Here is a 54,692-nt window from a genome sequence, read left to right on the forward strand (position 1 = left end):
CCCGCGGCTCGCGACCCCCCCGCTCACCGCCCCCGGCACCCACCCTCCCGAGAGCCCACCCCCCCCGGAACACCAACCCCCTTTGCCTCCCTGCAAGGGAAAGCGCAGGGTGGGTACGGAGGAGGCCCCCCATGACCACCCTTGAGGAACAGATCGACATAGCCGCCCCCGTCCTGGCCGCCTGGGAGCAACTCCACCGGGTGCACGACTACCCCCAGTTCGTCGAAGGAGTCCGCACCGCCCACCCCCACGGCCGTAACCTCGCCCACCTCGGACTCCGGGTCTGCGGATCGGAGCGGTCCGTGGACACCGAGATCACCGACCGCGGCCGGGGCAGGGTGATGGCCTGGCGGACCCTGGACTCCGTCCACCTCCGCGGCGCCTTCGCCCTGCTGCCGCTCGACCCCCGGCACACCCGGCTGCAGATCCGGGTGGAGTACGACCCGGAATCCCTGCACCGCGAGTTCGGCGGCCCGCGCGGCTTCGCCCAGGCCGGGGCGATCGAACGCGCGGTACGCGGCGACCTCGAACACTTCCGAGAGCTGGTCGAAGCCCGGGTGAGCGCCGCCGACGACCACCCCGACGCCGACGACCACCCCGACGCCGACGCCGACCCCCATCACCCGTAAGGGCCGCATAAGCCCAGCTCAGCAAGGGTGGTGAGGCTGTTCACAGCCCCCCCGCCGACCAGACCGTCCCGCTTCAGACCTGTGGCAGACTCGGAAGCCATGGACATCGGCCCGGTCACCAGGACGCTCCGCGCGGCGGTCTTCGCCGCGCTGGTCGTCCTGCTCGCCGGGCTCGGCCAGGTACTGGTCACCGGCCGCTCGCTGCCGGTCGGCACGATGGGCCTGGCCTCCGCCGCCGTCTTCGCCCTCGCCTTCGCCCTGGCCGGCCGCGAACGCGGCTACCCGGCGATCGCCGCGGCCTTCCTTCCGCTGCAACTCGGCGTCAGCGCCCTGTTCGACCTGGCCCAACGGTCCTGCCCCTCGCTTCCGCCCGACGCCGGACACGGCTTCCAGCCGCTGCTGTGCGGCGGCGGTTCGCTCGGCGGGTTCCTGTTCGGCCACGGCGTGTCCGAACAGGCCGGCGTCCTGCTGCTCCTGCTGCTGCACACGGTGATCGCGCTGGCCGGGGCGTTCTGGCTGCGCCGCGCGGACGCCGCGCTGACCGGTCTCGGCCGGGCCCTCCTGGTGCTGGGCGAGTTCCTGCACCGCCACCTGCCGGCCGCCGCCCGTTGGCTGCGGCTGCTCCTCCCGCCCGTCCCGGCCCGCCCGGTGGTCCGGGTCCCGTTCCCCCGGGCCAGCCGTGCGCTGGTCCCGGCCGAGGACGCGGTCGTCCGTCCGGCCGTCCGGCGCGGTCCGCCGGTGTTCGCCCCGACCGTCTGAGCCGGGCCGTCCCAGGGCCTCGCCCTGGGACCGGACAGGCTCCTGCCCTCCCCTCGGCGGTCGTCTCTCCCCGCGCCGACCCGGTCCCGGTCGCGCCGCCCCTCCGCACGCCCGAGAGCACAGGACGACACCCCATGAGCAACTCCCGCAGGACCGACCAGAAGACCAACGCCACCGAGCGCATGCGCACCGCCCGTGCCCGGGCCGAGCGCTCCGACCGGATCCGTCGCCGGGTGGTCGTCGGCGGAGCGTCCGCCGCCGTACTGGCCCTCGCGGCCGGGGTGGCCTTCGCCGTCGGCGGCTCCTCCGGCTCCTCCTCGGACGCCGCCGCGAACGGCCCGCTGGTCGCGCCCGCCAACACCACCGGTCCGGACGGCACCGTGATCACCTACGGCAAGACCGACGCGCCGCACACCCTGGAGATCTACGAGGACTTCCGCTGCCCGTTCTGCGAGCAGCTGGAGACCACCACCGGCAAGACCATCCAGCAGCTCGCCGACAACGGCACGTACAAGATCGAGTACCACGTGGCGACGTTCCTGGACAAGAACCTCGGCGGCAAGGGCTCGCGCACGGCGCTGGCCGCGGCCGGCGCGGCGCTGAACGAGGGCGTGGACAAGTTCAAGGCCTTCCACGACGTGCTGTACGCCAACCAGCCGGACGAGCGCAGCGACTCCTTCGGCGACGTCGGCCACATCCTCGACCTGGCCGGCCAGGTACCCGGGCTGAAGACCGACGGTTTCGTCAAGGCCGTCCAGGACGGCACCTACGCGCCGTGGGCCGCCAAGGTGAACGAGGAGTTCAACAAGAGCGACGTCACCGGCACCCCGACCGTCAAGCTCGACGGCAGGAAGCTGAACGTCCTCACCAACGGCAAGGCCGCCTCGCCCGAGGAGTTCACCACGATGGTCAAGCAGGTGACCGGGTGACGGCCGCCGCCTCCTCCACCGCCGCGCGGACCTTCGGCGCGAGCCGTCCGTTCTCCTGGCTGCTGCTGATCGGCGGCGCGGTCGGGCTGTTCGCCTCGACGGTCCTCACCCTGGACAAGATCCGCCTGCTGGAGGACCCGTCGTACGTCCCCAGCTGCAACATCAATCCGATCATCAGCTGCGGCTCCATCATGCGCAGCGAACAGGCCTCGGCCTTCGGCTTCCCCAACTCGCTGATCGGCCTGGTCGCCTTCGGGGTGGTGATCGCGATCGGCGCCGGGCTGCTCGCCGGAGCCGCGTACCGGCGCTGGTTCTGGCTCGGGCTGCAAACCGGGACGGTCTTCGGGATCGGCTTCGTGACCTGGCTGATGTTCCAGACGCTGTACCGGATCGGCGCACTCTGCCCGTACTGCATGGTGGTGTGGGCCGCGATGATCCCGCTGTTCTGGTACACCACCCTGCACAACCTGCGCTCCGGCGTGATCCCGGTCGGCCGGCGGGGGCGGGTCGCGGTGCGGGAGGCCGCCCGCTACCACTGGGTCGTCCCGGCGCTGTGGTACGCGGTGATCGCGCTGCTGGTCCTCAACCGGTTCTGGTACTTCTGGAGCACCCTGATCTGATTCCGGCGGCGGCCTTGAGCGGGACCGTCAGCGGCACGCGCTCCTGATCGGCCGCCCGGTCCAGGCGAACGGGGCCGGGTGCGCACCCGGACAGGCCGGTCACGCCGGCCCGTCCGGGTCCCGGATTCGTCCGGTCCTCAGTCTTCGACCGGCTCGAAGGCGTACCGCTCGACCTCGGCGAGGAGTTCGGCCCGCCGCCGGTCGTCGATGAAGGACGCCCGGAAGGAGTTGGCGGCCAGCCGGCGAAGGGTCTCCCGGTCGAGGGCCAGCGCCTGCCGGACGGCGCGGAAGTTGTCCTCGACGTAGCCGCCGAAGTAGGCCGGGTCGTCGGAGTTGACGGTGACGAGCAGCCCGGCGTCCAGCATCTCGCGCAGCGGGTGCTCGGCGAGGGTGTCGACGCACCGCAGGCGGACGTTGGAGAGCGGGCAGAGGGTCAGCGGGATCTGCTCGCGGACCAGGCGGGTGACGAGTTCGCCGTCCTCCAGGCAGCGCAGCCCGTGGTCGATCCGCTCGACGCCGAGGACGTCCAGCGCCTCGGTGATGTACGAGGCCGGACCCTCCTCACCTGCGTGGGCGACCCGGCGCAGCCCGGCCTCGGCGGCCCGGCGGTAGACCTCGCGGAACTTCGCGGGCGGGTTGCCGACCTCGGCCGAGTCCAGGCCGATGCCCGCGATCCGGTCGAAGTGCGGGCGGGCGGCCTCGAAGGTCTCCAGCGCGGAGTCGGCGGACTCGTCGCGCAGGAAGCACATGATCAGCTGGGTGCTGATGCCGTACCGCTCCTCGCTGCGCGACAGCGCCCGGGTCAGCCCGTCCACCACCACGCCGAGCGGCACTCCGCGGGCGGTGTGGGCCTGCGGGTCGAAGAAGATCTCCGCGTGCCGCACGCCCTGCTCGGCGGCCCGGGCCAGGTAGGCGTCCGCGAGGTCGGCGAAGTCCTGCTCGGTGCGCAGCACGGCCATCAGCGCGTAGTAGAGGTCCAGGAAGGACTGGAGGTCGCTGAAGGAGTACGCCTTCCGCAGTTCCCCGGTGTCGGCGTAGGGCAGCGCGACGGAGTTGCGGGCGGCGAGGGCGAAGGCGAGCTCGGGTTCGAGGGTGCCTTCGATGTGCAGGTGGAGTTCGGCCTTGGGAAGCGGCATGTGCGATCTGTCCGAGCTGTCGGGGCGTGAAGCTGAAGGTACGGAAGGATTCATCCTACGTTCTTCCCGTTTTCCGGGAGCGCCGTGGGCAGCTCCCGGAGGGTGCGCAGCGGCGAGAACAGCGGAAGGGTCCCGGTCAGCGTCAGCAGTCCGGTCATCACCCACATCGTCGCCCGAAGACCGATCAGTTCACCCAGTGCGCCGCCGGTCAGCGCGCCGAGCGGGATGGTGGCGTGGACGGCGAACATCGAGCCGGCTGTCACCCGGGGGAGCAGCTCGGGCGGGGTGTACGACTGCCGGAAGCTGCTGAGCACGATGTTGCAGAGCACCACCGCCGCGACCACGGCCAGCGCCCCGATCACGTACAGCACCGTTCCGGCGCCCGGCCCGGCCAGCGGCATCAGCAGCCCGAACGGGGTGACGGTGAGCAGCACGATCCGCGTCCCGCGCGCCGTCCCGAGCCTGCGGCACAGCGGGCGGGCCGCCAGCAAACCGAGCACCCCGCCGACCGCGGCGGCGGAGGCGAGGGCGCCGACCCAGCCGGGTGCGATCCCGGCCGACCGGACCAGGAACAGGGGCAGGATCGACTGGTAGCCCATCAGCGCGAAGTTGGCGGCGGCGCCGAAGCACAGGAAGGCGCGCAGGTACGGGTCCCGCAGCAGGAAGGACAGCCCCTCCCGGACCTCTCCGAGCAGGCCCGCCCGTTCCCGGGGTGCCGGCCCGGACCGGGCGCGGATCCGCAGTAGGGTGCCGGCTGCGACCAGGAAGCTCACCGCGTCGACGAGCAAGCCCCCTGCCGCGCCCATGAGTTGGACGATCAGCCCGGCGAGCCCCCGTCCGGCGACCTCGGCCGCCGAGCCGCTTCCGGTCAGTTTGGCGTTGCCCTCCACCAGGTCCTCCGGGGCCACCAGTTCGGGCAGGTAGGCCTGGTCGGCGGCGTCGAAGAACACCGAGCAGACGCCGCCGAGGAACGCCACGGCCAGCAGCTGCGCCATGGTGAGCACGCCGAACCAGCCCGCCACCGGCACGCTCGCGAACAGCGCGGCGGAGCCGAGGTTGCAGCCGATCATCACGGCCCGCCGGGGCACCCGGCCGACCCACACCCCGGCCGGCAGGCCGAACAGCGGCCAGGGCAGCCAGATCGCACCGGTCAGCAGGCCCGTGGAGAGCGGCCCGGCGTCCAGGGCGAGCACGGCGACCAGCGGCAGCGCGACGGTGGTGACGCTGCTGCCCAGTCTGCTGACGGTCTGCCCCGCCCACAGCAGCCGGAAGTCGCGTCGGGCGAACAGTCCCCAGCGGGAGCGGACTCGCGGGTTCCCCGACGGCGGGGCCAGGGTGGCGGTCACGGCCTGGCCGGGACGCTGTGGGCGAAGGCGAGGACGGTCTCGCGGTCGCGTCCGTCCTCGGGCACCGGCCGGTGTGCCCACTTCTGGATCACCTCGTGGAGGTCCGCGGCCAGTTCCCGGGCCTCCTCCGGGGTGAGCCGCAGCCAGGTCTGGGTGGCCACCGAGCAGCCGTCCCGCCAGTCCGGCCCGTAGCCGCCGCGCCGTACCGCCCATTCCCTGACCAGCTCGACCTGGCGCTCCAGGAGGATCGATCCGGCCGCGTCCGCGACGGCCTCGGTGACCGGGTCGCCGTCGAAGTCGGCCCTGGTCCAGCTGAGTTCGCGGTCGGCCAGCCGCCACCAGCGCTCGCGCCGGTCCCGGGCGAGCTCGGGCGCCTCCTCGATCAGTCCGCTCTCGGCCAGCACTTTCAGGTGGTGGCTGACGTTGCCGACCGCCTGCTCGGTGTGTTCGGCCAGTTTGCCGACGGTGGCCGGACCGTCGACTTTGAGCAGGTCGATCAGCCGGCGGCGCAGCGGATGGGTGAGGGCGGCGAGCACCCGGGAGTCCTGGATCTCCCGGGTGCCGCGCGGGTCGTCGGTGGTGGCGGGCGTGCGGACCGTCGTGTCGTCCATGCCGGGAGAGTATCCACAAGAACTCTTGTACGACATCTCTTTTACAACAACTCTTGTGCACTAGCTCTCGGTCGAACGGGTGTACCGGCGCCGGACACCGGGCACCTGGTAGGCGGGGGCTTCCGTCGAGGAGGTAGCGAGATGCGGCACGCCAACGACCCGCACATCCGGCCCGAGGGCGTCTCCCCGCACGCTCTGGGCAACGACACGCTGCTGCACGAGCTGGAGCAGCTGCACCGCACGCGCCACGAGACCTTCCTGTACGGCTCGGAGGAGGCGCTCAATCGGCACACGCTGCGCACCGGGCAGCTGGAGGCCGAGTATCTGCACCGCTTCCCGAGCCGGCAGGTCACCGCGGCCCGGACCAGGGCCGGAGCCCGGGCCCGGGAGGCGGCGGCCCGGGTGGAGTCACTGCCGGAGTAGCCCCCGCGACGCCGGAGCGGCCCCCGGGGCCGACGGACACCGCGGCCCGACGGGACACGCCGGGCGGCGGTGGCGTGCCCGGGGGCGGGGGGTCGGGGAGGGTGGGAGGACAGACGCACCGGACCCGAACCCCACTGGGAGCCCGCATGCCCATCGCCAGCGTCAACCCCGCGACCGGCGAAACCGTCCAGACCTTCGAACCGCTCGACGCGGCCGGGATCGAGCGGCGACTGGCCCGCGCCGAGGCCGCCTTCCACGGCTACCGCACCACCCCCTTCGCCGCCCGCGCCGAACCGATGCACCGGGCGGCCGACCTGCTGGACCGGGACCAGGAGACCGTCGCCCGCACCATGACCGAGGAGATGGGCAAGCCGCTGGCCGCCTCCCGGGCCGAGGCCGCCAAGTGCGCCAAGGCGATGCGCTGGTACGCCGACAACGCCGAGGCGCTGCTCGCCGACGAGCACCCGGCCCAGGCCGACGTGGCCGACAGCGGGGCCGCCCGGGCGTACGTGCGCTACCGCCCGCTCGGCCCGGTGCTCGCCGTGATGCCGTGGAACTTCCCGTTCTGGCAGGTGATCCGCTTCGCCGCGCCGGCCCTGATGGCGGGGAACGTGGGCCTGCTCAAGCACGCCTCCAACGTGCCGCGCACGGCGCTCGCGATCGAGGAGCTGTTCCAGCGGGCCGGCTTCCCGGAGGGCTGCTTCCAGACCCTGCTGATCGGCTCGGGCGAGGTCGAGGGCGTGATCCGGGACCGCCGGGTCGCCGCCGTCACCCTCACCGGCAGCGAGCCGGCCGGGCGGGCGGTGGCGGCCGCCGCGGCCGACGAGGTGAAGAAGGCCGTGCTGGAGCTGGGCGGCAGCGATCCCTACGTGGTCCTGCCGAGCGCAGACCTGGAGGCCGCGGTGGGCACGGCGGTACGGGCCCGGGTGCAGAACAACGGCCAGTCCTGCATCGCCGCCAAGCGCTTCATCGTGCACACCGACGTCTACGACCGCTTCACCTCGGCCTTCACCGAGGCGATGCGGGCCCTGCGGATCGGCGACCCGCTGGACGAGGACACCGATGTCGGCCCGCTGGCCAGCCGCCAGGGCCGGGACGACCTGGAGGAGCTGGTCGAGGACGCCCGCACCCACGGCGCCCGGGTCGAGTGCGGCGGCAACCGCCCGATGGGCTGGGACACCGGCTGGTTCTACGAGCCGACCGTCCTGACCGGCGTCACCCCGGCGATGCGGATCCACCAGGAGGAGACCTTCGGCCCGGTCGCCACCGTCTACCGGGTCGCCGACCTGGACGAGGCGGTGGCGCTCGCCAACGACACCCCCTTCGGGCTCAGCTCCAACGTCTGGACCACCGACCCGGACGAGCAGGAGCGCTTCGTCCGCGACATCCAGGCCGGCGGGGTGTTCTTCAACGGCATGACCGCCTCCCACCCGGCGCTGCCCTTCGGCGGCGTCAAGCGCTCGGGCTTCGGGCGGGAGCTGTCCGGGCACGGCATCCGGGAGTTCTGCAACGTCACCACGGTGTGGATCGGCTGAGCCCTCCCGGCCGCGCCGTGCCGCCCGACCGGGTCAGGAGGCCGCCATCCGGTGCCTGCCCCGGCCGGGCGTCGCCCAGCGGGCGATCATGCCGACCAGCGCGACGAAGGTCAGGAACCAGAAGAAGGACATCAGGCCGAGCAGCGGGGCCGAGTTCGTCTGGACGGCGACCATGCACAGACCGATCGAGAGCGCGACCATGAACGTCACCACGGTCGGGCTGAGGCTGAGCAGCCAGTGCCAGGCCCGGTGCCCCCGGCTCGGGTTCCGCGGGGCGTCGGGGCCGGTGTCGAGTTCCTTGTAGGTGAGCAGGTCCATCGGGATCGCCTCCAGTGCCGGAGAGGGGGACAGCCCGGCCCGCGCGCTCAGGAGGCCTGGCGCGGAGCCGTGGACTTGCGGGTGGTCTTCTTCGCCGGGGCGGCCTTCTTGGCGGCCGCGCTCTTCTCCGAGCCCTTGCCGGCGGTGGTCCGGGTGGTCGTGGCCCTGGTCGTCGTGCTCTTCGCAGCCGCCTCCTTCGCGGCCGCGGTCCTCTTCGCCGCCGCGCGCTTGCGGGGCGGCGGCTCCTCCTCCCGCTCGACGCCCGGCGCCCGCCCGCCCTTGGCCTGCTTGAGGCTGCTGCGCAGCGCCTCCATCAGGTCGATCACGTTGTCCGGCGCCTCGCCGGCCTCCTCCTCGTGCGGGATCTCGACGCCCTCCAGCCGGGCGGTGATCACCTGCTGGAGCGCCTGCTGGTAGTCGTCGTGCAGCTGGGAGAGGTCGAAGTCCTCGGAGAGGGTGTCCATCAGCGAGCGCGCCATCTTGAGCTCCTGCGGCCGCACCGCGACGTTCTCCTCGGGCGCTATCCCGGCCGCCGGGCGGACCTCGTCGGGCCAGATGCAGGTCTGCAGCACCAGCGTCCCGTCGTGCACCCGCAGCACCGCGGGCGACTCCCGGGTGCGCAGTGCGATCTTGGTGACGGCGATCTGCCCGGACTCCACCAGGGCGTCGCGCAGCAGGGCGTACGGCTTGGCGGCGGCCTTGTCGGCGACGCCGACGTAGTAGGCCTTGGAGAACATCAGCGGGTCGATCTCGGTCGCGTCCACGAAGGCCAGCACGTCGATGACCTTCTTGCTGGGCAGCGGAAGGTCGGCGAGGTCCTCGTCGCTGAGCGTGACCGTCCGGCCGTCGGGCGACTCGTAGCCCTTGGCGATCTCGGCGTACGGGACCTCCTTCTCCTCTCGTTCGCAGTACCGCTTCATCCGCACGCGTCCGCCGTCCTTGGCGTGCACCTGGTGCAGCGGGACGTCGTGCTCCTGGGTCGCGGAGTAGAGGTGGACGGGAATGCTGACCAGGCCGAAGCTGATAGTGCCCTTCCAGGTCGTCTGCATGGAGTGGCTCCGAGAACATCGAAGTGCCCCGAGACTCCCACTGTGCCCGGGTTTGCCCGAAACGGCTACAGCTCACCCCCCAGGGGCCGCCGAGGGCCCTGGAACAACTGACAATGCATCAGATCTGAGCTTTCCATGCCACCTCCACACCCATCCTGACCTGGGCTTTTATGTTCGGTAAGCGAACAGTTATCAAACCTTTGTTCCGATACTCGGGCGTAGAAGTTAGGTTGCACCGCAATGCGCGGATCTGTCCCCCACCCTGCGGCACGACGAGCCGAGGGTCATGCCGCGCCGGAAAGGCAGAGGACACCCTCCATGAGTGCGGACACCACCAAGCGGGCGGCGGGCACCACCCAAGCCCCCCACCAGCTCGGCCCCGTCGGACACGGTGGCGACGGCCACCTGAAGGCCGGGCTCAAGAACCGCCACCTGTCGATGATCGCCATCGGCGGCGTGATCGGCGCCGGCCTGTTCGTCGGCTCCGGCGCGGGCATCGCCTCCACCGGCCCCGGCATCCTGCTCTCCTACACCCTGGCCGGCGTGCTGGTGGTGCTGGTGATGCGGATGCTGGGCGAGATGGCCGCGGCCGACCCGCAGAGCGGCTCGTTCTCGGCGTACGCGGACCGTGCGCTGGGCCGCTGGGCCGGCTTCACCATCGGCTGGCTCTACTGGTTCTTCTGGGTCGTGGTGCTCGCGGTCGAGGCCACCGCCGGCGCCAAGATCCTCAACACCTGGGTGCCGGGCGTGCCGCAGTGGGGCTGGGCCCTGATAGTCATGGGCGTACTGACCGCCACCAACCTGTTCTCGGTCGCCTCCTACGGCGAGTTCGAGTTCTGGTTCGCGGGGATCAAGGTGGTCGCGATCGCCGCGTTCCTGGTGATCGGCACCCTCGCCGCCTTCGGCCTGATGCCCGGCACCCATGCCGTCGGCACGACCAACCTGACCGGCCAGGGCGGCTTCCTGCCGCACGGGGTGGGCGCGGTGTTCACCGGCATGCTCACCGTGGTCTTCGCCTTCATGGGCAGCGAGATCGTGACCCTGGCGGCCGGCGAGTCGGAGGACCCGGAGAAGGCGGTCAGCAAGGCCACCAACAGCGTGATCTGGCGCATCGGGATCTTCTACCTGGGCTCCATCCTGCTCGTGGTCACCCTGCTGCCCTGGAACTCGCCCGAGGTCAAGGCCAGCCCGTACGTGGCCGTACTGGACCACGTGGGCATCCCGCACGCCGGCCAGGTGATGGACGTGATCGTGCTGACGGCCGTGCTGTCCTGCCTCAACTCCGGGATGTACACGGCCTCGCGGATGGCCTTCTCGCTCGGCCAGCGGGGCGACGCCCCGAAGGCCTTCGCGACCGTGACCTCCCGTGGCGTGCCGCGGGTGGCCATCCTGTCCTCGGTGGTGTTCGGCTTCATCGCCGTCTTCTTCAACTACACCTCGCCGAAGACCGTGTTCGCCTTCCTGCTGAACTCCTCCGGGGCCGTCGCCCTGTTCGTCTGGCTGGTCATCTGCGTCACCCAGCTGCGGATGCGCAAGATCATCGAGCGCGAGATGCCCGAGCGGCACACCGTCCGGATGTGGCTGTACCCCTACCTCACCTGGTTCGCCATCGGCATGATCGGCTTCGTCGTGGCGTACATGTTCACCGACCACGACGGACGACAGCAGATGTACCTGTCGCTGGTCGCGGCAGCGATCGTGCTCGTCGCCTCGGCCGTGGTGGGCCGTCGGCGGCGGGCGGCGGTGGCGGCGGAGTCCTGACCCGTCCGCGCCGCGCCGGAACACCGGGCCCGGGAGCCGTTGCGGAGGCTCCCGGGCCCGGTGCCGTTCTGGCGCCGCTCAGCGGCTCAGCCGGTGCAGCCGGTGCAGCCGGGCCGGTGGGGCCCAGTTGTTCGGGGTGTTGCCGGTGAGCGGTGTTGCCGGTGATCCGGCTGGTGACGATCCTCGCCCGGCCAGCCTCGTTGATCAGGCCGGCGAACGCCTTGTCGCCCTGCACGGTGGTGTCGTCGACGGCCAGCGTCCCGAAGTTGTTGAGGCCACCGCCGCCGGCGGGGAGGCCTGATGCCGTCAGCGCCGTCCGTGCGCTCGATCGCGACCGCCCCTCGTCACAATCGGTGACCTTCTACTACGTGAAGTGTCCAGTCCGTGCCGTATCGGCGAACCCCGGCGCCGATGCCCCCGCCACACGGAGTGCGCCGATCGGCCACTTCGCACCCGGAGCGAGCCGAGGCGTGCTGGATCAGTCACGCTGCGCCGAAGTCGGCGGTGCGACCGTGTGAGCCCGCCCACAGGGCGTTTCGCAACTACGGCCCTGGATAGTGGACAGGCCGCCCGCCCGGCCCGTTCCTTCCCTCCGGCCGCACCCGGGCCGAGCCCGGCGCCCCCTCGCCGAGCCCGAAGAACGCAGGCCATCCGCCCTGGCGCCCTCAGGATCCGTCCTCGCCGCCCGTCCGCAGCCCGCAGATGAACAATTCGGGCAAATCGCCCAAAACGTCATTGAAGCCGGGCTGCGTCGCCTCCGGCATCCACTACGGGGCGTAGTAGCGAACGCCTTTGCCACCCGTCCCCGGCCCTGCCAAGAATGGCCCGTCGCCAGGCAGCGCCGGCCGGTCCCGTCCGCCGCGCGCAGCCCGCCCCGCCCCGCCGTCACCGCCGGGGCGCCACGGCCGTCCCGGACGGCCGCGCGGGCCCCGCTCACCCGGAGCCCGCGCGATGCCCGCCCAGTGCCCCCGGCACGGCCCCCGACGGAAAAGGATCGTCCGCTCCATGCCGCTCAGCCATGCCCGCCGCAACTCCCTGATCACCGGCGTCGCCACCCTCGTGGTCGCCAGCGCCGCCACCGCCGCGCTCGCCATCCCGCAGGTCGGGGGCTCCACCGAGGCCGCCGCCCCGGTGGCCGCCGTCTCGGTGGACGGCAAGCCGGTCGGCGACCAGGGCAAGGCTGACACCGCTGCCGCCGCCGCTGCCGAGAAGGCCGCCCAGGACGCCAAGGCGGCGCAGGACGCGCAGGCCGCCCAGGACGCGCAGGCGAAGGCCCAGGCCGACGCCGCCGCCCGGGCCCAGGCCGAGGCCGACGCGAGGGCCCAGGCGGACGCCAAGGCCCAGGCGGACGCGAAGGCACAGGCGGACGCCAAGGCCCAGGCCGACGCCGCCGCCTCCCGCTCCCAGCAGCGCCAGAACCTCAACAGCTACTCCGGCACCCCGCAGCAGATCGCCGCGCAGATCGTGCCGGCCGGCCAGCTGCAGTGCTTCAGCAACATCGTGTTCCACGAGAGCAGCTGGAACCCGCTGGCCGTCAACGCCTCCTCCGGCGCCTACGGCCTGGTCCAGGCCCTGCCGGGCTCCAAGATGGCCTCGGCCGGCGCCGACTGGCGCACCAACCCGGCCACCCAGATCAAGTGGGGCCTCGACTACATGAACAGCCGCTACGGCAGCCCCTGCGCCGCGTGGTCGTTCTGGCAGGCCCACCACTGGTACTGAGCCGACCCGGCACTCCGTACACGCCCCAGGCCCGCGACGCACCCGCGTCGCGGGCCTCGCGGCTTCGTCGGTCGGCGTGTGCACGCCCAGAAGGCGACGTGAAGATATGGCGCACGCTCGTACGATTTGGCGCCAATTGCACGTAATTACGCACCGTCAGGCCTTTGCCACGGTTCGCGCGCCCTCTTACGCTCCGGCGTCATGCCCTCACCCCTGATCAGCGTCGTGCTCCCCGCCTACGACCAGCACGGACAGCTCGCCGACTGCCTGGACTCGCTGCTCGCCCAGTCACTGGCGAACGTCGAGGTGATCGTGGTCGCCGACCGCTCCCCCGAGACCGCGGGCGGGCTCGCCGACGCGTTCGCGGCCCGGCACCCGCAGGTGTCGGTGCTGCACCTGAACGCGGCAGTCGGGGTCGGGGTGAGCCGGAACGCGGGTGCGGCGCAGGCCTCCGGCGACTACCTGCTGTTCCTGGACGCCGACCACCTGCTCCCCCGGGACGCCCTCCAGGCGCTCGCCGACCGGCTCCAGCAGACCGGACCGGTCGACGTCCTGCTGTTCGGCCACTCCCGCCGCCACAACGACCGCGAGTGGCCGGGCGGCGCCGAGGCCCTGCTCGCCGAGGCCGGCCCGGAGGCCTTCGCCCCCTTCGACCGCCCCGCGCTGTTCGGCGCCCCGCCGCTGGTCTGGGACCGCCTGATCCGCCGCGGCCACTGGGAGGAGCTGGGGCTCGCCTTCCCCGACGGCCGGTACGAGGAGATCCCGGTCGTCCACGCCGCCCTGCTCGGCGCCCGGAAGGCCGCCGTACTGGCCCGCGAGTGCGTCCAGCTGCGCCGCCGGGAGACCGTCCACCCGGCCGGCGGCCCCGGCAGCAGCGTCTTCGACCTGTTCGACCAGTACGAGCGCAGCTTCGCCCTGCTGGAGGACCAGCCGCACCTGTACGCGGTGCGCGACGCCCTGTTCGTCCGGATGATCCGGCACTACCTGTTCGTCTTCGACCTCGCCGGCTGCGTCACCCGCGCCGAACGCCCGCAGTTCTTCCACCGCGCCGCCGAGCACCACCGCCGCTTCATGCCCCCGGGCCACCGCAAGCCCGGCGGCCGCCTGGGCATCAAGTTCTCCCTGCTGGCGGGCGGCGCCTACCCGGCCTTCGAGGTCGCCAAGCTCTCCCACATCGCCCGCGGCACGCTCACGGGACGGAAGTAGCGGGCTCAGGCGTGCGCGGTGCCGCCCTCCGCGGCCCGCGCGGCGGCGATCCCCCGGGCGCCTCGGAGGGCGGCTCTCCGGGCCCACCTCGCCGTGGCGGGGCGGCTGGGGCAGTCCGGGCGCACGCAGCCGCCGGACGGTCGGCTCGCCCCCGTACGGGAAGATCTCCCGGGACGGCGCGCCGTCCACCGGGACGGGACGGGCAGCGGCTCCCCGATCAGCAGCCGGGCGAGGTGGGCCTCGGGGCCGGCCGGGTCCCCTGCCGCGGTTTCGTTGATCATGTTCGCCGAGGCTGCCACACGACACCCCGTCGGCGGTACCCCCGTCGTGCCCGGTTCCCGGACGACGCCCCGGCTGCGATCATCGGCGGAGCCGTTGCCGCACCCGCCCGGGAGGTCCCTGGTGAGCCGTCCGTCCGCCGCCCCCGGGGCCGAACTGGCCCGTGAGCTGGCCGCCGTGCTGCGCGGGGAGGTCCGCTTCGGCGCGGCCGAGCGCACGGTCTACAGCCACGACGCCTCGAACTACCGGCACCTGCCGCTCGGCGTGGTCAAGCCCGCCGACCTGGACGACGTGCGCACCGCGATGGCGCTGTGCCGCCGGTACGGGGTGCCGGTGGTGGCGCGCGGGGCCGGGACGAGCGTCGGCGGGCAGGCGATCGGCCCCGGCGCCGTGGTGCTGGACTTCCGCCGCCACCTCGGCGCGGTGCTGGAGGTCGATCCACAGGCCCGCACCGCCCGCGTCCAACCCGGCACCGTGCTGGACGACCTCCAGCGCGCGGCCGGGCCGTACGGGCTGCGCTTCGGCCCGGACCCGTCCACCCACAGCCGGTGCACGCTCGGCGGCATGATCGGCAACGACTCCTGCGGCTCCCACTCGCTCGCCTGGGGCCGCACCTCCGACAACGTCGAGCAGTTGGAACTGCTGCTCGCGGACGGCACCGAGCTGACCGTGGGCGGGCGGCTGACCGGCGCCGAGCGTGCGGCGCTCCGGGAGGCGCCCGGCCGGGTCGGCCGACTCCACAGCCGGCTCCAGGAGTTCACCGACCGCAACCTCGCCGTCATCCGCCAGGGCATGCCCCGGCTGCCGCGCCGCACCTCCGGCTACCCGCTGGACGCGCTGCTGCCCGAGCACGGCCACGACCTGGCCCGCGCGCTCACCGGCACCGAGGGCACCTGCGCGCTGCTGCTGGGCGCCACCGTCCGGCTGGTCGAGGCCCCGCCCGCCCGCGCCCTGGTGGTGGCCGGCTACCCCGACGAGAGCGCCGCCGCCGACGCCGTCCCGGCGCTGCTGCCGTACGGTCCGCTGACCGCCGAGGGCATGGCGGCCGACCTGATCGCCGCGCTGCTGGCAGCCGGACCGCGCCCGCCCGCACTGGACCGGCTGCCCGCCGGCGAGTGCTGGCTGTTCCTGGAGACCGGCGGCGCCACCCCGCTGGAGGCCTACCGGGCCGCCCGTCGGCTGGCCGACGCGGTGCGCCGCGAGCGCTCGGCCGCCCTCGCCCTGGTCACCGACCCGGTCGAGCAGCGCCAGCTGTGGGCCGTCCGGGAGGCGGGCGCCGGGATCGTCACCCGGCTGCCCGGCGGCGGCCAGGCCTGGCCCGGCTGGGAGGACTCCGCCGTCCCGCCCGAGCGGCTCGGCGACTACCTGCGCGACCTGCGCGCCCTGCTGCGTCGGCACGGCCTGCGCGGCGTGCCGTACGGGCACTTCGGTGACGGCTGCGTGCACCTGCGGATCGACTTCCCGCTGGACCGGCCCCAGGGAGCCCCGGTCTTCCGTGAGTTCCTGGAGCAGGCCGCCGATCTGGCGCTCTCGCACGGCGGTTCGCTGTCCGGCGAGCACGGGGACGGGCAGGCCCGTGCCGAGCTGCTGCCGCGCATGTACCCACCAGCGGTCATGGAGCTGTTCGGCGAGTTCAAGCGGATCTGGGATCCGGAGAACCTGCTCAACCCGGGCGCCCTGGTGGACCCGCGGCCGCTCGACGCCGACCTGCGCTTCGTCACCTCACCGCGCCGCGCGCTGCCGCTGGCCCTGCCGTACGAGCAGGACGGCGGCAGCCTGACCGAGGCGGTGCACCGCTGCGTCGGCGTCGCCAAGTGCGTGGACCCGACCACCGGGGTGATGTGCCCGAGCTACATGGCCACCGGCGAGGAGAGGCACTCCACCCGGGGCCGGGCCCGACTGCTCGCCGAGATGCTGCGCGGGGAAGCGATCCCGGACGGCTGGCGCTCGGCGGAGGTACGGGAGGCACTGGACCTCTGCCTGAGCTGCAAGGGCTGCGCGAGCGACTGCCCGGTGCACGTCGACATGGCGACCTACAAGACCGAGTTCCTGTACCAGCACTACCGGCACCGGCCGCGCCCGCTGTCGCACTACTCGATGGGCTGGCTGCCGTTGTGGCTGCGGGCGGTCGCGCTCGCGCCGGGAGCGGCCAACTCGCTGGTCCGCTCCCCGGCCGGTGCGCTGCTCAAGCGGCTCGGCGGGATCGACCGGCGCCGGGTGCTGCCGGTCTTCCCGCCCGAGACCTTCACCCGCTGGTACCGGCGGCACCGCACCGCCCACCGCCCCCCGGCGGGGGCACGGCCGGTGCTGCTGTGGCCGGACACGTTCTCCGACCACCTCCAGCCGAACGTGCTCCGCTCGGCCGTCGAGGTGCTGGAGCACCTGGGCTTCGACGTCCGGTTGCCCGAAGGGCCGGTGTGCTGCGGCCTCACCTGGTACTCCACCGGCCAGCTCGGCACCGCCCGCCGGGTGTTGCGGCGCAGCCTGGGCGCGCTGGCGGCCGCCGGGGTGCCGGCCGACACCCCGGTGGTCGGCCTGGACCCCAGCTGCACCGCCACCCTGCGCGAGGACCTGCCCCGGCTGCTCGGCGCGGACGGCCGCCCGCTCTCCGGACGGACCCGCACCTTCGCCGAGTTCATCGACGAGCACGCCCCGGACGCCCCGCTCCCGCCCGTCCGGCTGGATGCCGTCACCCAGACCCACTGCCACCAGCACGCGGTGCTCGGCAGCGCGGCCGACCGCCGGGTCGAGGCCCGACTGGGCCTGAACAACCGGGTGCTGGACTCCGGCTGCTGCGGGCTGGCGGGCAACTTCGGCTTCGAGCAGGGCCACTTCGAGGTGTCCGCGGCGATCGCCGAGCGGGTGCTGCTGCCCGCGGTCCGGGCGGCCGGGCCCGACACGGTGGTACTGGCGGACGGCTTCAGCTGCCGCACCCAGGTCGCCCAACTCGCCGACGGACGGCAGGCCCTGCACCTGGCGGAGCTGATCGCCCGGGAGCTGCGGGCCGCCGCCCGGCCCGTCGACTGACTACGCGTGCGAGGCGAGGAGGGCCCCGGCGTGCGCTGCGGCCTCCTCCCGGGTCGGGTGGCCGGCCACGCCCCCGGCCGGTCGGCCGCGCTCCCGGTCGGCCACGCCCCCGGTCGGCCGCGCCATTTCTGGGCTCGGTGCGGCACCACTTCGCCGGCTGCTCGGCGGGGTGCTCCGGCGCCCCCGGACACCTGACCGCCTCCTGACAGCGCGCCAACGCTCCCGGCACAACGGCGTGATGACCCTCACCCCCGCCGAGGCGGACAGGATCCTCGCCGACAACTTCGCCCCCTGGGTGCAGGCGCTCGGCCTGTACGTCGTCGAGACCGGCGAGCGGCACGCCGTGCTGCGCCTGCCCTGGTCCGAGCAACTGGCCCGCGAGGGCGGCGGGTTGTCCGGCCAGGCGCTGATGGCCGCCGCCGACACCGCCTGCGTGGTCGCCCTCTCGGCGGCCCGTGGCGGCTTCGCGCCGATGACCACCATCCAGCAGTCCACCAGCTTCCAGCGCGCGGTCAGCGGCCAGGACGTCCTGGTCCACGCCGCGGCCACCAAGCTCGGACGCCGGATCGCGTTCCTCGACACCACCCTCACCGCGGAGGACTCCGAGGAGCCCGCCGCCCACGCCACCACCGTCTACGCGCTGGGGTGACCGGGTCCGCACGCGGACCCGGTCACCCCAGGACATCGGCCCGGATCAGCCCTGCAGCGCCTCCTTCTTGGGCGGCTCCTCCGCGCACACCGCCGACACGAACTCCGCGAGCCGCGCCTGCGGCAGCCCGCGTGCGATGTCCGCCTCGCTGATCATGCCGACCAGCTTGTGCTCCGGGTGGTTGATCACCGGCAGCCGGCGGACCTGGTACTGCTCCATCACTCGCAGCACCTGCTCGCAGTCCTCGTCCGCCTCCACCGTCATCGGCCGCCCCTGCGCCAGGTCGCCCGCCGTCATCCCGGCCGGGTCCTTACCCTCCGCGACGCAGCGCAGCACGATGTCACGGTCGGTCACGATGCCCACCAGTCTGTCGTTCTCCCCGCAGATGGGCAGCGCGCCCACGTGCCGTTCCCGCATGATCCGGGCGGCGGCGGCGAGCGTCTCGTGCTCGCGGATGCACTCCGCGCCCTGGTGCATGATGTCGCTGGCTCTGGTCATGGTCCGCCTCCTGACCTCGCTCCCTCTCGTCCATCGTGGTCCGGGCCGGTGCCGCACGCCACCGGGCACCCGTCACGGCATCGCCCCCGGCTCCGCACGGCCACCCGGCCCGCCCTTCCCGTCCGCCTCCGCTCGATCGCCCTCCAGGTCCGTGCCCTCCAGCGGCGAGCGGGACAGCAGCTCCTCCAGCGGCGGGAGTTCGTGCTTGGGCTGCTCCCGGTCGACCTCCGGCTCCGGCACCTCGCCGCTCTCCACGGCCCGCTCCGCGGACTTCGCCGCGGCCGAGACCGCGGCTGCCGCCAGCAGGTCCCGCTGCTGGGACTCCGTCGCGCTGTCCAGGAACCGCAGCAACTCCACCGGGAAGGGCAGCACCAGCGTCGAGTTCTTCTCCGCCGCCACCTCCACCACGGTCTGCAGCAAGCGCAGTTGGAGCGCCGCGGGGGTCGCGCTCATCACCGCCGCCGCCTCCGACAGCCGCTCGGAGGCCTGGTACTCGCCGTCCGCCGTGATGATCCGCGCCCGCCGCTCCCGCTCGGCCTCCGCCTGGCGCGCGATCGAGCGCTTCATCGACTCCGGCAGGGCGACGTCCTTGATCTCCACCCGGTCGATCTGGATGCCCCAGCCCAGCGCCGGGCTGTCGATCATCAACTCCAGGCCCTGGTTGATCGGTTCGCGGTTGGCCAGCAGGTCGTCCAGTTCGCTCTTTCCGATGATCGACCGCAGCGAGGTCTGCGCGACCTGGGAGATCGCGAAGTTGTAGTCCTGCACGTTGACCGTCGCCTTCACCGGGTCCTGCACCTGGAAGTAGACCACCGCGTCCACCCGCACGGTCACGTTGTCCCGGGTGATGCCCTCCTGCGCCGGGATCGGCATCGTCACGATCTGCACGTTCACCCGGCGCAGCCGGTCCGCGACCGGCATCAGCGCGACCAGCCCCGGCTCGCGGACCTCCTCGCGGACCCGCCCGAAGCGGAACACCACGCCCTTCTGGAACTGCTGGACCACCCGGATGCTCAGCGCCGCCCAGACCGCCCCCAGCCCGACCAGCACCCCGAGACCTCCCAGCACCGCATCGACGATCATCGCGGCCTCCTCTGCGGCCTCCGCGCGCACCGGCGCCACCGGCCACCGCCGACCGGACCGGCCGGGGCCGTCGGAGCAACTGATTCCACGCTACGCCTGCCCGGCGGACGCCGGACCGAACGGGCCCGCGGCCTAGGATCGGGGGATGCAGCTGGCCCCCGCCGACGACCCCGACCACCCCCGCCACCCCGCCGAGGCCGCCGCCCGCGCCACCGGGCTCGCCGACCTCGACCGCGTCGTCACCGGCTGCCGGGCCTGCCCCCGGCTGGTCGAATGGCGCGAGGAGACCGCCCGCACCAAGCGCCGCGCCTACCAGGACTGGGACTACTGGGCCCGCCCGATCCCCGGCTTCGGCCCGCCCGAGGCCCCGCTCGTCCTGGTCGGCCTCGCCCCCGCCGCCCACGGCGCCAACCGCACCGGCCGGATCTTCACCGGCGACCCCTCCGGCGACCTCCTCTACGCCGCCCTCCACGACCTCGGATTCGCCAATCGCCCGCACTCCGTCCGCCACGGCGACGGCCTGGAACTGTACGGCGTCCGGATCACCGACCCGGTCCGCTGCGCCCCGCCCGACAACAAGCCCAGCACCGCCGAGCGCGAGACCTGCCGGCCCTGGATCACCCGCGAGATGCAGCTGCTGCGACCCACCGTCCGGACCGTCGTCGCCCTCGGCGGCTTCGCCTGGCAGGCGATGCTCCCGGTGATCGCGGACGCCGGCTGGGTGCTCCCGCGCCCCCGCCCGGCCTTCGGCCACGCCGCCCTGGCCACCTTCCCCGCCCGGGACGGCGGCTCCGACCTGCGGCTCTACGGCTGCTACCACGTGAGCCCGCGCAACACCAACACCGGCCGGCTCTCCACCGCGATGCTCAGGGACCTGCTCCGCGAGGCTGCCCTCTCGGCCGGGCTCAGGCCGCGGTAGCGCCCCCAGCGCGCGCTGATCCGACGCGAAGCGTCGGACAGTCCCTAGTCGAACCGGGTCAGCTTCCGCTTCGCCGCGCCCGCCCACACCTCCGTCAGCCGCCCTCGCGCCGCCTCCGCCGCCGCCAGCTGGCCCGCGTAGAGGACGCCGTAGGCGAAGGGCTCGCCGTCCTCGGCGGCCCGGTCGGCCAGCGCCGCGGCGGCGACCACCGCGTCCTGGTGTTCGCCCAGCAGCTCCTGGACGGCCTTCATCCGCTCGGTGTAGCGCTCCGCCGCCGGGCCGAGGGCGAGGGCCGCCGTCTCGCCGGCGTAGCGGGCGCGCTTGGCGGCCTTGCGGACTTCGTGCAGGGCCCGGTCGCGGTCCGCGGGGTCGGCCGCGAGGGCGGTGCGGACGCGACCGGCCGTGCGGCGCTGCTCGTGGGCGGCGATGCGGGAGAGTTCGGCAGCGGCGGCGCGGGCGGCCCGGGGGCGCAGCGGCGGGTCGGCGAGCAGGGTGGACAGGGCCGTGGCGAGGGCCCGGCGGCGAGGGCTGTCGAGGGCGGCGACCACCTCGGGCCACACCCGGCGGTACTCGGCCGCACCCCACTGCTCCAGCGCGTCGACGACGCGGTCCGGTCCGCAGGCGGCGGGCAGCTCGCGGGCCCTGGCGGCGAGCCGTTCGGCGAGCACCTCGCGGTCGCGGGCGCGGCCCAGCGAGGCGCCCAGCCAGCGCAGGTCGGCGACCAGGGCGTCGGTGGCACCGGGAGCGAGGAGACGGCGGAAGGTCCGCAGGGCACTGCGCAGCCGCCGACAGGCGACCCGCATCCGGTGGACCGCGTCGGGTTCGGCCGCGCGGACGGCGTCGTCCAGTCCGGCGAGCACCACTGCCTGCGCCTCGATGCGGTCGAGCAGCACCTGTCCGACCGTGGTGTCGGGCCTCGCCATGCGCGTGCACCCCCTCGTCGGGTCGCCTTCCAGGCTAGTCGCGCAGGAGCGGCTGTCGCCCCCGGAAGGCCTGGGCGGGCGTCACCCGAACGCCGTATCCGTATGCACTCTCGTGTCCGCCGTAAGGGGCATGGCATACTCCGGGGCGTGATGACCTCCACCCGTGCGACCAGGGCCCTGCGGGCCGCGGTGTTCACCGCGCTCGCCGTGCCGATGGCCGCGCTGGGCCAGGTGGTCATCACCGGTCGCCCGCTGCCGCTGTCGCTGGTGGCCACGGCGAGCGCCGTCGTGTTCCTGGTCGCGGCCGTACTGGCCGGCGGGGAGCGGCGGCTGCTGCACATCTCCGGGGTGATGGTGCCGGTCGAGCTGCTGCTCAACACCACCTTCAACCTGGGCCAGACCGGCTGTGGGCCGGTACTGTCCGAGCACGTCTCCGCGCGCGGGGTGAACCTGCTGGTCTGCGGCGGCGGTTCGGTGGACGGCTCCCTGCTGGGCGGTCCGCTGGGCCACGCTGGGCAGTTGGCGCCCGCCGCGACCCAGCTGCTGCTCCTGGCGGTGCACCTGGTGATCGCGCTCGCGGCCTCGGCCTGGCTGCGGCTGGGCGACTCCGCGCTGACCGGGCTGGCCCGGGCGCTGCGCGCGCTGCGCCAGTCGGTGGCCCGCCCGCTGCGGGCACTGCTCGTCCTGCTGCTTCCCGCCCCGGTGCGCCCGGTGCTGCGGGTACCGCTGCCGGTGTCGGACCACGAGCGGCCGCGCCGCGAGGACGTGGTGCTGAGCCCGGCTCCCCGGCGTGGTCCGCCGGCCTTCGCGCCTGCCTGCTGAGCGCGAACCCCGCTTCCGTGCGCACGCTCCCGTGAGGCGACTTCCGGTGAGCGCGTCTCCGTGAGCACGATTCCGTACGCCCGCAGGCAGTGCGCCCGACTCCCGCGTCACTTGTCCCCGCCGCACCCGTGTGTGCGGCCACCCGCGCGCACCCGCGCGCCGCGTACAGGAGTTGACTTCCCCATGGCTCAGAACCCCACCAAGCGCGAGGCCAAGCGCATCAGCGCCCGCGAGCGCATCCAGGAGGCGCAGCGCCGCGAGCAGCAGGCCGCCAAGCGCCGTCAGCGGATCGTCGTTTCGGTCTCCGCCGTCGTCGTGCTCGCCCTGGCGGGCGGGGTGGCGCTCGCGATCAACACCGGTTCGAAGAACGACGACAAGGCGGCCGCGGCCGCCTCCGCGGCCCCGCTGGTCGTCCCGGCCAACGCCACCGGTCCGGACGGCACGGTGATCACCTACGGCAAGGCGGACGCCCCGCACACCATGGAGGTGTACGAGGACTTCCGCTGCCCGGTCTGCAAGCACTTCGAGGCGGCGAACGGCCAGACCGTCAAGGAGATCACCCAGGACGGCCAGATCAAGGTGGAGTACCACCTGGCCGCCTTCCTGGACAAGAACCTCGGCGGCAAGGGCTCGCGCACGGCGCTGGCCGCGGCCGGCGCGGCGCTGAACGAGGGCGTGGACAAGTTCAAGGCGTTCCACGACGTGCTGTACGCCAACCAGCCGGACGAGCGCGAGGACGGCTTCGGCGACGTCGACCACCTGCTGGACCTGGCGGGCCAGGTGCCCGGGCTGAAGACGGACGCCTTCGTGAAGGCGGTCACCGACCGGACGTACGCGCCGTGGGCGGCGAAGGTGGCCGACGCGTTCAACAACAGCCAGGTGACCGGCACCCCGACGGTCAAGGTGGACGGCAAGCCGGTCAACCTGTTCACGGGCAACGCCCCGGCGTCCCCGGAGCAGTTCACCGCCCAGGTCAAGCAGGCCGCCGGCCTCCAGTAGGCCGCACCCCGCCGCACGGCACCACCGGTCCGGCCGAACTCCCGGCCGGGCCGGCCCCTCCCAGCCAGTCACCGGAGTGTGCTGTCATGACCGCGACCACCGTGCACCCCTCCCGCCCCGCCCCCGAACCCGCCGACCCGGGCCCGGTCGGGGCGAGCCGGGCCCTCGCCCTGCTGCTGTTCCTCGGCGGACTGGTCGGCCTCGCCGCCTCGGCCGTGCTGACCTTCGACAAGCTCCGCATCCTGGAGAACCCGTCGTACGTCCCCAGCTGCAACATCAACCCGGTGATCAGCTGCGGCTCGGTGATGCGCACCGAGCAGGCCTCGGTCTTCGGCTTCCCCAACCCGCTGCTCGGGCTGGCCGCGTTCGGCGCACTGGCGGCGATCGGCGCGGGACTGCTGGCCGGTGCCGCCTACCGGCGCTGGTTCTGGCTGGGCCTGCAGGGCGGGACGGCGCTGGGCGTGGTGTTCGTCCACTGGCTGGTCGACCAGGCGCTGTACGACATCGGCGCGCTGTGCCCGTACTGCATGGTCGTGTGGGCAACGGTGGTGGTCCTGTTCTGGTACACCACGCTCCACAACCTGCGCGCCGGGGTGATCCCGGTCGGGCCGCGGACGCGGACGGTCGTCCGGGAGGCGGCGCGCTACCACTGGGCGCTGCCGGTGCTGTGGGCGGCCGTGATCGCGCTGCTGGTGCTCAACCGGTTCTGGTACTACTGGAGCACCCTGGTCTGACCGGCCCCGGGCTCACCCCACGTACCCCGCCGAGTGCAGCAGTGCGGCGGCGCCGGTGCGCCGGGCCTCCAGGGCCCCGGTGAGCCGGCGCGCCGCACTGGGGTTCAGCAGGGCGGCCGCCCGGGCTGGCGTGAAGTAGCCGTGGCCCGCGATCTCCTCCGCCTGGAGCCGGACCACGGTGCCCGGCTCGACCGCGCCGCCGTCGAACATGAAATGCACGGCGGGGTGGGCGTGTCGGCCCTGGTCGGGGATCGCCTCGCGCCACTCCACCACCAGCAACCGCAGGTCGTGCGCCACCAGCCCGGTCTCCTCCCACAGTTCCCGGGCCGCACACTCGGCGGGCCCCTCTCCCGGGTCCATCCCGCCGCCGGGGAACTGCCACTGGTCGCGGTAACTGGCCTTCAGCAGCAGGACCTTGCCGTCCCGGTCGGTGAGCAGCACGCTGCAGCCGATGTAGGCGCGCACCATCCGGGAGAGCCACTCCTCCTCCGAGAGTTCCCAGGTGTCCGTCATCGCGCCTCCTCCGCCGGCCGTCCTCCGTCGCGGCGACCCTGCCCCGGTCGCCGCTCCGCGAAAGGTGGTTCGTGCCTAATCCACCCGATCGGGTTGCGTGCACGCCTCACCCGAAGACGGCCCGCCGGAAGGCGTTGCGCAGGTCGGTGAGGGACTGGGTGATCCGGCTGTGGTGCACCTGGTTGGTGAGCAGCAGGGCCCAGCGGCCGAGTCGGCGGGAGACCCAGACGCCGGTGCCGGTGAAGCCGTAGTGGACGAAGGTGCCCTCGGCGGGGTCGGTGCCCGGGGCGTACATCCAGGACAGGCCGCGGGCGGGGGCGAGGCCGCCGGTCTGCTCGCTCAGCGATTCGGTGATCCACGGTTCGCCCCAGGGGAGTCGGGGCGGCGGGGCGAGCAGGGCGGTGAGGAAGCGGGCGAGGTCGGGGGCGGTGGAGAAGGCCCCGGCGTTGCCGGAGACGCCGCCGAGCAGCCGGGCGGAGGGGTCGTGCACCACGCCGCGCAGGTGGGCGCCGGCCGACCGGTCGTACTCGGTGGGCGCGGTGCGGGCGGTCTCCGCGGCGGCGAGCGGCCCGTAACGGGTGTCGGTCATGCCCAGCGGCCGCCAGGCCCAGCGGGCGGCGAGTCCGTCCAGCGGGGCGCCGCCGAGGTCCTCGACCAGGTAGGTCAGCAGTACGGCGGCGCGGTCGGTGTACTCGACGGCGGCCCCCGGCGCGCGGTGCAGCGGAGCCGCGATCACTCCGGACCGGATCGCCGCCGGCGCCCGCCCGTAGAGCTGCTCGAAGCGGGTGTACGGGAGCATCCCCGCCGTGTGGGCGAGGAGTTGGCGGACCGTCACCGCCCCCGCGGGGTGCCCGGCGGCGGGCGGCCACCAGCGCCCGAGCGGTTCGTCCAGCGGCAGCCGGCCGGCCTGCCGCAGCACCCCGGCGCAGGGCCAGAGCGCCACGACCTTGGTGAGGCTGGCGAGGTCGTACAGCGTGTCCGGCCCCGGGGTGAGCCGCGCGTACGGGCCCTGCCCGAGCGTGCCGTGGCCGCCGCCGCCGAGCGTGCCCCCGGCGTCGCCGACGGCCCAGACGGCGCCCGCCCCGACGGTGCGCACGCCCTCGCGGACCAGCCGGTCCAGGGGCCCGCCGGGCGCGGCCAGGGCGGGAAGCCGTTCGGCGTCGGGTGGTCGGTGACTCACCACCGGTGTCTACCCGGCGCACGCACCGCTCAGACCGTCGGCGCCGTCGCCGTCGGCACCCGGACCGCGGCGGCGGCCCGGACCGGGCCGGTCACACCGCCGCCGGGAGCTCCTTGCCCAGGCAGATGCTCTGCGGGTGGTCCTTGTAGATACCGAACTTGCGGATCGCCGCGTACCCCTCGGAGCCGTACAGCGCGATCGCCTCGGGCTGCTCCGTCCCGGTCTCCAGGATGAAGCGGGTGCGCCCGGCCCCGACGGCGCTCTCCTCCAGCCGGCGCAGCATCGCCCGGGCCAGGCCCCGTCCGCGCGCGTCGGGTATCACGAACATCCGCTTCAGCTCGGCGTCCCCGTCGCGCAGCCCGTCCGACCCGGCCTGCTTGGCCCGCCAGCCGCCGCAGGCGACCGGACGGCCGTCCAGGTACGCGATCATGAACAGGCCGGCTGGCGCCTCGAAGTCCTCGGGGTGCATCACGGTCTCGTCCGGGTCCCCGTAGCGGCGGACGTACTCCTGCTGCACCTCCGCCGACAGGGCCTGCGCGTCGGGGTGGGCGTACCCGGTGATGCGGAACTCGACGGTGCCGGCGTCCTTGGTGGCGGTGCTCTCCATGGTGGAAGAGCCTACGGTTTCGGCTCAGCGGCCCTCGAACCGGGCCAGCAGGTCGGTCCTGCCGAACATCGCGGCGGCGTCGACGGCGGACGGGACGCCGGCCCCGGGGTCTGCGCCGCCCGCGAGCAGGGCGTCGACGACGTCCGCGCTGCCCTTGAAGACGGCCCCCGCCAGCGGGGTCTGGCCCTTGTCGTTGGCGCGGTTCGGGTCGGCGCCGCGCCGGAGCAGGGCTTCGACGGTGGCCGCGTGGCCGTGGTAGGCGGCGAGCATGACCAGGGTGTCGCCGCTGCCGTTGGTGAGGTCCGCGGAGACGCCCGCGTCGACGGCGGTGGTCAGGGTGGCGGTATCGCCGGCCCGGGCGGCGTCGAACAGCTTCCCGGCGAGCGCGATCACCTCGGCGTCGGGGGCATCGGTCATGGCGGACTGCCTTTCCGGAGGTCTGGCGGGGTTCGTGCGTTACGGCACCGTAGCGGTCGCCGCGGGACCGGGCCAGCCGGCGTCCGGATTCCGGATGGCGGCCGCGCCGGTGCGGGAGGCGGTACGACGGGCGACCGGCGGGTCGCACGTCCATTCGGGCGAACTTCCGGAACCCCCCGGAAGCCTCCCACCCGCCCGCCGGGAATGCGTCGCGGCACCGGATCCACGCGGCATGAGGCCCCACCCGGGCCGGTTCGCATACCGCCGTCCGGCTTCCCAGGCGGTATTGCGCGGCGAAACCACCCATTTGCGCCGTTCCATCATCTATTACTTTTTGTCACGATAAGTGCACTTTAAGCAACTGTCCCCGTCCCCCTCCCCGAGGAGCAGAAGTGATCCTCTCGATTTCCGGCATCGTCCTGTTCGGCACCATCGCCTTCCTGTTCTTCCGCAGGGACGGCCTAAAGGTCTCCCACGCCGTCGTCTGCTCACTCTTCGGCTTCTACGTCGCCGGCTCCTCGATCGCCCCGAGCATCACCGCGGGCAGCGCCAGCCTGGCGAGCCTGCTCGGCGGCATCAAGTTCTAGGCGCGCCGCCACTCCCCCACCGGCCCGGGCGCGGATCCCACCGCCCCGGGCCCCGTCGTACCACGAGCAGTCCCCCTCCCACCCCACCCGTCCCACTCGACCGGGGAGTCACGGAATGCCGCTCAACCGCCACCTCGCCAAGGGCCGCGAGATCGCCCGAACCGCCGGGGACCACGCCACCGACATGTTCGCCCCGCTCGCCGTGATCGGCCGCGGGCTGCGCCACCACGCCGGCTGGGCCAAGGACCACTGGCAGGCCACCCCGAAGGAGCGCCGCGGCCCGACGCTGTTCCTGTCCGCGGCGATGCTGATCGGCATCTACCTGCTGCCGCACGGCCTGCTGTTCGCGCTGGTCGCCCTGATGGCCAGCGCCGCCTGGGCCGGCCGGCCCCCCAAGGCGGCGCCCGCCCCGCCCCCGCCCGACGTGGCCGACGTCAAGCTCGGCGCCCTCTACTCGGCCCTCACCCCCTACCTGTGCGGCCCCGAGGACGCCAACCCGCTCTACCACTTCGAGGGCTCCTACAAGAACGCCTTCGGCTCCTGGGCGTTCGACGGCGAGGGCCGGCTCTCCCGGCTGGAGCTGAGCTACCCCGCCTACTTCACCGACACCGAGCCGGCCGCCCGGGCCCGGATCGAGCAGGTCGTCCAGGGCAAGGCCGGGCGGGCCCGCGAGTACCGCTTCGACTGGGACGAGGAGTCCAACCGGCTGCGGATCACCGCGCTCGCTCCGCTGCCCACCGACGTCGTCGCCCAGCGCTTCGTGGCCGCCCCCGGCGAGATCGTGCTCGGCTTCACCGACGAGGACGGCACCGCCCGTACCATCCCGGTCGCCCAGGGCGGCGTCGTCACCCAGCAGCCGCCGGTGATCTGGCGCACCGGCCCGCGCTCCTCCGAGCCCCACCTGCTGGCCCTCGGCGTCGCCGGCTACGGCACCTCCAGCCTGATCCGCTCGATCGCGCTCCAGGCCCTTCCGTACGGCGACCTGGTGGTGATCGACGGCGCCGGGACCGGGGAGCACGCCTGCCTGGTCAACCGGCCCGGAGTGCACACCGTGGAGACCAGCCTGCACGGCGCGCTGGCCGCACTGACCTGGGCCGCCCAGGAGACCGAGCGCCGGCTGACCGCGCTGAACGCCGCCCGGCACACCGGCGCCAGCCTGCCCGAGGACGTCACCCGGCCGCTGTGGCTGCTGCTGGACCATCCGACCGAGCTGGGCGAGCTCGCCCACGCCGAGGGCCGCCCCGATCCGCAGGACCTGCTGGAGCTGCCGCTGCGACACGGCCGGGCCGCCCGGGTGACCGTGGTGATCGCCGACGACGTCGAGGCCCGGGAGCGGATCACCCCGACCGTCCGCGCGACCACCCGGGCCCGGGTGCTGCTCGGCCCGGCCGGGCCCGAGGAGGGCCGGGCCGCGCTCGGCGCTCCGCTGGACATCGTGCCCGCCGCGCACGCCCCGGCCGGCCGCGGCTACGCCCGGATCGGCAACGGCACCCCGGTGCGGTTGCAGGTGCCGGCCACGGTCGACCCGCTCGACGACGACGCCCCGGCCCAGCTGCGGGACGCCGTGATCGCCCTGCTGCCGCACCGCGACAGCCGGACCGAGGCGGCCCCCGCCGCACCGCCCCGCCCGGACCGCCCGCCGGTGGTCCGGGCCGACGGGACGGCGCCGGCGCACCAGCCGGTCGACCTCGGCAAGTCCGAGCCGATGATCCGTTCCCGACCGATCTCCTGACTCCGCGGGAAGCGGGGTCGGCGGACGGCGCCGAATGCCCTCCCGGTAGGCTCGTCACAGAAAGTCCGCACGATCACCAGATGTGAAATAGGTGACACCTGGGGTGATATCACCGGCCAGATGTGACAAATCGGGCGCCGGTGGGTACAAACAGGGGCGGCACGACAGACGACGCATGTCCCGGGACGGGAATCTTCGTCGGAAGCCGAGCGTTGACCGAACGACGAAGAACAGCGACCACTAGTCCTGTGGGCCATAAGCCCGGGAGGCACGATTCATGAGCGAGCGAGCTCTCCGCGGCACGCGACTCGGGGCAACTAGCTACGAGACCGACCGTGGTATCGATCTGGCTCCCCGCCAGACCGTCGAGTACGCATGTCAGAACGGACACCGATTCGAGGTTCCTTTCTCGGTCGAAGCGGAGATCCCCCCGGTGTGGGAATGCCGCTTCTGTGGCCAGGAGGCGGCACTTCTCGACGGTGACGAGCCGGAGGAGAAGAAGGTCAAGCCCACGCGCACCCATTGGGACATGCTGATGGAGCGCCGGACGCGCGAGGAGCTGGAGGAGGTGCTGGCCGAGCGGCTGGCCGTGCTCCGCTCCGGTGGGATGAACCTCGCGGTGCACCCGCGGGACACCCGCAAGAGCGCCTGACAACACCTCGCTCCCGCCGCGTGCGGGAGGACGCGAAAAGGGACCCTGGTCACCAGGGTCCCTTTCGCGTTGTCCTCGCGTCGCCCGAAGCCTTCGTCGCTCCCGGGGCTCTCGTCGTCCGCGACTCCCGGCAGGTCGGACCGTCAGCCGTTGATCGGCGGGCGGTAGGTGGTGTCCGGGCCCTGCGGGCCGCGCTGGCCGTTCTCCGGGTCGACCACCTCGCCCTGGATCACCTTGCCGTCCGGGCGGTGGATGCGCAGCTGCTCCTGCAGCCGCATCGCGTCCGCGAAGGCGTCGGTGCCCGCGGGCGAGGCGCTGCGCACCGCCTTGTCCGCGACCTTGCGGCCGACGGCCCGCCACAGCGCCCGGGTCGGCGGGAACAGCAGGGTCAGGGCGACCAGGTCGGACAGGAAGCCGGGGACGATCAGCAGCAGCCCGGCCAGTACGGTCATGCTGGTGCCGGTCTGCGGCTGCTGGGACTGCGGGTTCCTGCTCTGTTCGAGCGCCGCCGACAGCGCCTTCATCCCGGCCCGCTTGATCAGCGAGCCGCCGATCACCCCGCCGGCGATGAGCAGCAGCAGGACGGCGAAGCCGCCCAGCCACGAGCCCACCAGGACCAGCAGCCAGATCTCCAGCACCAGCCAGGCGGTGATCAGCAGCGGCAGCACCCGGCGGAGCCTGCTGCGCGGGACCGGACGGGTGGGGGCAGCTTGCTGGGTCACGGTACGAATCCACTCCAAGCGGTGCTCTGCGCGCCGCACGGGAGGTCCGGGCCGGCTACGGCACCACCTGGTCCAACGATTCCCCGGCGGCCGGTGTTCCGGCCGCCGCCCTCCGGCGACGGCCGACCAGGACGGCGGCGCCGCAGGCCAGCAGGCCGCCGATGGCCAGCGTCCACTCCGGGAGGGCGCCGACCCGGTCGGCCACCGTGGTGCCGTCGCGCAGCGGGACGGTGGCGGACAGCTCGGCCGGGGTCAGCTCCGCGGTGCGCTGCTCGACGGTGCCGTCCGGGGCGATCACCGCGCTGATGCCGCTGGTGGCGGCGATCAGGACGGCCCGGCCGTGCTCGACCGCGCGCAGCCGGCTCATCGCGAGCTGCTGCTCGGGCTGGCCGGTCCTGGCGTAGGTCGCGTTGTTGGTCTGGACCACCAGGACGCGCGCGCCGCTGTCCACGGTGTCCCGGACGATCTCGTCGTAGGCCACCTCGAAGCAGATCACGTCGCCGATCTTCGCCGGGCCGAGCTGCATCACGCCGTTGTGGTCGCCGGGGTAGAAGTCCCGGGCGACCCGCTGGAGGCGGGTGATCACCTTCATCAGCTGGGCGCGGAACGGCACGTACTCGCCGAACGGGACGGGGTGCTGCTTGGTGTAGGAGGCGCCGGGGCCGGTGACCGGGTCCCAGACGATGCCCTCGTTCTGGACGTGCTGGGCGTCCGGGCCGTCCACCAGGGTGCCGACCAGGGTGGGCACGCCGACGGCCTTGACCGCCTCGTCGATGCGCTGACGGGCCAGCAGGTCGCTGAACGGGTCGAGGTCGGAGGAGTTCTCCGGCCAGATCACCACGTCGGGGCGCGGCCGCTTTCCGTCCTGGATGTCGGCGGCGAGGCGCTCGGTGGCCGAGGCGTGGTTGTTGAGGACCATCATCGGGCGGCCGAGGAAGTCCATGCCCGGGTTCGGCACGTTGCCCTGGACGATGGCGACGTTGACGGTGTCGTTCGCGGCGGTCGGCACCGGGACGAGGTAGCCGGCCAGCAGTGCGGCCACCGCGCCGAGCGCCGCCAGCGCGGCCGCCTTCGGAGCCCTGCCCGGCCCGCGCAGGCGCAGCGCGGCCCAGGCCAGCAGGGTGCCGGAGAGCGCGACGGCGAAGGTCACCAGCGGCGCACCGCCGATCGCCGCCAGCGGGGTGTACGGGGTGGCGGTGTTGGCGAAGGCGAGCCGGCCCCAGGGGAAGCCGCCGAGCGGAAGCCGGTCGCGCGCCCACTCCTGGGTGACCCACAGCGCGGCCGCCCACAGCGGCCAGCCGGGCAGCCGGGAGGTGAGGGCCAGTGCGCCGCCGAGCAGGGCCAGGAACAGCGCCTCGACGACGGACAGGCCGACCGTGGCGTCCCAGCCGACCACCCGCAGCCAGCTGAGCAGCATCAGGAAGAACGGGAAGCCGAGGGCGAAGCCCGTCCAGGCGCCCTGGCGGAAGGTGCGGCCCCGGGTGAGCAGCGAGAGCGCGGCGACGCCGAGCAGCGACAGCGGCCACAGGTCGTACGGCGGGAAGGCGAGCGCGAGCAGCAGGCCGGCCAGGGCGGCGAGGCCGGTGCGCGGCAGCCCGGCGCGGACCTTGGCGAGCGCGCGGGCGCCACGGCCGGGCTTCGGGGCCGGGTCCTGTGGCTCGGGAGCGGTCCCGGACCGCTCCTGGGTGACGGGAATGGCCACCGGCGCACCATCTTCCTGGGGCTTGCTGTTCGGACGCTGTGCGAAGAAGGTACCCCGGAACGTCGGCGAGGCGTGAGGTGAGGGTGGTGGCGCCGGGCCGGGCGGTCAGCGCTCGGCGTAGACGAAGCGCCCGAGCGGCCAGTGGTCGGTGAGCCAGGCGGAGACCGCGCGGTACAGCGGGGCGTCCAGCTCGGCGCGGTCGGCGCGCACCCAGGAGCTGACCGAGACGACGGACGGGTCCTCGCGGTCGGGGTACACGTAGACGCAGCCGATCACCTCGTCGCGGTCGGGCTCCAGGACGGTGTAGGTGAACCCCGTGCGAGCCTCGAAGTCGGCGGCGTGGCGGCGCAGGTCGGCGAGGTTGCGCTCCGGGGGCATGCCGTCGGCGGGCGGCCAGCCGCGGCCGGCCCAGCCGGGGGTGGCGCGGATGTGCTCGATGCTGCTCGTCCAGGCGGCGTGGTCGGAGGCGTTGTGCTGCTCGCCCAGGGGCTCCAGGCGGAACTCCGGGGCGAGCAGCTCGCGCGGGACGGTGAAGTCGGCGGGTACCAGCGGGTCGGTCGTCATGGTGGTCAACCTAGGAGGCGTCGGCCCACCCGCTCGTCCGACTTACCGCTCGTACGCGGTGCCGTCGCTCCGCTCGTACGGGCGGGGTTCTACCGCTGGAACACGGTGCGTCCGCGGACCACCGTGCGCAGGCAGACCGGCAGTTCGCGGCCCGGGGTGAGGTCGGGCAGGCCGGGGGTGCCGGAGCGCGGGTCGGTGGACCAGCCGGCCACCCGGGAGTCGGGGGCCTGGACGACCAGCTCGTCGGCGGCCCAGACCGCGTAGTTGGCCACCGCACCGGGCACCAGCACGCCGTCCTGGTCACGGCCGATCGCGCGCCAGCCGCCGCGGGTGTGGGCGGTGAAGGCGGCGCGGACCGAGATCCGGTGTTCCAGGGTCCGGTGGAAGGCCGCGGCGCGGACGGTGCCCCAGGGGTCGAGCGGGGTGACCGGGGCGTCCGAGCCGAAGGCCAGCGGGACGCCGGCCCGCAGGAGTGCGGCGTACGGGTTGAGGCCGGCGGCCCGCTCCGCACCCAGGCGCCGGACGTACATGCCCTCCGGGCCGCCCCAGGCGGCGTCGAAGGCGGGCTGCACGGAGGCGGTGAGGCCGAGCTCGGCGAAGGCGGCGATCGCCTTGTCGTCCAGGGCCTCGGCGTGCTCGACGCGGTGGCGCAGCGCCCTGACCCGGTCGGCGCCGACCCGCTCGCCGGCGGCGCGCACGCCCTCGATCACGGCCGCGACGGCCGCGTCGCCGATGGCGTGGAAGCCGGCCTGCAGCCCGGCCTCGGTGCAGGCGGCGACGTGGTCGGCGACCTGCTCGGCGGTCAGGTAGGCGGTGCCGGTGTGCTCGGCGTCGGTGTAGGGGGCGTGCAGGCAGGCGGTGCGCGAGCCGAGCGCGCCGTCCACGAAGAGGTCGCCGCCGGCGCCCACCGCGCCGAGCCTTCGGGCGGTCTCGACGCCACCCAACTCGCCCCAGTAACCGAAGACTTCGGGGCCGTCACCCTCGGCGGCCAGGGCCAGCAGGGCGGTCAGGTCCGCCTCGGAGGAGATCTCCGGGCCGGCGCACTCGTGCAGGGCGCCGATGCCGAGTTCGGCGGCGCGGGCCAGGGCGGCGCGCTGGGCGTGACGGCGCTGCTCGGGGGTGAGGCCGGCGAGGGCGGTCTGCCGGACGGCGTGGTGGGCGTCCTTGGTGAGCGGACCCTCGGCGTCGTGACCGGGTCGCTCGGCGAGGCCCTCGGCGAGGGTGCGCAGCGCGGTGGTGGCGAGCGCGGAGTGCACGTCGGTGCGGGAGAGGTAGAGGGCGGCGCCGCGGGCGGCCTCGTCGAGTTCGGCGAGCGTGGGCGGGCGGCCCTCGGGCCAGCCGGTCTCGTCCCAGCCGTGGCCGATCAGCACGCCGCCGGGCTCCTCCCGGGACTCGACGAAGGCGGTGACGGCGGCCAGGGCGGCGGCCAGCGAGGGGCTGCCGGTGAGGTCGAGGCCGGTCAGCGCCAGGCCGGTCGCGGTGGCGTGCACGTGGGCGTCGACGAAGGCGGGGGTGACCAGCGCGCCGTCCAGCTCGACGATCTCGTCGGCGGAGCCGGCGTACGCCTCGGCGGCGCCGTCGCTGCCGACCCAGGCGATGTGCCCGCCCTCCACGAGCATCGCGGTGGCGAAGGGGTCGGCAGGGCTGTAGACGGCGCCGCCGCGCAGCAGGACGGTCCGGGAGGTGCGTTCGGTCATGCCGCTAAGTCTGCACCCCTCCCTTTCCCGGTCAGAGCTTCGGGGGTCGGGCCTCGTAGGGAGTGGAGAGGACGACGGTGGTGCGGGTGGAGACGCCGGCGGCGCTGCGGATGCGGGCGAGCAGGTCCTCCAGGTCGCCGGGGGCTCCGACCCGCACCTTGAGGATGTAGTTCTCGTCGCCGGCGACGCTGTGGCAGGCCTCGATCTCGGGCAGGCCGGCCAGCCTGTCCGGGGTGTCGTCGGGGGCACTGGGGTCGAAGGGCTTGACCGAGATGAACGCGGTCAGCGCCAGGTCGACGGCGTCGGGGTCGATGATCGCGGTGTAGCCGCGGATCACCCCGCGCTGTTCGAGGCGGCGCACCCGCTGGTGCACCGCCGAGGTGGACAGGCCGGTGGCCTTGCCCAGGTCCGTGTAACTCATCCGGCCGTCCTCCAGGAGCAGCTGGACGATGCGTTGGTCGAGATCCTCCACAGTGCGCAAACCTACCGGGTCGGGAGCACGGGGGCGCACGGCGGTGGCACGCAGTCGGATTGCAGGTGTCACGCGGGCAATTGCCGGGTGAATGTGGCGGGCGGTGTGGCCAAGGACACACCCGGTGCATCGCGGTGCACAACTCCGCAGGGTTATGAGCCCGGACGGCAGGGAAGTGCTGGTTGTGGCCCTGAGCGACCACGCCGGGCCCGATCCTAGGGGGATCCTCATGCCTGCTACTGACCAGCGCGTGCTGGCCGCCGACGAGACCGACGATACGACCGGCCGCGACGACCTCGCGACCGATCACATGCCGGGCACCGACCCCGGCGAGGCCGAGACCTGGGACATCTTCCGGGTCCACTGCCCCGAGTGCCGTCGCCCGATCGCCCTGGTGGCGGACGAGGAGCGGCTGCCGCAGCACGCGCTGCTGCCCACCGCCTGGAACCCCTTCGCCCCCGCCGTCTGCCCCGGTTCGGGCGCGCCGACCGACGACCTGGCCGAGGTCGAGGCCCCCGAGGACGCCGAACCGTCCGGGTTCGACGCGCTGTTCAAGCTCCCGAGTGGGCTCGACTGGCGCACCCAGCCGTTCTCGCACGCGCTGGTGCACCGCCCGGTGCGCAGCACGACGGCCGCCGTCGCCGTCCCGGCGAAGGCCGTTCGGACGGTCCCCGCGGCCGTGTCGCTGGCCACCATCCCGGAGCAGCGCCGGCGGCTCGCGCGCCGCTGACTCCCGCCGCCCGCACATGAGTTGTCAGACGAACGGAATCGCCTCCGGCCGTCACTCCGCACCCTGGAGTGACGGCCGGAGGCCGCATCGGGGAAGGGCTCAGCCCTTCGTGAGGTGGCGGCCGATCACCAGGCGCTGGATCTGGTTGGTGCCCTCGACGATCTGCAGCACCTTGGCCTCGCGCATGTAGCGCTCGGCCGGGAAGTCCTGGGTGTAGCCGTAGCCGCCGAGCACCTGGACGGCGTCGGTGGTCACCCGCATCACCGCGTCGGTGCAGAACAGCTTGGCCATCGCCGCCTCCTTGGAGAACGGGCGTCCCGCGTCGCGCAGCCGCGCGGCGGCGAGGTAGAGCGAGCGCCCTGCCTCGATCTGGGTGGCCATGTCGGCGAGCATGAAGGACAGGCCCTGGAACTCGGCGATCGGGCGGCCGAACTGGCGCCGGGTGCGCGCGTAGTCGACCGCGAGGTCGAGCGCGGCCTGGGCGACACCGATCGCGCAGGCGGCGATGCCGAGGCGGCCGGAGTCCAGTGCGGCCAGGGCGATCTGGAAGCCCTGGCCCTCCTCGCCGACCAGCCGCTCGCGCGGGACCCGGGCACCGTCGAAGTGCAGCTGGGCGGTCGGCGAGGAGCGCATGCCCATCTTGTGCTCCGGCGGCGCGGCCGAGAGGCCCTGCTGGGCGCCGGGGACGAGCAGGCAGCTGATGCCCTTGGGGCCCTGGGCGCCGGTGCGCACCAGCGCGCTGTAGAAGTCGGCCTGGCCGCCGTGGGTGATCCACGCCTTGGTGCCGTTGACGACGTACTCGTCGCCGTCCAGGTCGGCGCGGGTGCGCAGGGCGGCCGCGTCCGAGCCGGACTGCGGCTCGGAGAGGCAGTAGGCGCCGAGCTGCTCGCCGGAGAGCATGGCGGGCAGCCACTTCTCGCGCTGCTCCTCGCTGCCGAAGGTGGCCAGCGCGTGGCAGGACAGGGTGTGCACGCTGACGCCGAGGCCGACGGCCAGCCAGCCGGACGCGAGCTCCTCCAGGACCTGCAGGTACACCTCGTAGGGCTGCTCGCCGCCGCCGTACTTCTCGTCGTACGGGAGGGACAGCAGGCCCGCCTCGCCGAGGGTGCGGAATACATCCCGGGGGAAGCGGCCGGCGGCCTCGTCCTCCGCCGCGCGCGGCTGGAGCTCGCGCTGGACCAGGTCCCGGGTGAGGCTCAGCAGCTCGCGGGCCTCCTCGCTGGGCAGCTGGCGCTCCACGGCTTTCACGGGGGAGGGGGTCATGGCGGGGGTCGCCTCCTCGATCGGGCGCCGCCCCGGGGTGGCGGGGATTCGGCGCGGGTGTGGCAGGTCGGCCCGACCGGCACCGGGTTGCGGTGAACGGCCGTTCACAGGCGTGGCGAAGGCGAGTATGCCGGAAAGCCGCGCTGCCGTCACGACCAGCACAGATGAACTGTCCGCAGTGGTGGGCTACGGCACCGTAGGGTTGACGTTGTGGCTGCATCCGGAACCGTTCCCTCCCCTCGCCCGTCCGCTCTCCGCGGCGCGCCGACCGGGCCCGAGGCCGTCGGCCCACCCGGCGGGCTCGACGCGCTCGACGGATTCGACGGGCTCGACGGGCTCGCCGCCGAGCTGGGCGCGCTGCCGCCGTCCTGCGGACCGGTGCGGCTGGTCGCGGTGGACGGGCACGCCGGCTCCGGCAAGACGACCTTCGCCGGACGACTGGCGGCGGCGCTCGGCGGGGCGCCCGTGGTGCACCTTGACGACCTGGCCACCCACAGCGAGCTCTTCGAGTGGACCGGGCGGCTGCGCGAGCAGGTGCTGGAGCCGCTGGCCGCCGGCCGGGACGCCGAACACCGGGTTTACGACTGGACACTGCGCCGCTTCACGGGCGCCGTCCGGGTGCCGCCCGCCCCGGTGGTGCTGGTGGAGGGCGTGGGCGCGGGGCGCCGGGATGTGCGGCCGTGGCTGGCCCGGGTGATCTGGATGGAGCTGGAGGCCGCCGCGGCCCGGCGGCGCGGCGAGGAGCGGGACGGGCCGGAACTCGCCGGGTTCTGGGCCCGCTGGGCCCGGGCGGAGGCGGCGCACTTCGCCGCCGACCCGAGCCGGCCGTACGCCGGGACGCGGGTCGACGGGGTGACCGGGCGGATCCTGCCGGGCACCGTCGGTGAAGGTTCAACTAGCCCCTTGACCTGCGACGTCACCAGGACCTAGGTTCTCCTCAGCCGCCGGAACCCACCGTTCCGGCGCCTCGGACCCGGCGTCCCCGGCTTGTTCCCCCGTGAGCCGGGGGCGCCGTCCGGTCCCCTCCCCCGCCCTTCGCGGCCAGCGGTGTTTCGGCCATTCGCCCGCTCAACCACCGTGCGCGCGATCGCATTTGACCCTGCACGGCACCCTTCCGGATCAGCCCCGCGCCGGTACGATTCCGGTAGGCGCACATGCGCCCCGGGGGCTTTCGACCACCGGCCCGGCTACGCGCTGCGATCCGCCGGCCGGGCCCCGGGCCACACCGCGGGGGGCGTGAGTGACGACGGTGGACAGTTCCGACAGCACGGCGGGCGGCCCGGACCGACTCGCCGACCGGGCCTGGCTGCGGGCCATGGACGCCTACACGGCGGGCGCCTACACCCGTGCCGAGGAGGAGTTCCGGGCGGCCGTCCGGCTGGACCCGGGCATGGCCGACGCCTGGCTCGGACTGCACGCGCTGCGCAGTGACACCTCGGCGGCCCTGCTGGCCATGTACCGCAACCAGAAGCGCTTCGGCGAGCAGCGGCGGCTGCACCGGCGCCCGCTCAGCTCCTGGTACTGGCTGGGCTGGTGGGTGCAGCCCGTGCTGGAGGACGCCCGCGACCTCGCGCTGGCACACGCCTCGCACTGGCTGGACGGCCGCCACCTGGCCGAGCTGGACCGGGCGCTGGAGCAGTGCCCGGCGCCCAGCGAGGACCCGTCGGCGCAGTTCCTGTACGCCTGCCGGTCCTACCTGCTCAAGGACTGGGAGCAGTTGATCCGGGACACCGACCGGCTGCTGGACGACCCGCTGCTGGGCATCGAGGCCGGACTGTTCGCCGGCATGGCCCGGGTCCGGCTGGACATGTGCGCCCAGGCGCAGGGCCCGTTGGCCGCCTCGCTGGCGCGCTGCCGCTCCGAGCAGCCGCAGCGCAAGGAACTGCGCTACTGGCTGGCCCGGGCGTACGAGGGGGCCGGGCGCAGCGCGGCGGCACTGCCGCTGTACCGGGCGGTGCACCGGGCGGATCCGGCGTTCATGGACACCTCGGCCCGGCTGGCGGCGATCTCGGCGGAGGACGCGCTCGCGGACGGACTGCTGGCGGGCGGGCGCTCGGGCGGACCGGACGCACCGGGGCCGGACGTCGTGGGACTGGACGGCAGCGGCCTGGACGGCAGCGGCCTGGACGGCGCCGGACTGGACGGGGCCGGGCTCGACGGCTCCGGGGCGGGCGGCGGCCAGGGGTACCAGGACGACCCCGGGTACGTCGACGGGCCGCTCTACGACGCCGAGTTCGGCACCGGGTCCGCCCCCGCCGGCGGCGGGGCCTCGGTGGACGCCACCCTGGTGGACGGCCCGCTCGCCGAACCGGAACCGGACGCCGCAACCCCGGTGGACGGCGCGCCGCAGGCCGCGGGTGAGCGCTCCGGCTCGGGCGCCCCGGTCGTCCCCGCCGCGGTCCTGCCGCTGCCGGTGCGCGGGGCGGCGCAGCCCCGCACCGCACCCCCGCCGGCTCCCCGGCCCGCGGGCGACGAACGGGAGTTGGACGCGGCACTGGCCGAACTCTCGCTGATGGTGGGCCTGGAGCCGGTCAAGCGCCAAGTCCGTGCGCTCTCCGCCCAGTTGAGAATGTCCAGACTGCGCGCCGAGCAGGGGCTGCCGGTCCAGCCGCCGAAGCGGCACTTCGTCTTCTCCGGCCCCTCCGGCACCGGCAAGACCACCGTGGCGCGGATCCTCGGCCGGGTCTTCCACGCCCTCGGCCTGCTCTCCGGCGACCACCTGGTGGAGGCCCAACGAGCCGACCTGGTTGGCGAGTTCCTCGGCCAGACCGCGGTCAAGGCGAACGAGCTGATCGACTCCGCGCTGGACGGCGTGCTGTTCATCGACGAGGCGTACAGCCTCTCCAACTCCGGCTACACCAAGGGCGACGCGTACGGCGACGAGGCGCTCCAGGTGCTGCTGAAGCGGGCCGAGGACAACCGGGACCGGCTGGTGGTGATCCTGGCCGGCTATCCCGAGGGGATGAACCGGCTGCTCGCCACCAACCCCGGCCTCAACTCCCGCTTCACCACCCGGGTCGACTTCCCCAGCTACCGGCCGAACGAGCTGACCGCGATCGGCGCGGCACTGGCCGGCCGGGACGGCGACGGCTGGGACGAGGACGCGGCGGAGGAACTGGCCAGCATCTGCACCCACGTGGTGCGCGAGGGCTGGATCGACGAGCTGGGCAACGGCCGGTTCATCCGCACCCTGTACGAGAAGTCCTGCGCCTACCGGGACCTGCGGCTGTCGCTGCTGCGCGAGCCGCCGGGCCGGGAGGACCTGGCGACGCTGCGGCTGCCGGACGTGGTGCAGGCGTACGGGGAGCTGATCGACGGCCGGGGCTGACCGGCGGGGCTCACCGGTGGCCGGGGCTGACGCCGACTCCCCCGCTCCCCTCAGCCCCTGAGCAGCTCGGCCTCCCGCTCGGGGTCGAGCCCGACGTTCGGCCGGTCGTCCCGCTGCGGGGCCTCGCCGCCGATCGACCGCAGCCAGGCCCAGGTGTCCTCGACCGTCTCGGTGACCGGGCGGCAACGCAGCCCCGAGTCGACGGCGCGGGCGACCGAGCAACCGTGCACGGAGTCGTACAGCTCGCCGGGCGGCACCCAGACCGGCAGTTCCGTCCACGGCTGCACGCCCGCCGCCACGATCCGCTCGGGATCGGTCCAACGCAGCCCGGCGTCCGAGCCGGTGGCCCGGACGCAGGCCTCCAGCAGCCCGCCCATGGTGGTGTGGCCGACCGGGCCGACCACGTTGTACGGGCCGCCCAGCCGGGCCGCCACGGCGTCCAGGGTCCAGGCGGCGAGGTCGCGGCCGTCGATGTACTGCAGCGGCAGGTCGCGCGGGCCGGGGGCGAGCACCGGGCCGCCGCGGGCGATCCGGTTCAGCCACCAGGGCAGCCGGCCGATGTTCTCGTACGGGCCGAGGATCAGCCCGGCGCGGACCAGCAGGGCCCTTCCGCCGAACTCCGCCTCCAGGGCCAGTTCGGCGCCGCGCTTGGCCTCGGCGTAGGGCACCTCGCCGGTGAGGTCCGGGGAGGCGGGCACCACCGGGGCCGTCTCGTCCGCCCCGGGGCGCAGCGGGTAGTCGTACACCGAGCGGCTGGAGACGTACGCGTAGTGGCCGACCCGGCCGTTCAGCCGCCGGGCGCTGTCGCGCACCGCCGCCGGGGCCCACGACCAGGTGTCCACCACGGAGTCCCACTCCGCCGTGCCGAGCGCCGCGAGGCCGTCCTCGGCGGTGCGGTCGCCCAGCAGCACCCGCACGCCCTCCGGGGCGGGCTGCGTGCCGCGGTTGAGGGCCGTCACCTCCCATCCCCTGGCCAGCGCCTCCTCGGCGACGGCCCGTCCGACGAACTTCGTTCCACCCAGCAGCAGCAGTCTCATGCCGACCACCCTCCTCCGGAGTGGCCGGCACGGGAACCGTTGCCTGCTGTGGGCAGAATCGCCGTCGGCGAACGCGGCGAACGCGGCGAACCTCCGGACCGGGGCTCAGGTCGTCCGGTGGTCCGGGTCGTGCATCTCGCCGACCAGTTCCTCCAGGACGTCCTCCAGCATGACCGCGCCGATCGTGCGGCCGTCCTGGTCCAGCACGGCGGCCAGGTGGCAGGCGGCCCGGCGCATCGCACCGAGGGCGTCGTCCAGCGGCAGGCTGCCGCGCAGCACCGTGATCGGCCGCCAGAGCCGGGCCGGGACGGGCGCCGACCGGTCCTCCACGTCGAGGATGTCCTTGAGGTGGACGTAGCCCAGGTAGCCCTGGCCGGCCGGGTCGCCGTCGGCGACCGGGAAGCGCGAGAAGCCGGTGCGCAGGGCGAGCTCCTCGACCTCGGCGGCGGTCGCCTTCGGGTTCACGGTGACCAGCTGCTCGGGGGGCAGCAGCACGTCGGTGACCGGGCGGCGGCCCATCTCCAGGGCGTCCTCCAGTCGCTCCTGACGGTCCTCGTCGAGCAGGCCGGCGTCCCGGGAGTCGACCAGCAGGTACATCAGCTGCTCGGTGGTGAACACCGACTCGACCTCGTCCTTGGCCTCGACCCGGAAGAGCCTCAGCACGCCGTTGGCGAAGGCGTTGAGCAGCCGGATCACCGGGGCGAGCCAGCGGGCCAGCCGGTCCAGCGGCGGACCGAGCCAGAGCGCGGCGCGCTCCGGGCCGGCCATGGCCATGTTCTTCGGCACCATCTCGCCCATCACCATGTGCAGGAACACCACGAGGGCGAGCGAGATCCCGTACGAGAGCGGGTGCATCAGGCCGGACGGGACGCCGATCGCGTGGAAGGGGCCCTCCAGCAGCGCGGCGATGGTCGGCTCGGCGAGCGCACCGAGGCCCAGCGAGCAGACGGTGATGCCGAGTTGGGCGGCGGCCAGCATCGCGGAGACGTTGGACAGCGCGTGCAGCACGGTGCGGGCGCGCTTGTGCCCGGCCTCGGCGAGCGGCTCGATCTGGCTGCGGCGCACCGAGACGACGGCGAACTCGGCGCCGACGAAGAAGGCGTTGCCGAGCAGGAGCAGCAGCGCGACGGCGAGTTGCAGGACGGTCATCGGACGTCCTCCCCTTCCTCGCCGAACAGGCCGGGCACGCTGGTGCGCTCCAACCGGACCTGGCTGGTGCGGTGCCGGTCGACGCCGGTCACGGTGAGCCGCCAGCCGGGCAGCTCCGCCTGCTCGCCCACCTCGGGGAGCTTGCCGAGCAGGTCGGCGACCAGGCCGGCCAGGGTCTCGTACGGGCCGTCCGGGGCGTTCAGGCCGATCGCCTCCAGCTGGTCGAGCCGGGCGCGGCCGTCCGCCGCCCAGGCGGGCCGGCCGTCGACGGACGGCAGCGGAAGCAGGTCGGGGTGGTCGGCCGGGTCGTGCTCGTCCTGCACCTCGCCGACGATCTCCTCCACGATGTCCTCGACGGTGACGACGCCGGCCGTGCCGCCGTACTCGTCGACCACGATGGCCATCGGCTGGAGGCGGCGCAGCTGGTCGAGCAGCCGCTCGGCGGGCAGGGTCTCGGGCACCAGCAGCGGCGGCGAGGCCAGTTCGGCGACGCTCACCCGGCCGCGGCGGGCGGCCGGGACGGCGAGGGCGTCCTTGAGCGTCACGATACCGGTGACCTCGTCCACGGTGTCGGCGTAGACCGGGAACCTGGACAGGCCGGTGGCCCGGGTCAGGTTGATCACGTCGGAGGCGGTGGCGTCGCGCTGGAGGGCGGAGACGTCGATCCGCGGGGTCATCACCGACTCGGCGGTGAGCTCCCCGAGGCCGAGGGTGCGGACGAACAGGGTCGCCGACTCCTCGTCTATCGCGCCGGCCCTGGCCGAGTGCCGCGCCAGCGAGACCAGCTCGGCCGGGGTGCGGGCGTGCTCCAGCTCCTCCTGCGGCTCGACGCCGAAGGCCCGGACCGTACGGTCGGCGGCGCCGTTCAGGAAGCTGATCAGCGGGCGGCAGACGAAGGAGAAGGCCATGTGCGGGGCGGCGACCGCGCGGGCCACCTGCAGCGGGCGGGAGATCGCCCAGTTCTTCGGGACCAGCTCGCCGATCACCATCTGGACGACGGTGGCCAGCACCATGCCGACCACCACGGCGACGCCGCGGGCGGCCGAGTCGGGCACCCCGATGCCCGACATCACGGGCTGGAGCAGGGTCGACAGGGCCGGTTCGGCGAGCATGCCGACCACCAGCGAGGTGACGGTGATGCCCAGCTGGGCGCCGGAGAGCTCGAAGGAGAGGTGCCGCAGGGCCCGGGCGACGCGGGCGGACTTGGCGTCCCCCGCTTCGGCGGATCGTTCCACCGCGCCGCGGTCGGCGGTCACGAAGGCGAACTCGGCGGCCACGAAGAGGCCGTTGGCGAGGATCAGGAGAACGGCTGCGAACAACAGCAGCCAGGCGGTGATCACAGTGCCGCCTGCCTTCCGCGGGTCGGAAGCGAGGCGGCGCAGGTACTACCGGACGGATCGTCCATCGAGGGGGTGTGTCACTCCTCAGGTCGCTCGAAGCGCGGATCGGTTCGAGTGGGTCGTTTTCGGGCAGGGCTGAAGTTTTGCCCCGCTTTTACCAGCGTAGACCATACCGGCGCGGCACTAGGAAACGTGTTCGGACCCGCTGGGGTCGGGGCTGCTGCCGGGGGCCGGGGTCCGCCGTCAGACCTGGGCGTGGTGCTCGACCAGGTCGCGCAGCGCGCGGGCGTCCGCGATCGCCTGGGCCTTGCCGACGCCGGACTGGATGCCCACCGCGGCGAGCGAGGTGCCGTCGGCGAGGTCGAGGGTGGCCCACGGGTCGCCCTGGCGGAAGTTGACCCGGACGATCTCGGCCCAGGCCAGTCTGCGGCTGCGGACGAAGTTGACCACCGTCACGCCCTCCGCGTCGGCGCTCACCCGGGGGCGCGCCAGCATCAGGCCCACGCCGGCGAACAGCACGCCACTGGCGACCATCATGATCCGGTCGTTGAGCTGCCAGCTCGCCGGGAGCAGCATGGCCAGTACGACGAACAGCGCCACCAGCACGGCGCAGACCGGCAGCAGCACCACGCGGGTGCGGCGGGGCGCCCAGGTGACGGGGAACTCGACGGGCGGCGTGGACACGTGGGTCTCCGGTGGTGGTTCTGGGCCCGGTGGCTCCGGGGTCGCGACAGCACAGTGGGCGGGGACGCCGGTCGGCGTCCCCGCCCATTGAACCGTTCCTTACCCGCGGATGCGCGAGCAGGTCCTGCGGGCAGCTCGTGTCCGCCGCCCGCGCGTGCAGGTCAGAGGCGGCAGGCGTGGATGTTGGTGACCAGGATCGCCCGGGCGCCGATGCCCCACAGGTCGTCCATGATCTGCTGGGCCTCCTTGCGGAGCACCATCGAGCGGACGGCCACCCAGCCCTCGGTGTGCAGCGGGGAGACGGTCGGCGACTCCAGGCCGGGGGTGAGCGCGACGGCGGCGCTGACCTTCTCGGCGCGGATGTCGTAGTCCATCAGCACGTAGCGGCGGGCCACCAGCACGCCCTGCAGGCGGCGCAGGAACTGCTCGACCCGGGCGTCCTCGCCGGCGCCCTTGGGGCGGATGACCACGGCGTCCGAGATCAGGATCGGCTCGCCGAAGACCTCCAGACCGGCGTTGCGCAGGCTGGTGCCGGTCTCCACCACGTCGGCGATCACGTCGGCGACACCCAGCTGCACCGCGGTCTCGACCGCGCCGTCCAGCTTGGTGACCGTCGCCTTCACGCCGTGGTCGGCGAGGTGCTGCTCGACCAGGCCGGTGTAGGAGGTCGCGATGCGCAGGCCCTCCAGGCCCTTCACGTCCTCGACGTCCACGCCCTCGGGGCGGGCGAAGCGGAAGGTCGACCCGGCGAAGCCGAGGGCGAGCACCTCCTCCGCGTTGGAGTGCGAGTCCAGCAGCAGGTCGCGGCCGGTGATGCCGACGTCGAGGCGGCCGGAGCCGACGTAGACGGCGATGTCGCGCGGGCGGAGGAAGAAGAACTCGACCTCGTTGTTGGGGTCGACGAGCACCAGCTCCTTGGGATCCTTCCGCTGGCGGTAGCCGGCCTCATGGAGCATCTCCGCCGCGGGACCCGAGAGAGAACCCTTGTTGGGGACGGCGATGCGCAGCATGGGAGGTTGCTTCCTTACCTGTAGGGAGGGGTGTGTGCGGGAGCTCGGGTGTGCTGTCGGGTGTTCTAGAGGTATTTGTAGACGTCGTCCAGCGTCAGCCCGCGGGCGATCATCATCACCTGAACGTGGTACAGGAGCTGCGAGATCTCCTCCGCCGTCTGCTCGCCCGACTGGAACTCGGCGGCCATCCAGACCTCGGCGGCCTCCTCGACGACCTTCTTGCCGATCGAATGGACGCCCTGCTGGACCAGCTGGGCGGTGCGGGAGGACGAGGGGTCGCCGGTGGCGGCCTTCTGCTGGAGCTCGGCGAAGAGCTCCTCGAATGTCTTCGAAGCCATGATGGGATTCACCATACGGCGTGCGGGCTGACGGGCGGTAAACGGTCCCGGACCGTGGACGGTCGGCTGGACGTGGTCCGGGACCGGTCACCGGGGCGCTCAGCGGAGGTCGCGGAGAGTCACCGCGGTGGCGACGGCGGCGGTGACGGCCTCGTGGCCCTTGTCCTCGGCGGAACCCGGCAGACCGGCCCGGTCGAGCGCCTGCTCCTCGTTGTCGCAGGTCAGCACGCCGAAACCGACCGGGACGCCGGTGTCCACGCTGACCTGGGTGAGGCCTGCGGTGGCCGCCTGGCAGACGTAGTCGAAGTGCGGGGTGCCGCCGCGGATCACCACCCCGAGGGCGACGACGGCGTCGTAGCCGCGATCGGCGAGGCGCTTGGCGGCGACCGGCAGTTCGAAGGTGCCGGGCACGCGCAGGACGGTCGGCTCGGTGACGCCCAGCTCCTTGAGCGCGCGGTGGGCGCCGTCCAGCAGGCCGTTCATCACCTGGTCGTGCCACTGGGCGGCGATGACCGCGACCTTGAGGTCGGCGGTGCCGTCGATGGTCAGCTCGGGGGCTCCGTGGCCGCTCATGTGGGTGTTCCGTTCTGTCGGTTCGGTGGTCGGTGGAAAGGGCCCGGGGGCAAGGGCGCGGCAGTCGCGGGGCGGGGGCGAAGTCGCGGACGGGGTGCGTCAGGAGCCGAGGCCGGGCAGGTCGTGGCCCATCCGGTCGCGCTTGGTGCGCAGGTAGCGCAGGTTGTGCTCACCCGGCGCGATCTCGACCGCTTCACGCCCCTTGACCTTGAGGCCGTGGTCGGTGAGCGCGGTCAGCTTCTGCGGGTTGTTGGTCAGCAGGGTCAGCGAGCGCACGCCGAGGTCCGCCAGCATCTGCGCCGCGATGCTGTAGTCGCGGGCGTCGGCGGGCAGGCCGAGGTCCAGGTTGGCGTCGACGGTGTCGCGGCCCTGCTCCTGGAGCTCGTACGCGCGCAGCTTGTGCGCCAGGCCGATTCCCCGGCCCTCGTGGCCGCGCAGGTAGAGCACCACGCCGCGGCCGGCCTCGGCGACCCGCTGGAGCGAGGCCTCCAGCTGGGGGCCGCAGTCGCACCGCAGCGAGCCGAACACGTCGCCGGTCAGGCACTCGGAGTGGACCCGCACCAGGACGTCCTCGCCGTCCGGCAGCCGCCCGTCCGGTCCGAGGCCGCCGGCCACCAGCGCGATGTGCTCGATGTCGTCGATGGTGCCCTGGTAACCGACGGCGGTGAACTCGCCGTGCGCGGTGGGCAGGGCGGTGACGGCGGCCCGGTCCACGTGCAGCTCGGTGCGGCGGCGGTACGCGATCAGGTCCTCGATGGAGATGATCGCCAAGCCGTGCTCGCGGGCGAAGGCGACCAGCTCGGGCAGCCGGGCCATGGTGCCGTCGTCGTTGACCACCTCGGCGATCGCCCCGGCCGGCGCCAGCCCGGCGAGCCGGGCCAGGTCCACGGCGGCCTCGGTGTGCCCGGGGCGGACCAGCACGCCGCCCTCGACGGCGCGCAGCGGGAAGACGTGCCCCGGGCGGGTGAGGTCGCCGGGCTCGGTGCCGGGCGAGGAGAGCAGCCGTACCGTCCGGGCGCGGTCGGCGGCGGAGATGCCGGTGTCCACACCCTCGCGGGCGTCCACCGAGACGGTGTAGGCGGTGCCCTTGCGGTCCTCGTTGACCTGGGTCATCGGCGGCAGCTTGAGCCGGTCCAGCTCCGCACCGGTCATCGGGGCGCAGATCACGCCGGAGCTGTAGCGGATGGTGAAGGCCATCAGCTCGGGGGTGGCGGCGGAGGCGGCGAAGACGAGGTCGCCCTCGTTCTCGCGGTCCTCGTCGTCGACCACGACCACCGCGCGGCCGAGCGCGATGTCGGCGATCGCGCGCTCGACCGGGTCGAGGACGAGCTCGTCACCGATGCTGCCGGGGTGAGTCTGGTTCTCGGTCATGCCGTGGCTCCCTGCGGGACGTTGGAGGACGTGGCTCGCGGCTCACGGGTGCTCAGCCACCAGGAGCGCAGGCCGAGCAGCACCAGGACGAAGTAGACGGAGTACGTGAGGCCGGAGAAGGTGTAGCCGCTGTTGAAGGCGAACGGGACGCCGACCGCGTCGACCGCGATCCAGGCGAGCCAGAACTCCAGCCAGCCGCGCGCCTGGGCGACCATCGCGGCGAGCGTGCCGACGAAGATGTAGGCGTCCGACCAGGGGCTCCAGGACAGGCTGGGATAGGCGGTGAACAGCATCGCCAGACCGACCGTGCCGACCGCGGTGCCGGCCACCAGGGCGGCCCGCTCGGGCCAGCTGGCGAACCGTACGGCGATCGTCCCGGTGTCGCGGCGGCCGCGCCGCCACTGCGCCCAGCCCCAGGCGGCGGTGACGATGACGATCAGCTGCTTTCCGATCAGGCCGGGGACGTGACCGCCGAGGTAGGCGGCGATCAGCACGACGCCGGAGAGGAGCTGGACCGGCCAGCTCCAGACCGAGCGGCGCCAGCCGAGCGCCAGGCCGCCGAAGCCGAGCAGGTTGCCGATCATGTCGGCCCACTTCACGTGTTCGCCGAGGACGGTGAACGCCTCGCCGCTGAGCCAGCTCACTTGGTCTCCCCCGTGGTGGTGGTGCGGTCCGTACCCGGCAGGTCCTGCGGGTTCTTCGGGTCGTACGGGTGCTGCGGGTGGGGCAGGTCGGGGAGGGTGCGCGATTCGAGCAGCCGCTCCACGTACTTGGCGAGCACGTCCACTTCGAGGTTGACGCTCTCGCCCAGGGCCTTGGCGCCGAGCGTGGTGAGCGCGAGGGTCGCCGGGATGAGGCTGACGGTGAAGCTGTCGCGGGCCGCCTCCACCACGGTGAGGCTGACGCCGTCGACCGTGATCGAGCCCTTCTCCACCAGGTAGCGGGAGATGGACTCCGGCAGCGAGAAGCGCAGCACCTCCCAGCGCAGGTTGCCGTCCGCGTCACGCTCGCCGGGCTCGCGGCTCAACAGCCGCCCGGTGGCGTCGACATGGCCCTGGACCAGGTGGCCGCCGAGCCGGGCGCCGAGCGCCATCGCGCGCTCCAGGTTGACCGGGGAGCCGGGCTTCAGCTCGCCCAGGCTGGAGCGGTGCAGCGTCTCGGCCATCACGTCGGCGCTGAACTCGCCGGTCTCGGCAGCCAGTTGCTCGGGGCTGTCGACGACGGTCAGGCAGACGCCGTTGACCGCGATGGAGTCCCCGTGGCGCGCACCGTCACGAACGACCGGACCACGCAGGCGGATTCGCGAGGAGTCGCCGATCTCCTCGATCGACACGACCTCGCCGAGCTCTTCGATGATGCCGGTGAACACCCGGGTCTCCTCGCGCTTGGGGCGCGGACTCCGGGGCGGCAGAGGGAGATGACACGGACGGGCGCCGGTGCACAGGCCCGTGCACGACCCGTCGCCGGGGGTGCCGGAGCCGCCGGGAGATCGCTCACCCGGCCCGGGAGACGTTGCTCCCGCCGTTCACCTGACCGTGGTCCGGTCCGATCTCGTGATGGACGCCGATGGACCACGGGTACTGCTCTTCGTCCGCCCGCGCACGCCTCCCATCCGGACTTTAACCGTCGGTCCAGGAATTTCACCTGGTCAACCGGCCGCTGGCTGCGGACGGGTCGCGGACTGTAACCGCCGGTTCGGATTTTCACCGACCCCGGAGTGCGCTGAACGTCACTGCTGTTGACGACATTGTGCCACGCGGGACGCGAGCCGAGGGAGGGTGTTCCGCTGTGGCCTGTTTCACGATCCTGCGGGGAATGCGGGCGGTGGGTGGTGGGAGCCGCGGGGCCGCGGAGGCCGTGCACGGTGTCCGGTGGCGCCGGTGTCCGGTGTCTGGTGGCGCCGGTGCGCGCGGGGGACGAGGCTGGTGGTGGGGCAGGCTTCGGATTCGGAGGCGACGGCGATGAAGTTCATGGACGTCCACCACGGGATGACCGGGATCACGGCGGAGCAGCTCAAGGCGGCCCATGCGGCCGACGCGGCGATCGAGGGCGAGGAGGGCGTGCACTTCGAGCAGGCCTGGGCCGACCCGGTGTCGGGCACGGTGTACTGCCTGTCCGAGGCTCCGTCCAGGGAAGCCGTGCAGCGGGTCCACAGTCGCACCGGGCACCCCGCGGACGAGATCCACTCGGTGCCGCTCTCGGCCTGACGGGGCCGTTCCCGGCGGGAGGGACCGGCCGGTTCAGAGGGTGGCGGGTGCGGCGATCGGCATGAAGTGGGTCACCTCCGGCGGGTGCATGAGGTAGTGCGGTTCGCCCTCCGACCACACCGGCCGGATCCGCCACATCGGCCCCGCGTACCCGCGCAGGGCCTCCTCGTCGCGCCAGCGACTGACCACGAGCACCCGGTGCAGGCTGCCCTCGGCCACCGAGCGCAGCAGTTCACCGCCGAGGCAACCGTCCGTCCTCCCGAGCTGCGGCAGCACCTGGCCGGCCAGGTGTGCGCAGAACTCCTCGATGCGATCGGCCGTGACCTGCCCGGCCCAGATTCTGACGATCACGGCCACCACCTCCGGCTGGCTGGAGTCCCTGGCCCCATTATCAGCGGAAAACCGCTGGTGGGGAGGGGTGGGGCGACTCTTTCACGGAGAGTGTCGAAGGCCCGGGCGGGTGGGGCCGCCGCGGGCGCGGGACGGCGTCCGCGGCGGTGCGTTGGCGGGCCGCGAACCCGGTCCTTCGGCGCGGCGAACGGCCTCGGCTAGATTCGCCGCATGACCCTCACACCGGACGCCGTCGCACCGTCAACCACCGCTCCGGACAGTCCGAACGGCCTGTTCGCCGCCCTCAGCGCGGGCGCCCTCACGGAGCCGGCCCAGCTGCGCGAGGTCTACGAGCAGCCGGGCGAGCACGCGCGCCGCAAGCAGGTCGACCGCCTCCACGAGGTCGCCCAGCGGCTCATAGCCTGCTCCTCGCTGGTGTTCGTCGCCAGCTCCGACGCCGCCGGACGCTGCGACGTCTCCCCGCGCGGCGGGCCGGCCGGGCTGGTCTCCGTGCTCGACGAGTACACCCTGGCCATTCCGGACGCCACCGGCAACAAGCGGTTGGACACCCTGCACAACATCCTGGAGAACGGCCGGGTCGGACTGCTCTTCGTCGTACCCGGCCGGGACACCACGCTGCGCGTCAACGGGCGCGCCTGCGTCTCCACCGACCCGGAACTGCTGCGGCAGCTGACCGCCGTCGGCAAGCCGCCGCGCAGCGCGATCGTGGTGGCCGTGGAGGAGGTGTACGCGCACTGCCCGAAGTCGCTGCTGCGGGGCTCAGCGTGGAAACCGGAGAACTGGCTGGCCGAGGACGCGCAGCCGAGCTCCGCGGAGGTCACGCTGTCACACCTGCGGGACGGGTCGCTGACCATCGAGATGATCGAGCAGACGGAGCGGGAGGCGCTGCTGTACCGGTACGAGTAGGTGGGCCCACGCCTTCGGGCAGACGTGTCGTGCCTCTCCGCGTGCCCCGCTGGTGCGAGGCTGCCCCGCCGCCGGTCCTGCCGCCCGCCCGGCCGGCGGCAGGCCGGGCGGGCGGGGCGGCGACGGACCGGGCGGGTACCGGGCGCACCCCTGCTCAGGCGCGCTTCGGAACGTCGGTGACCGCTGCGCCGTCGGCCGCCCGCCGGACGGCCTCGACGCCCTTGTGGGCGGCGGCCTTGCTGGCGTAGCCCTGGCCGGTGGCGACGATCCCGCCGTTGCCCGCCGTGAGCCGGAACCGGTACTTGCCGCTGGCGTCCTGGTAGACCTCGAACCTGCCCGACATCCGGCCACCTCCTCCTGCGGCACTCGGTGCGCCACGTCGGTCCGTCCCCCTCCCCCTCGCAGCACGGTGCGCTCGGCGCGTGCGCGGGCGCACCCCGTCGGCCGCCGGACGGGTGAAGGCGGGCCGGCCCGGGTTGGCGGGGCTGCCGGGAACTCCGCCGGTGGTTTGAATGGACGGATGGACTGCGTGTTCTGTGCGGTGGTGGCGGGCGAGGAGCCCGCGCACCGGGTGCTGGACGACGGGACGGCGGTGGCCTTCCTGGACCGTCGGCCGCTCTTCCCCGGCCACGTGCTGGTCGTGCCGCGCGCCCATCACCGGACCCTGGCGGACCTGCCCGCCGAGGAGGTCGGACCGTTCTTCCTGCGGGTGCAGCGGGTGGCAGCGGCGGTCGAGCAGGGACTGGGCGCGGCGGGGAGCTTCGTGGCGGCGAACAACCGGATCAGCCAGTCGGTGCCGCACCTGCACGTGCACGTGGTGCCGCGCAATCCGAAGGACGGGCTGCGCGGGTTCTTCTGGCCGCGGGGGAAGTACCCCGACGAGGCGGGGGCGGCGGAGGTCGCGGCCCGGCTGCGGGCGGCCCTCGGGGAGGCGTAGCGCTCCCGAACCCCGACACCCCCGGCGCCTCGACACACACCCCATCAGAAGCGGCTTCCGCTTGGCCTCTTGACAGGTATAGACCAGTCGGCTTGAGTCGGTACCAGCCCCGTACCGGCCAGCACCCCGGACGGCCGTCCCCCCACGACGCGCCGTTCCGCACGGGGCCCGGCTCCCCTGCCCCGACCAGGTCCCTGTCTCGACGACGTGCGGCCCCCACCGCACAAGGGGTGATGACGTGTCAACCAAACGCCTGCTCGCGCTGCTGTCCGCCGTGGTCACGGCGCTCGCACTCGCGGGGCTCCTCCCGGCCTCCGCCAGCGCCGCCGCCTGCGGCACCGCGTGGAGCCCCACCGCCGTGTACACCGGCGGCGCGGCCGTCTCCTACGACGGGCACAACTGGACGGCCAAGTGGTGGACCCAGAACGAGCCGCCGAGCACCGGCGGCTCCGGGGTCTGGGCCGACCAGGGCCCCTGCGGCGGGCCCACCGATCCCGGCCCGACCCCCACTCCGACCCCGACCTCCGACCCGGGCGGATTCCCGGTCAGCCAGGCGCAGTTCGACCGGATGTTCCCGAACCGGAACCCCTTCTACACCCACCAGGGCCTGCTGGACGCGACCGTCGCGTACCCCGGCTTCGCCGCCACCGGCAGCGACACCGTACGGCGGCAGGAGGCCGCGGCCTTCCTCGCCGACGTGAGCCACGAGACCGGCGGTCTGGTCCACGTGGTCGAGCAGAACACCTCCAACTACCCGCACTACTGCGACGCTTCGCAGCCGTACGGGTGCCCGGCCGGGCAGGCCGCGTACTACGGACGCGGGCCGATCCAGCTGAGCTGGAACTTCAACTACAAGGCGGCGGGCGACGCACTCGGCCTCGACCTGCTGAACCACCCGGACCTGGTGCAGACCGATCCGGCCGTCGCGTGGAAGACCGGCCTCTGGTACTGGAACACCCAGAACGGCCCCGGCACCATGACCGCGCACGAGGCGATGGTCAGCGGGCGGGGCTTCGGTGAGACGATCCGCAGCATCAACGGCGCGCTGGAGTGCAACGGCAACAACACTGCGCAGATGCAGCACCGGATCAGCCTGTACCAGGGGTTCGTGGAGATCCTCGGGACGGTGCCCGGGGGCAACCTGAGCTGCTGACGGCGGGTCGGCGGGACCGCCGGTCCGCGGCGGCCGGGTCCACGGTTTCGCGGGACCTCGGGACTGCGGACCTGCGGCGGGCGGCGGGTCGATGCCTTGCCGAAGCGCGCGCCGCCGGGCGGCCCGCCGTCCTGCCGTCCTGCGCTGCTGATCCGGGCGCAGCGGGGCCTACTTCGCGAGGCGCAGCCGCGCGGCGCGGGGCGTACGCCCGTAGGAGCATCCGGAGCGATCGAAATCATTTTCCGGGCGGACGACTTCGCAGGTCGTGGCCGCCTAGGCTCACGTACATGAACGAACTCGCCCGCCTGGTGGAGCAGACCGCCGACCGGCTCGCGGGCCGGCACGTCGGTGTGGTGGTCGCCGGGCTGGCCGGTGATGCCGTGGAGATCCACGGCGCCGGGCGGACGGGGCCCGGCGGCGGGGTGCCCGGGGCGCACACGCTCTTCGACATCGGCTCCGTCACCAAGGTGTTCACGTCGCTCGTGCTCGCCCGGCTGGCGCTCGACGGCATGGTGCGGCTCGACGAGCCGCTCACCGAGGTGCTCCCCGGCCGGGCGGCCGTCCCGGCCCGGGGCGGCCAGCCGATCACGCTGCGGCACCTCGCCACCCACACCTCGGGGCTCCCCCGGCTGCCCCGGGGCATGGTGGCGCGCGCCCTGCTCCAACCCAACCGGCCCGATCCGTACGCCCATTGCACCGCCGAGCGAATACTGTCCGGGCTCGCCCGGACGAGACTGCACTCCGCACCCGGGCGCAGCTTCCGCTACTCCAACCTCGGCGCCGGGCTGCTCGGCATGGCCCTCGCCCACCGGGCCGGCACCGGGTACGAGGAACTGGTGACCCAGGAGGTCTGCGCGCCGCTGGGGCTGGCCGACACCTGTCTGCGGCCCGGCGCGGAACAGTCCGAACGGCTGGCGCACGGCCATGCGCCGGGCGGGCGGCCGGTGCCCTCCTGGGACCTGGCCGCGCTTCCGGCCATGGGCGGGCTGCGCTCGACCGCGGCCGACCTCGCGGTGTTCCTGCGGGCGCAGCTGGCCGCCGAACGCGAGCCCGACGCTCCGCTGGCGCCCGCGATCCTGCTCACCCGGGAGACCAGGCACCGGGTCAACCCGTTCGCCTGGGCACACCTCGGCTGGCTCGGCCACCGGCTGCACGCCCAGCAGGGCAGGCACCTCCAGCTGTGGCACAACGGGGGGACGGGCGGGTCCAGCTCCTTCGTCGCTTTCGACCCGGAACAGCAGGTGGGGGTGGCGGTGCTGGCCAACACCCGGCGGTCGGTGGACCCGGCGGGCACGGCGCTGCTGCGCAGGCTGCAGATCGGATTCGGCGCAGCGAGGAGCTGACGGGCCCCGTGGTGCCCGCTACGCCGCCGCCGAGGCGACCGGTTCGAGCAGCAGGTGGGGGCGGACCAGGGCTCGGGAGACCGGGTCGTCGCGGTGGCCGCCGGTACGGGCGGGGTTGGGGCGCATGACGACCTCGGCCGGGGGAACGGGCCC

General features: G+C 73.6%; 58 protein-coding genes and 1 riboswitch (1 of these 59 running past the window's edge). Of the genes, 27 read left to right on the forward strand and 31 right to left on the reverse strand.

Annotated features, from left to right (window positions below; genetic code table 11):
• Positions 1-131: 131 nt before the first annotated feature.
• The 4 genes from ACFV1W_RS10840 (at position 132) to ACFV1W_RS10855 (ending at position 2,937) form a co-directional block, all read left to right on the forward strand.
• Entirely contained in the window at positions 132-629 is a 498-nt protein-coding gene (locus tag ACFV1W_RS10840; protein WP_380415126.1) for an SRPBCC family protein, read from the forward strand.
• Positions 630-728: 99 nt separating this feature from the next.
• Positions 729-1,388, forward strand: coding sequence for a hypothetical protein (locus ACFV1W_RS10845; RefSeq protein WP_380415128.1), 660 nt, complete (start codon positions 729-731; stop codon positions 1,386-1,388).
• A gap of 134 nt (positions 1,389-1,522) precedes the next feature.
• Positions 1,523-2,317, forward strand: a complete 795-nt coding sequence (locus tag ACFV1W_RS10850; protein ID WP_380415129.1) for a DsbA family protein — start codon at positions 1,523-1,525, stop codon at positions 2,315-2,317.
• Entirely contained in the window at positions 2,314-2,937 is a 624-nt protein-coding gene (locus tag ACFV1W_RS10855) for a vitamin K epoxide reductase family protein (protein ID WP_380415130.1), read from the forward strand. Before ACFV1W_RS10850 ends, ACFV1W_RS10855 begins: the two co-directional genes overlap by 4 nt.
• A gap of 137 nt (positions 2,938-3,074) precedes the next feature.
• Here the strand turns inward: ACFV1W_RS10855 and ACFV1W_RS10860 are convergent, their stop codons facing one another.
• From ACFV1W_RS10860 to ACFV1W_RS10870, 3 genes are read right to left on the reverse strand one after another with little or no spacing between them, the layout of a single operon-like run.
• Complete coding sequence (locus ACFV1W_RS10860; protein WP_380415131.1) at positions 3,075-4,073, reverse strand: adenosine deaminase; 999 nt, start codon at positions 4,071-4,073, stop codon at positions 3,075-3,077.
• A 50-nt stretch (positions 4,074-4,123) separates the two neighbouring features.
• Entirely contained in the window at positions 4,124-5,419 is a 1,296-nt protein-coding gene (locus ACFV1W_RS10865; protein WP_380415133.1) for an MFS transporter, read from the reverse strand.
• A complete protein-coding gene (locus ACFV1W_RS10870) occupies positions 5,416-6,030 on the reverse strand; it encodes an ArsR/SmtB family transcription factor (protein WP_380415135.1) in 615 nt (204 codons plus the stop codon). Before ACFV1W_RS10870 ends, ACFV1W_RS10865 begins: the two co-directional genes overlap by 4 nt.
• A 141-nt stretch (positions 6,031-6,171) precedes the next feature.
• Between ACFV1W_RS10870 and ACFV1W_RS10875 the strand changes: the two genes are divergently transcribed.
• Together ACFV1W_RS10875 and ACFV1W_RS10880 are read left to right on the forward strand one after the other, a co-directional pair.
• On the forward strand, positions 6,172-6,453 hold the full coding sequence (locus ACFV1W_RS10875; RefSeq protein ID WP_380415136.1) for a DUF6158 family protein: 282 nt from the start codon (positions 6,172-6,174) through the stop codon (positions 6,451-6,453).
• Between the two features lie 146 nt (positions 6,454-6,599).
• The gene (locus tag ACFV1W_RS10880; protein WP_380415138.1) at positions 6,600-7,988 is read left to right on the forward strand and encodes an NADP-dependent succinic semialdehyde dehydrogenase; all 1,389 of its coding nucleotides are present in this window, start codon (positions 6,600-6,602) and stop codon (positions 7,986-7,988) included.
• 33 nt (positions 7,989-8,021) lie between these two features.
• On the opposite strand, the gene ACFV1W_RS10885 is transcribed toward ACFV1W_RS10880, so the two are convergent.
• Both ACFV1W_RS10885 and ACFV1W_RS10890 read right to left on the reverse strand, forming a co-directional pair.
• Positions 8,022-8,306, reverse strand: coding sequence for a hypothetical protein (locus ACFV1W_RS10885; protein WP_380415139.1), 285 nt, complete (start codon positions 8,304-8,306; stop codon positions 8,022-8,024).
• 47 nt (positions 8,307-8,353) lie between these two features.
• Positions 8,354-9,355 carry a Ku protein gene (locus ACFV1W_RS10890; RefSeq protein WP_380415140.1) on the reverse strand — a complete coding sequence of 334 codons (1,002 nt, stop codon included), beginning with the start codon at positions 9,353-9,355 and terminating at the stop codon, positions 8,354-8,356.
• Positions 9,356-9,673: 318 nt separating this feature from the next.
• Here ACFV1W_RS10890 and ACFV1W_RS10895 point away from each other — a divergent pair, with 318 nt between their 5' ends.
• The 6 genes from ACFV1W_RS10895 (at position 9,674) to ACFV1W_RS10920 (ending at position 17,996) form a co-directional block, all read left to right on the forward strand.
• A complete protein-coding gene (locus ACFV1W_RS10895) occupies positions 9,674-11,116 on the forward strand; it encodes an amino acid permease (RefSeq protein ID WP_380415142.1) in 1,443 nt (480 codons plus the stop codon).
• Between the two features lie 145 nt (positions 11,117-11,261).
• Positions 11,262-11,417 carry a hypothetical protein gene (locus tag ACFV1W_RS10900; protein WP_380415143.1) on the forward strand — a complete coding sequence of 52 codons (156 nt, stop codon included), beginning with the start codon at positions 11,262-11,264 and terminating at the stop codon, positions 11,415-11,417.
• Positions 11,418-12,121: 704 nt separating this feature from the next.
• The gene (locus ACFV1W_RS10905) at positions 12,122-12,835 is read left to right on the forward strand and encodes a transglycosylase SLT domain-containing protein (RefSeq protein WP_380415144.1); all 714 of its coding nucleotides are present in this window, start codon (positions 12,122-12,124) and stop codon (positions 12,833-12,835) included.
• A gap of 201 nt (positions 12,836-13,036) precedes the next feature.
• Positions 13,037-14,041, forward strand: coding sequence for a glycosyltransferase family 2 protein (locus tag ACFV1W_RS10910; RefSeq protein WP_380415146.1), 1,005 nt, complete (start codon positions 13,037-13,039; stop codon positions 14,039-14,041).
• A 402-nt stretch (positions 14,042-14,443) separates the two neighbouring features.
• The gene (locus ACFV1W_RS10915; RefSeq protein WP_380415147.1) at positions 14,444-17,347 is read left to right on the forward strand and encodes an FAD-binding and (Fe-S)-binding domain-containing protein; all 2,904 of its coding nucleotides are present in this window, start codon (positions 14,444-14,446) and stop codon (positions 17,345-17,347) included.
• 238 nt (positions 17,348-17,585) lie between these two features.
• Positions 17,586-17,996 (forward strand): PaaI family thioesterase, encoded by a 411-nt coding sequence (locus ACFV1W_RS10920; RefSeq protein WP_380415149.1) that lies wholly within the window; start codon positions 17,586-17,588, stop codon positions 17,994-17,996.
• A gap of 45 nt (positions 17,997-18,041) precedes the next feature.
• Here the strand turns inward: ACFV1W_RS10920 and ACFV1W_RS10925 are convergent, their stop codons facing one another.
• Both ACFV1W_RS10925 and ACFV1W_RS10930 read right to left on the reverse strand, forming a co-directional pair.
• Positions 18,042-18,494, reverse strand: a complete 453-nt coding sequence (locus ACFV1W_RS10925) for a CBS domain-containing protein (RefSeq protein WP_380415151.1) — start codon at positions 18,492-18,494, stop codon at positions 18,042-18,044.
• 72 nt (positions 18,495-18,566) lie between these two features.
• Entirely contained in the window at positions 18,567-19,577 is a 1,011-nt protein-coding gene (locus ACFV1W_RS10930; RefSeq protein ID WP_380415153.1) for a slipin family protein, read from the reverse strand.
• 145 nt (positions 19,578-19,722) lie between these two features.
• Here ACFV1W_RS10930 and ACFV1W_RS10935 point away from each other — a divergent pair, with 145 nt between their 5' ends.
• Positions 19,723-20,496: a uracil-DNA glycosylase gene (locus tag ACFV1W_RS10935; RefSeq protein WP_380415155.1), complete on the forward strand. Its 774-nt coding sequence runs from the start codon at positions 19,723-19,725 to the stop codon at positions 20,494-20,496.
• A gap of 44 nt (positions 20,497-20,540) precedes the next feature.
• On the opposite strand, the gene ACFV1W_RS10940 is transcribed toward ACFV1W_RS10935, so the two are convergent.
• Entirely contained in the window at positions 20,541-21,419 is an 879-nt protein-coding gene (locus ACFV1W_RS10940) for a CHAD domain-containing protein (protein WP_380415157.1), read from the reverse strand.
• Positions 21,420-21,569: 150 nt separating this feature from the next.
• Here ACFV1W_RS10940 and ACFV1W_RS10945 point away from each other — a divergent pair, with 150 nt between their 5' ends.
• The 3 genes from ACFV1W_RS10945 (at position 21,570) to ACFV1W_RS10955 (ending at position 23,974) form a co-directional block, all read left to right on the forward strand.
• Entirely contained in the window at positions 21,570-22,241 is a 672-nt protein-coding gene (locus tag ACFV1W_RS10945; RefSeq protein ID WP_380415159.1) for a hypothetical protein, read from the forward strand.
• 183 nt (positions 22,242-22,424) lie between these two features.
• Positions 22,425-23,240, forward strand: a complete 816-nt coding sequence (locus tag ACFV1W_RS10950; protein WP_380415161.1) for a DsbA family protein — start codon at positions 22,425-22,427, stop codon at positions 23,238-23,240.
• An 86-nt stretch (positions 23,241-23,326) separates the two neighbouring features.
• Positions 23,327-23,974 carry a vitamin K epoxide reductase family protein gene (locus tag ACFV1W_RS10955; RefSeq protein ID WP_380415163.1) on the forward strand — a complete coding sequence of 216 codons (648 nt, stop codon included), beginning with the start codon at positions 23,327-23,329 and terminating at the stop codon, positions 23,972-23,974.
• Between the two features lie 12 nt (positions 23,975-23,986).
• Here the strand turns inward: ACFV1W_RS10955 and ACFV1W_RS10960 are convergent, their stop codons facing one another.
• The 4 genes from ACFV1W_RS10960 to ACFV1W_RS10975 form a co-directional block, all read right to left on the reverse strand.
• Positions 23,987-24,487, reverse strand: coding sequence for an NUDIX domain-containing protein (locus ACFV1W_RS10960; RefSeq protein WP_380415165.1), 501 nt, complete (start codon positions 24,485-24,487; stop codon positions 23,987-23,989).
• Positions 24,488-24,593: 106 nt separating this feature from the next.
• A complete protein-coding gene (locus ACFV1W_RS10965; RefSeq protein WP_380415167.1) occupies positions 24,594-25,667 on the reverse strand; it encodes a serine hydrolase domain-containing protein in 1,074 nt (357 codons plus the stop codon).
• Between the two features lie 91 nt (positions 25,668-25,758).
• Positions 25,759-26,274, reverse strand: a complete 516-nt coding sequence (locus ACFV1W_RS10970; RefSeq protein WP_380415169.1) for a GNAT family N-acetyltransferase — start codon at positions 26,272-26,274, stop codon at positions 25,759-25,761.
• 24 nt (positions 26,275-26,298) lie between these two features.
• On the reverse strand, positions 26,299-26,691 hold the full coding sequence (locus ACFV1W_RS10975) for an ankyrin repeat domain-containing protein (RefSeq protein ID WP_380415171.1): 393 nt from the start codon (positions 26,689-26,691) through the stop codon (positions 26,299-26,301).
• A gap of 392 nt (positions 26,692-27,083) precedes the next feature.
• Here ACFV1W_RS10975 and ACFV1W_RS10980 point away from each other — a divergent pair, with 392 nt between their 5' ends.
• The 3 genes from ACFV1W_RS10980 to ACFV1W_RS10990 all read left to right on the forward strand — a co-directional run bounded on the left by ACFV1W_RS10980 (position 27,084) and on the right by ACFV1W_RS10990 (position 29,662).
• Entirely contained in the window at positions 27,084-27,278 is a 195-nt protein-coding gene (locus tag ACFV1W_RS10980; RefSeq protein ID WP_380415173.1) for a hypothetical protein, read from the forward strand.
• Positions 27,279-27,393: 115 nt separating this feature from the next.
• Positions 27,394-29,010 (forward strand): hypothetical protein, encoded by a 1,617-nt coding sequence (locus tag ACFV1W_RS10985; RefSeq protein WP_380415175.1) that lies wholly within the window; start codon positions 27,394-27,396, stop codon positions 29,008-29,010.
• Positions 29,011-29,287: 277 nt separating this feature from the next.
• A complete protein-coding gene (locus ACFV1W_RS10990; RefSeq protein ID WP_030279777.1) occupies positions 29,288-29,662 on the forward strand; it encodes an RNA polymerase-binding protein RbpA in 375 nt (124 codons plus the stop codon).
• A gap of 143 nt (positions 29,663-29,805) precedes the next feature.
• Here ACFV1W_RS10990 and fxsA read toward each other — a convergent pair whose 3' ends face one another.
• From fxsA to ACFV1W_RS11015, 5 genes are all read right to left on the reverse strand, one after another.
• Positions 29,806-30,384, reverse strand: a complete 579-nt coding sequence (gene fxsA / locus ACFV1W_RS10995; protein ID WP_380415177.1) for an FxsA family membrane protein — start codon at positions 30,382-30,384, stop codon at positions 29,806-29,808.
• A 55-nt stretch (positions 30,385-30,439) separates the two neighbouring features.
• On the reverse strand, positions 30,440-32,086 hold the full coding sequence (lnt, locus tag ACFV1W_RS11000) for an apolipoprotein N-acyltransferase (RefSeq protein ID WP_380415179.1): 1,647 nt from the start codon (positions 32,084-32,086) through the stop codon (positions 30,440-30,442).
• Between the two features lie 105 nt (positions 32,087-32,191).
• Positions 32,192-32,650: an N-acetyltransferase gene (locus ACFV1W_RS11005; RefSeq protein WP_380415181.1), complete on the reverse strand. Its 459-nt coding sequence runs from the start codon at positions 32,648-32,650 to the stop codon at positions 32,192-32,194.
• Between the two features lie 89 nt (positions 32,651-32,739).
• The gene (locus ACFV1W_RS11010) at positions 32,740-34,347 is read right to left on the reverse strand and encodes an amidohydrolase (RefSeq protein WP_380415182.1); all 1,608 of its coding nucleotides are present in this window, start codon (positions 34,345-34,347) and stop codon (positions 32,740-32,742) included.
• Between the two features lie 31 nt (positions 34,348-34,378).
• Positions 34,379-34,819, reverse strand: a complete 441-nt coding sequence (locus tag ACFV1W_RS11015; RefSeq protein ID WP_030058365.1) for an Lrp/AsnC family transcriptional regulator — start codon at positions 34,817-34,819, stop codon at positions 34,379-34,381.
• 229 nt (positions 34,820-35,048) lie between these two features.
• Between ACFV1W_RS11015 and ACFV1W_RS11020 the strand changes: the two genes are divergently transcribed.
• Entirely contained in the window at positions 35,049-35,549 is a 501-nt protein-coding gene (locus tag ACFV1W_RS11020; protein ID WP_380415184.1) for a hypothetical protein, read from the forward strand.
• 99 nt (positions 35,550-35,648) lie between these two features.
• On the opposite strand, the gene ACFV1W_RS11025 is transcribed toward ACFV1W_RS11020, so the two are convergent.
• A complete protein-coding gene (locus ACFV1W_RS11025) occupies positions 35,649-36,812 on the reverse strand; it encodes an acyl-CoA dehydrogenase family protein (RefSeq protein WP_380415186.1) in 1,164 nt (387 codons plus the stop codon).
• A gap of 348 nt (positions 36,813-37,160) precedes the next feature.
• Here ACFV1W_RS11025 and ACFV1W_RS11030 point away from each other — a divergent pair, with 348 nt between their 5' ends.
• On the forward strand, positions 37,161-37,742 hold the full coding sequence (locus ACFV1W_RS11030) for a uridine kinase (RefSeq protein WP_380415337.1): 582 nt from the start codon (positions 37,161-37,163) through the stop codon (positions 37,740-37,742).
• A 385-nt stretch (positions 37,743-38,127) separates the two neighbouring features.
• Positions 38,128-40,140: an AAA family ATPase gene (locus ACFV1W_RS11035; protein ID WP_380415339.1), complete on the forward strand. Its 2,013-nt coding sequence runs from the start codon at positions 38,128-38,130 to the stop codon at positions 40,138-40,140.
• Between the two features lie 50 nt (positions 40,141-40,190).
• On the opposite strand, the gene ACFV1W_RS11040 is transcribed toward ACFV1W_RS11035, so the two are convergent.
• From ACFV1W_RS11040 to ACFV1W_RS11085, 10 genes are all read right to left on the reverse strand, one after another.
• Positions 40,191-41,177 (reverse strand): NAD-dependent epimerase/dehydratase family protein, encoded by a 987-nt coding sequence (locus ACFV1W_RS11040; RefSeq protein WP_380415188.1) that lies wholly within the window; start codon positions 41,175-41,177, stop codon positions 40,191-40,193.
• Between the two features lie 105 nt (positions 41,178-41,282).
• Positions 41,283-42,326, reverse strand: coding sequence for a hemolysin family protein (locus tag ACFV1W_RS11045; protein ID WP_380415190.1), 1,044 nt, complete (start codon positions 42,324-42,326; stop codon positions 41,283-41,285).
• Positions 42,323-43,666 carry a hemolysin family protein gene (locus ACFV1W_RS11050; RefSeq protein WP_380415192.1) on the reverse strand — a complete coding sequence of 448 codons (1,344 nt, stop codon included), beginning with the start codon at positions 43,664-43,666 and terminating at the stop codon, positions 42,323-42,325. The genes ACFV1W_RS11045 and ACFV1W_RS11050 overlap by 4 nt, the downstream gene beginning before the upstream one ends.
• Before the next feature lie 243 nt (positions 43,667-43,909).
• Positions 43,910-44,350 (reverse strand): PH domain-containing protein, encoded by a 441-nt coding sequence (locus ACFV1W_RS11055; RefSeq protein WP_380415193.1) that lies wholly within the window; start codon positions 44,348-44,350, stop codon positions 43,910-43,912.
• A gap of 161 nt (positions 44,351-44,511) precedes the next feature.
• Positions 44,512-45,360, reverse strand: a complete 849-nt coding sequence (gene hisG, locus ACFV1W_RS11060; RefSeq protein WP_380415195.1) for an ATP phosphoribosyltransferase — start codon at positions 45,358-45,360, stop codon at positions 44,512-44,514.
• Positions 45,361-45,425: 65 nt separating this feature from the next.
• Entirely contained in the window at positions 45,426-45,698 is a 273-nt protein-coding gene (locus tag ACFV1W_RS11065; protein ID WP_380415197.1) for a phosphoribosyl-ATP diphosphatase, read from the reverse strand.
• A gap of 99 nt (positions 45,699-45,797) precedes the next feature.
• The gene (gene ribH / locus ACFV1W_RS11070) at positions 45,798-46,271 is read right to left on the reverse strand and encodes a 6,7-dimethyl-8-ribityllumazine synthase (protein WP_380415199.1); all 474 of its coding nucleotides are present in this window, start codon (positions 46,269-46,271) and stop codon (positions 45,798-45,800) included.
• Positions 46,272-46,370: 99 nt separating this feature from the next.
• A complete protein-coding gene (locus ACFV1W_RS11075) occupies positions 46,371-47,642 on the reverse strand; it encodes a bifunctional 3,4-dihydroxy-2-butanone-4-phosphate synthase/GTP cyclohydrolase II (protein ID WP_380415201.1) in 1,272 nt (423 codons plus the stop codon).
• Positions 47,639-48,286, reverse strand: a complete 648-nt coding sequence (locus ACFV1W_RS11080) for a nicotinamide riboside transporter PnuC (protein WP_380415203.1) — start codon at positions 48,284-48,286, stop codon at positions 47,639-47,641. The genes ACFV1W_RS11075 and ACFV1W_RS11080 overlap by 4 nt, the downstream gene beginning before the upstream one ends.
• Positions 48,283-49,011, reverse strand: coding sequence for a riboflavin synthase (locus tag ACFV1W_RS11085; protein WP_380415205.1), 729 nt, complete (start codon positions 49,009-49,011; stop codon positions 48,283-48,285). The genes ACFV1W_RS11080 and ACFV1W_RS11085 overlap by 4 nt, the downstream gene beginning before the upstream one ends.
• A 227-nt stretch (positions 49,012-49,238) precedes the next feature.
• Positions 49,239-49,366: riboswitch (FMN riboswitch) on the reverse strand.
• Positions 49,367-49,603: 237 nt separating this feature from the next.
• On the opposite strand from ACFV1W_RS11085, the gene ACFV1W_RS11090 reads away from it, so the two are divergent.
• Positions 49,604-49,849, forward strand: a complete 246-nt coding sequence (locus ACFV1W_RS11090) for an SCO4226 family nickel-binding protein (RefSeq protein WP_380415207.1) — start codon at positions 49,604-49,606, stop codon at positions 49,847-49,849.
• Between the two features lie 33 nt (positions 49,850-49,882).
• Here ACFV1W_RS11090 and ACFV1W_RS11095 read toward each other — a convergent pair whose 3' ends face one another.
• Positions 49,883-50,200 (reverse strand): antibiotic biosynthesis monooxygenase family protein, encoded by a 318-nt coding sequence (locus ACFV1W_RS11095; RefSeq protein WP_380415209.1) that lies wholly within the window; start codon positions 50,198-50,200, stop codon positions 49,883-49,885.
• 210 nt (positions 50,201-50,410) lie between these two features.
• Between ACFV1W_RS11095 and ACFV1W_RS11100 the strand changes: the two genes are divergently transcribed.
• Entirely contained in the window at positions 50,411-51,106 is a 696-nt protein-coding gene (locus tag ACFV1W_RS11100; protein WP_380415211.1) for an MSMEG_1061 family FMN-dependent PPOX-type flavoprotein, read from the forward strand.
• 154 nt (positions 51,107-51,260) lie between these two features.
• On the opposite strand, the gene ACFV1W_RS11105 is transcribed toward ACFV1W_RS11100, so the two are convergent.
• The gene (locus ACFV1W_RS11105) at positions 51,261-51,449 is read right to left on the reverse strand and encodes a YegP family protein (RefSeq protein ID WP_380415213.1); all 189 of its coding nucleotides are present in this window, start codon (positions 51,447-51,449) and stop codon (positions 51,261-51,263) included.
• Positions 51,450-51,626: 177 nt separating this feature from the next.
• Between ACFV1W_RS11105 and ACFV1W_RS11110 the strand changes: the two genes are divergently transcribed.
• The 3 genes from ACFV1W_RS11110 (at position 51,627) to ACFV1W_RS11120 (ending at position 54,539) form a co-directional block, all read left to right on the forward strand.
• A complete protein-coding gene (locus ACFV1W_RS11110; RefSeq protein WP_380415215.1) occupies positions 51,627-52,043 on the forward strand; it encodes an HIT family protein in 417 nt (138 codons plus the stop codon).
• Between the two features lie 238 nt (positions 52,044-52,281).
• Entirely contained in the window at positions 52,282-53,196 is a 915-nt protein-coding gene (locus ACFV1W_RS11115) for a glycoside hydrolase family 19 protein (RefSeq protein WP_380415217.1), read from the forward strand.
• A 287-nt stretch (positions 53,197-53,483) separates the two neighbouring features.
• Positions 53,484-54,539: a serine hydrolase domain-containing protein gene (locus ACFV1W_RS11120; protein WP_380415219.1), complete on the forward strand. Its 1,056-nt coding sequence runs from the start codon at positions 53,484-53,486 to the stop codon at positions 54,537-54,539.
• Between the two features lie 18 nt (positions 54,540-54,557).
• Here ACFV1W_RS11120 and ACFV1W_RS11125 read toward each other — a convergent pair whose 3' ends face one another.
• Positions 54,558-54,692, reverse strand: partial view of a winged helix-turn-helix transcriptional regulator gene (locus tag ACFV1W_RS11125; protein ID WP_380415221.1) — the end only. It continues 402 nt past the right edge of the window; 135 of the gene's 537 nt are visible here — the last part of the coding sequence; its start codon lies beyond the right edge, outside the window; it ends in the stop codon at positions 54,558-54,560.

The organism is Kitasatospora sp. NPDC059648 (assembly GCF_042734825.1).
In the GTDB taxonomy this organism is placed as follows: Bacteria; Actinomycetota; Actinomycetes; order Streptomycetales; family Streptomycetaceae; genus Kitasatospora.

Coding starts and splice junctions, on each gene's coding strand:
- ACFV1W_RS10840 (WP_380415126.1), top strand. CDS start 132: ATGACCACCCTTGAGGAACAGATCGACATAGCCGCCCCCGTCCTGGCC.
- ACFV1W_RS10845 (WP_380415128.1), top strand. CDS start 729: ATGGACATCGGCCCGGTCACCAGGACGCTCCGCGCGGCGGTCTTCGCC.
- ACFV1W_RS10850 (WP_380415129.1), top strand. CDS start 1,523: ATGAGCAACTCCCGCAGGACCGACCAGAAGACCAACGCCACCGAGCGC.
- ACFV1W_RS10860 (WP_380415131.1), bottom strand. CDS start 4,073: ATGCCGCTTCCCAAGGCCGAACTCCACCTGCACATCGAAGGCACCCTC.
- ACFV1W_RS10870 (WP_380415135.1), bottom strand. CDS start 6,030: ATGGACGACACGACGGTCCGCACGCCCGCCACCACCGACGACCCGCGC.
- ACFV1W_RS10875 (WP_380415136.1), top strand. CDS start 6,172: ATGCGGCACGCCAACGACCCGCACATCCGGCCCGAGGGCGTCTCCCCG.
- ACFV1W_RS10880 (WP_380415138.1), top strand. CDS start 6,600: ATGCCCATCGCCAGCGTCAACCCCGCGACCGGCGAAACCGTCCAGACC.
- ACFV1W_RS10885 (WP_380415139.1), bottom strand. CDS start 8,306: ATGGACCTGCTCACCTACAAGGAACTCGACACCGGCCCCGACGCCCCG.
- ACFV1W_RS10890 (WP_380415140.1), bottom strand. CDS start 9,355: ATGCAGACGACCTGGAAGGGCACTATCAGCTTCGGCCTGGTCAGCATT.
- ACFV1W_RS10895 (WP_380415142.1), top strand. CDS start 9,674: ATGAGTGCGGACACCACCAAGCGGGCGGCGGGCACCACCCAAGCCCCC.
- ACFV1W_RS10905 (WP_380415144.1), top strand. CDS start 12,122: ATGCCGCTCAGCCATGCCCGCCGCAACTCCCTGATCACCGGCGTCGCC.
- ACFV1W_RS10910 (WP_380415146.1), top strand. CDS start 13,037: ATGCCCTCACCCCTGATCAGCGTCGTGCTCCCCGCCTACGACCAGCAC.
- ACFV1W_RS10920 (WP_380415149.1), top strand. CDS start 17,586: ATGACCCTCACCCCCGCCGAGGCGGACAGGATCCTCGCCGACAACTTC.
- ACFV1W_RS10925 (WP_380415151.1), bottom strand. CDS start 18,494: ATGACCAGAGCCAGCGACATCATGCACCAGGGCGCGGAGTGCATCCGC.
- ACFV1W_RS10930 (WP_380415153.1), bottom strand. CDS start 19,577: ATGATCGTCGATGCGGTGCTGGGAGGTCTCGGGGTGCTGGTCGGGCTG.
- ACFV1W_RS10935 (WP_380415155.1), top strand. CDS start 19,723: ATGCAGCTGGCCCCCGCCGACGACCCCGACCACCCCCGCCACCCCGCC.
- ACFV1W_RS10940 (WP_380415157.1), bottom strand. CDS start 21,419: ATGGCGAGGCCCGACACCACGGTCGGACAGGTGCTGCTCGACCGCATC.
- ACFV1W_RS10945 (WP_380415159.1), top strand. CDS start 21,570: ATGACCTCCACCCGTGCGACCAGGGCCCTGCGGGCCGCGGTGTTCACC.
- ACFV1W_RS10950 (WP_380415161.1), top strand. CDS start 22,425: ATGGCTCAGAACCCCACCAAGCGCGAGGCCAAGCGCATCAGCGCCCGC.
- ACFV1W_RS10955 (WP_380415163.1), top strand. CDS start 23,327: ATGACCGCGACCACCGTGCACCCCTCCCGCCCCGCCCCCGAACCCGCC.
- ACFV1W_RS10960 (WP_380415165.1), bottom strand. CDS start 24,487: ATGACGGACACCTGGGAACTCTCGGAGGAGGAGTGGCTCTCCCGGATG.
- ACFV1W_RS10970 (WP_380415169.1), bottom strand. CDS start 26,274: ATGGAGAGCACCGCCACCAAGGACGCCGGCACCGTCGAGTTCCGCATC.
- ACFV1W_RS10975 (WP_380415171.1), bottom strand. CDS start 26,691: ATGACCGATGCCCCCGACGCCGAGGTGATCGCGCTCGCCGGGAAGCTG.
- ACFV1W_RS10985 (WP_380415175.1), top strand. CDS start 27,394: ATGCCGCTCAACCGCCACCTCGCCAAGGGCCGCGAGATCGCCCGAACC.
- ACFV1W_RS10990 (WP_030279777.1), top strand. CDS start 29,288: ATGAGCGAGCGAGCTCTCCGCGGCACGCGACTCGGGGCAACTAGCTAC.
- ACFV1W_RS11005 (WP_380415181.1), bottom strand. CDS start 32,650: ATGACGACCGACCCGCTGGTACCCGCCGACTTCACCGTCCCGCGCGAG.
- ACFV1W_RS11010 (WP_380415182.1), bottom strand. CDS start 34,347: ATGACCGAACGCACCTCCCGGACCGTCCTGCTGCGCGGCGGCGCCGTC.
- ACFV1W_RS11020 (WP_380415184.1), top strand. CDS start 35,049: ATGCCTGCTACTGACCAGCGCGTGCTGGCCGCCGACGAGACCGACGAT.
- ACFV1W_RS11025 (WP_380415186.1), bottom strand. CDS start 36,812: ATGACCCCCTCCCCCGTGAAAGCCGTGGAGCGCCAGCTGCCCAGCGAG.
- ACFV1W_RS11035 (WP_380415339.1), top strand. CDS start 38,128: ATGGACGCCTACACGGCGGGCGCCTACACCCGTGCCGAGGAGGAGTTC.
- ACFV1W_RS11040 (WP_380415188.1), bottom strand. CDS start 41,177: ATGAGACTGCTGCTGCTGGGTGGAACGAAGTTCGTCGGACGGGCCGTC.
- ACFV1W_RS11045 (WP_380415190.1), bottom strand. CDS start 42,326: ATGACCGTCCTGCAACTCGCCGTCGCGCTGCTGCTCCTGCTCGGCAAC.
- hisG (WP_380415195.1), bottom strand. CDS start 45,360: ATGCTGCGCATCGCCGTCCCCAACAAGGGTTCTCTCTCGGGTCCCGCG.
- ACFV1W_RS11065 (WP_380415197.1), bottom strand. CDS start 45,698: ATGGCTTCGAAGACATTCGAGGAGCTCTTCGCCGAGCTCCAGCAGAAG.
- ribH (WP_380415199.1), bottom strand. CDS start 46,271: ATGAGCGGCCACGGAGCCCCCGAGCTGACCATCGACGGCACCGCCGAC.
- ACFV1W_RS11075 (WP_380415201.1), bottom strand. CDS start 47,642: ATGACCGAGAACCAGACTCACCCCGGCAGCATCGGTGACGAGCTCGTC.
- ACFV1W_RS11090 (WP_380415207.1), top strand. CDS start 49,604: ATGAAGTTCATGGACGTCCACCACGGGATGACCGGGATCACGGCGGAG.
- ACFV1W_RS11100 (WP_380415211.1), top strand. CDS start 50,411: ATGACCCTCACACCGGACGCCGTCGCACCGTCAACCACCGCTCCGGAC.
- ACFV1W_RS11105 (WP_380415213.1), bottom strand. CDS start 51,449: ATGTCGGGCAGGTTCGAGGTCTACCAGGACGCCAGCGGCAAGTACCGG.
- ACFV1W_RS11110 (WP_380415215.1), top strand. CDS start 51,627: ATGGACTGCGTGTTCTGTGCGGTGGTGGCGGGCGAGGAGCCCGCGCAC.
- ACFV1W_RS11120 (WP_380415219.1), top strand. CDS start 53,484: ATGAACGAACTCGCCCGCCTGGTGGAGCAGACCGCCGACCGGCTCGCG.